The following is a 57671-nucleotide window of genomic DNA, read 5'->3' as shown; positions in this document are numbered from 1 at the left end:
ATTTGTATGTGTAAAAGCTACAATAGCCTGGCTTTCCTTTAACTTCACAAATACATTTGCAAAAGAAATTGGTTTTTCTTTTTTATCTATAACCATGCCTGATATTACGGATTGGGCCTGTAAAAAACCAGATAACATGAAAAACACAAAAAACAAAACCGGAGTGTACTTGATTTTCAAAAAAAGACTATTGTATTAATTATTGATAAATTCAATCATGTATAGTTAAAATAAAACTTGCAAAATTTAGTATTCAGAACATTCTATTTCTTTTTCTCCGTTTCCCAATCATATAGTAATTCTATACTTGTTCTTATATCATTGCCAGTATCCATAGTTGCTCCTCTGGGCATAACTTTCAGGATACGAGCGAACATTCGTTGTTTCTGTTTTTCAATTTCTTCTACAAAACCAATTAAACTGGTTTCTTTTAAGTTTTGTTTCTCAAAAACTTCCATATCAAATTCTTCTTTAGATGGATAAATTATTTTTGTTGCTGTCCAATGATAATTATTCTCTGTGTCATATAGTTCCAGAATTAAACCTGGTAAGCTATTAAACTTCCATGGCCCAAAAGATAAAGGTATATATGGGGTATACCATGCAATGTAATTACGTCCTCTAAAATTTAAAGTAGCTTTATTACAAATAAACATATCTATTTTTTTTGTATCAATATCTTTTGAAAGTTTCCAGTTCATTTGTGGCAGCACCTCACTAATTTTGTAATTGTTCCCCTTTATATTATCAATAGAGATAATTGTTTTTTTTGTCAAATCGATTAATTCATAAGTATCTAATTCTTTTTCATAAACAGTAATGGAATTTGTATTTTCATCCGTTTTAATCCCCGAAAGAGAATTATTAGCCAGTGTTTTTGAAAATGACCTGTTTTTAGAACATTTCGTTGTAACACTCTTTGGGAGATAACCATTATATGAAACTTGAAAATTATACTCAATTAAAGCAGTCTTATCCTGATTCATTTGTGCATTTAAACAAGAATTAACAATGAAAAATATAATTAGAAACAATGGCTTCATTTTAAACTACATTTAAACACACAATTATCGTTATTTCTTTTTTTCAATTTCCCATTCATATTTTAGTTCAGGTGTCTTTCTCTTTTCAAAATCACCAAAATCTACGGTAGTATGTCTTCCCGCAGCATACCTAATATTGGCCATAAATTGTTTTTCCTTTTCTTCTGTCTTTTCAACAAATTGCCTAAGTGTTATCGTTTCTTTTACTTTCTGGTTTTCCAATTCACTCAAATCAAATTCTTCATTCGACGGATAAATTATTTTTGTTGCTGTCCAATGATAATTATTATCTGTATCATACATTTCTAATATTAAACCTGGTAAACCATAAAACTTCCATGGGCCAAAAGGCAAGGCTATATATGGCGTATACCAAGCAGTATAGTTACGGCCTCTAAAATTTAAAGTTGCTTTATTGCAAACAAACTTATTAATTATTTTAGTCTCCTTTTCTTTTGAAAGTTTCCACTTTATCTCAGACAAATCTTCTGTAACCTTATATTTTGTATTAAATATCCGGTCAATCATTATTAACTTTTTCTTGTTTAAGTCAATTGCCTGGTACAAATCTATAGGCTTTTCATATACAGTAGGTTTTTGTGGATCCATATCTTTTTCGTCAGGAATAATTTCTGCCAATGTTTTGGAGATTGATTTATCATTTAAACATTTCAAAATGACTTTACCATAATAGGTATCATCAAATGTAACATTATAGCTGTACTCAATTACAGCCACAGAATTTTTTTTGTATTGCGCAAGTCCTAGAAACGAGAATAAAGAGAAATAAATTACAGTTAATTTTTTCATTTTAATTTAATTTTAAAATACACAGGTATAAAATAAACCTGTGTATTTATATGGAAAACTGATCTTTTTTTAAGGTTGCTCGCCTGGCTCAACAACTATAATAAGTCCTTCATTATCATCTCCTTCTAAAACTGGCAAGGAAATTATCTCTTGACCTTGATTTGTATCTTCCATCGCATAGTGGAGTTTTAATATATCAATATCACGTCTAAGATAATCATTGCAACATGCCTGACCACTGCAATCATCATGATAAAAAGACACGACCGAATGTGTACCATTGTGTGTATACCAAATAGTTGTTGTACATCCATATGCCAATTCACATTCTTTTTTTATTGTTTCTTTTTCATCTACATTGTTTGCAAAAATTCCCGAAGAAAACAACATAAAACACAATCCTAATACAATCTTTTTCATAGTTTATTTTTTAATTAATAAATCATTTAAATTGTAACTTCTTATCTTCAACAGCGCTTTTGAACTTAAAAAAGAATTACAATTATTTCGAGCCAAAGAAAAAGAATTGATTTATCTTACAAAATGAGCTAAGAACATTTCGAATGTGAATTCAGCATATTATTCCTACATATATTCTTTAGACAAAACTGTTAAAAAATAAGTTTGGTGAGTATATTTTCAAAAAGATGTCCTCTATAACAATATCAGTTCTTAATTTTTCTAAATCAATTAACCGCCAAAAAAATTTAAAATCATGAAACTATATCAAAAAGTAAAAACCATTAGAGAAAATAAAAAACTTTCACAAAACTATATCGCTAATGAACTAGGATTAGATCAGTCACAATATAGCAGGAGAGAAAAAGGAGAAGTACAATTTATACCTGAAGAGATTGTTAAGCTAGCACAATTATTAGATACCAGTGTTTCGACTCTTTTTTGCGAGCAAGAAAAATTTCAACCAACAGAAGTAAATACTACAAAAAATATCGGTTTAATCTCAGATAAATTAATTGAGCAATATGAATTTCGCTTAAGGGAAAAGGATGAGATTATCCATAATCTTCGTGAAAAATTAAAATCAAAAAAATAATTAAACCTATTCAGACATTTGCTACTTTAATTCTTTTAGCAGATTTCATACAACCCCAAGATAATACCTTAATAAGTTCATTAAAACAATAACGATTAAAAACCTTTGTCCCTTTGAACCTCTGCAACTTTGCACCTTAACCTAAAAAAGTTATCTTTACAAAATGGTATTAGTAACTGGAGGAACAGGTTTAGTTGGTGCGCATTTATTACTTCATTTAATTGAAAATGGAGAAAACGTTCGGGCTATTTACCGAAGCCAAAGCAAGATTCAAAAAACAAAATCGGTTTTTGAATTGTATAAAAAAGGTGATTTATTCGAAAAAATTAATTGGCTTGAAGCCGATATTTTAGATATTCCTTCGTTAGAAATTGCTTTTACTGATATCGAATATGTTTATCATTGTGCCGCATTGATTTCATTTGATCCAAAAGATGAAGATGCGCTCCGAAAAACCAATATTGAAGGAACAGCCAATATGGTTAACTTTTCTATTGCAAAGGGAATTAAAAAATTCTGTTTTGTGAGTTCTATAGCAGCTTTAGGCGATCTGGCTCCTCATGAAACTTATATCACTGAAGAAACAGACTGGAATCCTGAAAAACCGCATAGTGATTATGCTATTTCTAAATATGGTGCCGAAATGGAAGTCTGGCGCGGACTTCAGGAAGGCCTGGATGTTATCATTATAAATCCGGGTGTTATTTTAGGCCCAATTCCTAAAACAAAAAACGGAGAACAAGGAAGCGGAGAAATCTATCAGAAAGTAGCAAACGGACTTTCGTTCTATACGCTAGGAAGTACAGGATTTATTGCTGTAAATGATGTGGTAAAAACTGCATATGAATTGATGAAAAGCAATATCAAAAACGAACGCTTTACTTTGATTGCGGACAATATTGTTTTTAGGGATTTACTAAACACTGTCGCTGATACTTTACAGGTAAAAAGACCTCACATTCATGCCAAACCTTTATTTATGAATTTGCTTTGGATGACCGATGGAATTTTCTCGACTTTATTTTTCCAAAAAAGACATCTTACAAAAGCCACTGCAAAGGCTTCATATTCTAAAAACCTGTATGCTAATGAAAAAATAAAAACCGCTCTGGGAACGGTTTTTCTGAATGTTCATCAATATATAAGAGACGTTTCGAAGTTATAAAACTATTGGTCTAATGGCTTCTCTTTTTGAACCGGCTCAACACTTAGAGGTTTCAATGTTTTTTTAGCCCCGTCTTTAAGTGTATCTTTTGCTTTCTTTTTAGCTTCTTTTGCAGCTTTTTTCTCTTCAATCTTTACTATAGAATCTGTTGCTCTCTGGGTTACAGCCAATCTTTTCCCAATTTCATCAAACATATCTTTGTAGTTTTCATAATCCGTTGCATAATACTTATTGCTTTCTGCAAACTGTAAGCTGTCTACTTTATATTTTTTCAGAATAAACTTGGTTGGATCTGTATTGATCGAATCTATAGTCGCCGGACTTTGATATTTCATAGCATCTAAAAGCGATAAATCATACATAATATCAATCATCTTTCCTCTCTCAATAAGTCTTGCAGGCTGTTTAACCAAATCCTTTTTACAACTTACAGAAAGTAATAAAATCAATAATATGAGTATACAATTTTTCATTTTAGCTTTTTATCTATCAAACAATAATCGTTTTCCTGCGCGGATATCTTTTACTTTAAAGTTGTTGTAAACCATTTCGCCATTTACAAAAGTATGCGTAATTCTCGATTTAAAAGTATAATTTTCAAAAGGAGACCATCCGCATTTGGCTAAAATATTCTCTGGTTTAACACTCCATGGCAAACTTGGGTTTACAATAACCAAATCAGCAAAGTAACCTTCTTTTACAAACCCTCTTTTTTCGATTTTGAAAATTTTTGCCGGATTATGACACATTTTCTCTACAATTTTCTCTACAGAAATTTTCCCCTGATGATGCGCTTCAAACATTGCTACAACAGCATGTTGCACAAGCGGACCTCCGGAAGGAGCATTTAAGTAGGATTGCATTTTTTCTTCTTTAGTATGTGGTGCATGGTCTGTAGCAATTACATCGATACGTCCGTCATTCAAAGCTTTCCAAAGTTCTGCTCTGTCTTCGGCAGTTTTAACAGCAGGATTCCATTTGATGAAATTCCCTTTTGTTTTGTAATCTTCATCGGTAAACCAAAGATGATGTACACAAACTTCGGCTGTGATTTTTTTATCTTCTAATGGAATTTTATTGGTAAACAATTCCATTTCTTTTGCAGTCGAAAGATGAAAAATATGCAACCGTGCTCCTGTTTTTTTCGCCAAAGCAACTGCTTTTGAAGATGAGATATAACAAGCCTCAGCACTACGAATCAGATTATGTGCTGTTACCGGAACATCTTCGCCATATTTTTCTTTAAACTCTGCCAGGTTATTTTTTATTGTAGTCTCATCTTCACAATGTACTGCAATTAACATAGGCGTGCTTGAAAAGATTCTTTCTAAAGTCGCTTCGTTGTCTACCAGCATATTTCCTGTTGATGAACCTAAGAAAATCTTAATTCCCGCAACATTTTTTGGATTAGTTTTTAAAACTTCTTCCAGGTTATCATTGGTTGCCCCCATCATAAACGAATAATTCGCAAATGATTTTACTGCCGCAATCTGATATTTATCTTCAAGGATTTCCTGCGTTACCGCATTTGGAACCGTATTAGGCTGTTCGATAAAAGATGTGATTCCGCCTGCAACTGCAGCTCTTGATTCTGATTCTATATCACCTTTGTGAGTTAATCCCGGTTCTCTAAAATGAACCTGATCGTCAATCGCGCCCGGCATTAAGTAACTTCCTTCGGCATCTATCACTTTACAATCGGATGATTTCAGACTGATGCTATCAGAAACTTCAACAATTAAGTCGTTTTCAATCAAAACATCACCTTCAAAAATAGATCCTTCGTTTACAATCTTAGCATTTTTTATTAAAATCCTGTTCATCGCCATTTATTTATAATGTATTGACTAATTTTTTTAATCGAAGTGAAATTACACCCAGTATTGCTTCTTTGATAATAGCATTACTCATTTTAGAAACGCCTTTAGTTCTGTCTGTAAAAATAATAGGAACCTCAGTAATTTCAAATTTAGCGCAATATGTTCTGTATTTCATCTCGATTTGAAAAGCATAACCCACAAATTTAATTTTGTTCAGGTTAATTTTTTCAAGAACTTCTCTTTTATAACACACAAAACCTGCTGTGGCATCATGAATTTTCATTCCGGTAATAAACTTTACATAAACCGAGGCGAAATAAGACATCAAAACTCTGCTTAAAGGCCAGTTTACCACATTTACACCTGTTACATAACGAGATCCTACAGCGAGATCAGCTCCGCCAAAATGACAAGCATCAAACAATTTTTCAAGATCGTTGGGGTTATGTGAAAAGTCGGCATCCATTTCAAAAATGTAATTGTATTTGCGCTCTAAAGCCCATTTAAAACCGTGAACATAGGCTGTTCCCAATCCGGCTTTTTTGGCTCTTTTTTCTAAAAACAGCCTGTCCGGAAATTCTTCCTGCAAAGCAATTACCTTATTGGCAGTATGATCAGGAGAATTATCATCAATAATTAAAAGATGAAAAGGTTTGTGTTGAGAAAGTACGGCTCTAACTATACTTTCAATGTTCTCTATTTCGTTATAAGTGGGGATTATGACTATACAATCATTCATTTTTCTGAGTAATTTCACCGCAAAAGTAAACTTTTTATAGCATTTGATTCATAATAAATTTATAATAAAAGTATTGAAACAAAAAATTACTAATTTTGTATCGTTATGATTGAACACCTTCAACCCCGAATTCTGGAAAACAAAGACTGGGCAACGCTTTTATTTGTGTTGACCTTTGCTGTTGTCGCTATGACAAAATCAGCTTACGAAACCAGATTTAGCGAATTTAGCAAGCTTATTTTTTCAGATAAATACGCGAAAATTTACCGCGACAACAACCATTTAAAAAGTAGTTTTACGGTTGGTTTGTTTTTTGTACAAATCGTTTCGTATGCTTTTTTCATACAGCTTGCCATGAATATTTTTGATAACTCCTATTCTAAAACAGACTGGGTTTTATTTATTCAGATTGCTACGTTTTTACTGTATTTTATTCTGGGGAAATTTTTAATCGAAAAAATTGTAGCAACCTCATTTAATATTGATGAATTTGCAGACCTTTTTAACCTACAAAAAGTTACCTACAGAACATATATTGGCGTTTTAATCCTTCCTATCAATGCTGTTTTGTTTTATTATGACAATATTCCGAAAATTATACCGTTGGCAATCATAGCTATTTCCCTGTGTATTAGCCTCTACTCGTATTTTATTTCAATAAAAACGTATCAAAATGCAATAATCAGTAAGTTATTTTATTTTATTTTATATCTTTGCGCTCTTGAAATAGCCCCTTATTATTTCATGTATTATTGGATTACAAAAGAGGTGGCTTAGTAAATGTTTATAATATGAAAGTGAAAACAATTTTGGTGTCACAGCCTGAACCTAAAGTGGAAAATTCTCCTTACTTTGAGCTCCAACAAAAACACAAAATAAAAATTGATTTCAGACCATTTATTCATGTGGAAGGGGTTAATGCAAAAGAGATCCGATTACAAAAAATCGATCTTAATCATTATACTGCAATAATTTTGACAAGCCGTAATGCGGTAGATCATTTTTTTAGAGTAGCTGATGAAATGCGTTATAAAGTTCCTGAAGGATTGAAATATTTTTGTCAATCTGAAGCAGTTGCTTTTTACCTGCAAAAATATGTAGTGTACAGAAAGCGTAAAATTTATGTGGGAGCAAAAGATTTTGCAGACTTATCTCCACTGATCAAAAAATACAAAGACGAAAAATTCCTGTTACCTGCATCTGATCAGTTAAATGCTGATGCTCCTGTAACATTAAACAGCCTGAAAGTAGATTGGGCACAAGCTATTTTTTACAGAACTGTAATGAGTGACTTATCTGATCTTGCTGACGTTTATTATGATGTTTTGGCATTTTTTAGTCCAACCGGAATTAAATCATTGTTTAAAAACTTCCCTGACTTTCAGCAAAACAATACCAGAATTGCTGTTTTTGGAAGTACAACTCAAAAGGAAGCTCTTGATCACGGATTGAGAATTGATATTCTTGCTCCAACTCCTGAGACACCTTCGATGACAATGGCTTTAGAGAAATATATTGCAGAAGCAAACAAAGGAAAATAATTTCCTGAAATAGAAATATTAAAAATTCCAAACTCCAATTTTACATTGGAATTTGGAATTTTTCTTTTTAAATCATTTTGAGTACATTTGATTTCTAACTAAAACCCAAACAACCAGAATTAGTTTCAAATTACAACTCAAATGAAAATCAACTCCCTACTAATTGAAATTGACGGTATCGACAAAGAAATCCTTCGGTATCTTATGGATGATGCCCGAAAACCTATTTTACAAATTGCAAACAAAATAGGCATTTCTGGAGCTGCCATTCATCAACGCTTAAAAAAACTGGAACAATCCGGTGTGATTTCAGGTTCTAAATTCACCGTAAACCCTAAAGTTTTAGGCTACAACACCATGGCATTTATTGGCGTTTATCTCGATAAAGCATCCAGAAACTCTGAAGCGGTAAAAGAATTAAGAAAAATCCCCGAAGTTTTAGAATGTCATTATACTACCGGAAACTGGTCGGTTTTGATTAAAATCATCTGTCGTGACAACGAACATCTGATGCAACTTTTAAATACCAAAATCCAGGCGATTGAAGGTGTTTCAAGAACAGAAACATTTATCTCACTGGATCAGCAAATAGACAGACAAATTCAGCTTTAGATAATAAGATAATGCGGCAATTTGACAATTAGATAATTTCAAAAACTTATTATTCTAAACTGGACTGAAGCCCAGATATACAAAAAAACAAAACCCTTCAGGTTTTAAAAAAACCTGAAGGGTTTGCTATAAATTATCTAATTGACTAATTATCTCAATTATCAAATTAAAAAATTAGTTCCTCCTGTTTCCGGAATAAATCGAGATATAGTACAGCAACGTTGCAATCGATCCTATTGCTGCTACAACATAGGTTCTCGCAGCCCATTTAAGTGCATCTTTTGCTCCTGCCTGTTCTTGCTGAGTTAGCATATGTTTATTTTCCAGCCATGCTAATGCTCTGTTGCTCGCATCATATTCTACTGGTAAGGTTATGATCGAAAATAAAGTTGTTGCCGCAAAAATGACTATCCCCACTAATAGCAATTGTGGAAACGTACGAATCATTAAGATTCCTGCAATCAAAATCCATTGTACATAATTTGAAGCTACGCTTACAATAGGCACTAATGCAGAACGCATTGTAAGCCATTCATAACCTATAGCGTGCTGTACAGCATGACCACATTCGTGAGCCGCCACTGCAGCCGCAGCCGCATTACGATGGTTGTAAACTGCTTCACTTAAATTAACGGTTTTATCAGACGGATTGTAATGATCTGTTAACTGACCAGGAGTCGAAATAACACGAACATCCCTGATACCGTTATCGGCCAGCATTTTTTCGGCGATTTCTCTACCGCTCATTCCGTTTTGTAATTGCAGTTTAGAATATAATTCGAATTTACTTTTTAGTTTTGAACTTACCAGCCAGCTAAATAGCATTATAGCTCCGGCAATGATTAAATATCCACTTCCCATGATTTTACTTTTTTTGATTGATTTTTAAACTTACAAAACAAACAACAATTTCTGAACCAAAGTAAAAAAATGCCATTTTGACACTTTTACAGTCATTTTTTCTTAATCTAATAAGTTGTTTTTCAGCAAAAGCGTGATTAATTCAGCCACATTTTTAGTTTTATATTTCTGTAGAATATTGCGGTGATGGGTCTGAACAGTTAAAAAACTCAGAAAAAGTTCATCGGCTATTTCCTGTGTCTGTTTTCCTTTGGAGAGCAAAAGTGCAATATCTTTTTCTCTGCGGCTCAAACTCGGAATAGTATCCAAATCTTCAGACACTGGCTGGCTTACTATTGTTTTTACTTCATCACTAAATACAATTTCACCTTCTATAGCTTTATTGATACAGTTTTTAAACTCTTCAAAAGAGGCACTTTTCAGGATATAACCATTTCCTCCATTTTGAATAAACTGCATCACCAGACTTCTTTCAGACTGACTGCTCATGCCAATAATTATAACTTGTGGATATTTTTGCTTAATAGCTTTACACAAATCTATTCCGGTTATGACGGGCAAAAAAATATCCATCAGAATCAAATCTACCTGATTGTTTTTGATATAATCAAGAAGTGTAACTCCGGATTGCATTTTCTCTACAATCTCTACATTTTCTAAATCCGAAAGCAATCCTGAAATTCCCGAAATTACAATAGGATGATCATCGACCACGACCATTTTATATTTTTTACTCATTATCCTGATTTTCGTTGATTACATTTAATTCGATATATACAGATGTTCCCTGATTTATTTTGCTGTCGATTTCTATTTTTCCGTTCAGAAATTCTACACGGTTTTTAATGTTTTTCAATCCCATGCTTTTTTTATTTTTTGAATCCGAAACATCAAACCCTACTCCATCATCTTCGACTGTAATAAAAAACACATCTTTATTTTGAGAACATGATACTAAAACCTGTTTTGCTTTGGCATATTTTAAAGCATTATTCAATAACTCCTGAATAATTCTATAAATCATGATTTCGTAATTCTTCGGCAGTTTTGATTTTTTTATTAAGTACTGAAATTCAACTTCGGTGACAGCATTTGAATTTGCCGCGCATAAATCCCTTAAAGCATGTTCTAAGCTTAATTCCAGCAAACTTTCGGGCATTAGGTTTTGGGATATATTTCTAAGTTCTTTGATCGAATTATCCAACAAAGTATCCACACTGCTTACCACATCTGCATTTTCTTTTTTGGCAAGGTTCAAATGAATTTTCACTCCGGAAAGCATACTTCCTAAACCATCATGCAGATCTCTTGCAATTCGTTTTCGTTCCATTTCTTCACCCTGAATTAAGGCTTTGGAAACGGAAAGTTTATGACGATCTTCAAAAGCCGACAGTTCCTGCTTTAAGTTGATTTCTTTCTGAATACTTAGCTTTTTCTGATTTTTACTAAAAATCCACAGAAACAAAACAATCAGAAACAAAATAAAAGACAGACCTGCAAAAAGCAGAGAATTCAACCGATTGTCATACACCATTAAAGCTGCTTTATCATTTTGTGATTGCAGTAAAGTGATTTTCTTCTCGCTTTCGGCCTTTTTATATTTCGCTTCAAGCTCTACTATTTCGGTTTGAAATTTTGTGTGGTTCAAACTATCATTTATGACATTGTATTTGTTGGAATAGAAATAGGCTTTATCATAATCTTTAGTTGCATTATATACTTTGGCCATTTCATTGTAGTAATTCTTTTTATCTACAATAAATGGTGTATTAGCTAAAAGATAATCTAAATTGCTTTTGGCTTTTTGATAGTTTTTCAATTTAAAAAGCACTTCATATTCTGCAAACTTTAATCGGTTTAAGGCTATAAAGTTTTGATGCTTTTGGGCAGACTTAATTCCTTTTTCATAACTCACCAGGGCTTCTGAATTTTTATTTTGCTTGGCATAATATATTCCTTCTGAATAAAAATAGGAATCGTTCAAATTCGAATCCGGAAAATCTTTTAAAGTAGAAAATGCTTTATCCAACACCTTTTTAGCATCATAAAAATGTTTTAACTCCACCAGGTTTTCAGCATTAATGATGTAGGTTTCCATTTTTGACTCGGCAAGTGTGGGCGATTTTTTAATGGCTCTTTCGACATATTTTTGTGCTTCACTCAGGTATTCGCTGGCTTTTTCACGTTCGCTGGTGTTCATGAAAATAATCGCTACTGCTTTATAGAGCGCGCTTATAAGTTCGTAATCGCGACTTCGTTTTGCAATAGGAATCGCTTCGTTAACCAGCAGCTTCATATAGCTTTTTTCATTGTTCTTTCGCTGCTGCATGATACCATAGTTCTGCAAGATTATGGCGCGGAGCCGATAAGCTTCGGTATTGGGATATTTTTTTAGCTTTTCATTAGCTTCAAGCAATGTTTTTTCGAAACCAGCAACATCACCTTTTTCTAAAAAGCTATAGGAGTTATAAAAAATTGAAGCATCGTTTAAAAAAGGAAACTTGTTTTTGAGCTTGTTTGCCTCTGCCAGATATTCTTTTGATTTTTGAACATCCTGCACCATCAAATATAATTTTGACAATCTAAAGCTATACAAACATTTTAAACTATCTGATTTTGTATTTCTTGTTACTGTTGCAATGCTGTCAATATAAACTGAATCATCGTCTAACGAGAGAATTACCTGGGAATGTGTAACGGCAGATAAAAACAGAAATAGGATATAAAAGTAGTTTTTCTTCATAAATGGGTATTTCTTCAAATTTAGAAAATTTAAAAATGTTTAAAAAAAATCTTCCTGCTTTTACCTGAAATCAGGTAATCTAAAATGCCTTTTATCAGGTATTGACCTCTCTTAAATAAGCCCTTAATTTTGTTATACAACGAATATTAATTATTAAAGAACCTTATTATGAAATCAATTTTTAAAACTCTGGCAATTGTACTGACTCTTGCTTTTACAGCAGTATCCTGCAGCAGCGACAGTGAAGATAAAGTCTCAGGAAACGGATCACGAGAAGTAAAATACGAAGTAACCGGAAACTACACAGGAACAATGTCTGTTGTTTATTTTGAAAAAGGCGGAAATGCATTAAACGAAGATATCACCAAACTTCCATGGACCAAAGAATTTACTGCTGAGGCAAAATCTCCGGGAGCCTCATTAAGCGTAAGTGGTCATGGCGGGGTTGCAGGACAAAAATTAACCGGAAAAATTTATGTTGGAGGAAAATTAGAAAACGAGCTAACAGCAACAGCAACCAGCGACGGAATAATTGTATTACCTCTTACACCTTATGTTTTTCCACTATAAACTTTAGAGAATTTATATTTTGGATTTTTGGAAAAGAAAAAGCTTCGTAATCTTACGAAGCTTTTCTTTATACATCAAACTGATTATTGATTTCTTCAAATTTTTCAATCAGGCTATTAATTTTTGTTTGTTGTTTTTTGATTTGTTTTGGGCGAATATAAAACCAGTTAAAAGCCATCCAAAGCAACGTTATTCCATAGGTTACAGTTGCCCATAAAGCAGTCATTCTAATCGCATATTCATACATATACAAACAAATACCAACTCCAAGTAAAGTAAAGTACAAACTCAAAACAACTGACTGCATAAATTGTTGTTTTTTTCGAATCAGGATCAGCTTTTGTAAATACTCCTGATTGGTTTGTGTCGAATCGATGTTTTTATAGGTTTGCAGCAATCTGTTATAAACTCCAACATACATTACCATGGCTAAAATCGCTAAAACAATTCCAACTTTTGTCGAAATAAATTCCGGCTGATAATATATCCACACAAAAATGATAAAAGCAGTTGTCGCAAAAAGCATGATATTCGTACTCCACAAACTTCGTAAACTTGCTTTTTTAAATTGTTTTAACCTGTTGAGTAAATCCTCTATATTAGGTTGATTTATGGTTTGCTTTTTCCACAAATCTTTAAAATCTATATTGTTATCGTTGTCCATTTTCTTTAAATTTTTGTGTCAGTTTCTCTTTAATTCTGTGAATTTTCACTCTAACATTGGCTTCAGAAAGTCCGACAATTTTAGCAATTTCTGCCTGCTTTACATCTTCGAGTTCTAACGAAATAATAATACGTTCTGTTTCCGGCAACTCTGCAATACATTTGTATAAAAATTGAATTTGCGGTTCTAGTGATGTTTGTTTTTCTTCGGTAAGATGAACCGGCAAATCTGATTTCTGGAAACGCTTTTCTTTTTCTATCTGCCTTAAGCAATTATTAGAAGCAATTCTAAAAATCCAGGTTCCAATTCCTGATTCGTTTCTAAAAGTGTCTAATTTTTGCCAAACAATAATAAACGTTTCCTGGGCAAGGTCCTGTGCAACATCATAATCGTTTACAAAACCCATGCAAAGCCTGAAAATTCTGTCCCAATACGTTTTATAGATATTTTCAAATTCCATTAATATTATTTTATAAAATTGTTCAACTGAGTTAAATACCAAGCTGCATCATCATACATAATAAAGTGTAAACCTTTGTTGGCATATTGAAAATTGGCTGTTTTCAGATTTTTATACTGACTTTCAATAGCAGGTTTTAAATTTACAAAATATGACTCCAGTAATATTAATGAAGGACATTTTATAGTCGAAATTTTATCTCTCAAATCTGTATTTGAAAAATCACAATACATTTCGGCAAAAGTTTTTCGGTCTGATTTTACACTCCAACCCACTACCATGTCCAGTTTTGAAGCATCGTCAAGAAGTCTTGGCATTGTTTTTTTCTGCATATCGTAAAACTGAGTATCAGACATGGTTGTCATTTGATTCACCATTGAAGTGCAATCGTTATTTTCTTTTGATTTAAAAGAAGGATCCATCAAAGCATTTAAACATGGCAATGCGTCTACTACTACTATTTTACTAATTAGTTCCGGATAATCTGCCGCAATGGCAAGAGCCAGTCCGCCTCCCATACTATGACCAATTACAATTGGCTTTTCTATTTTATTTGCTTTGATATAATTGGCAATTTCGTTTTCCCAATTTTTAAATGTAGCATTTGGTTGTGGTTTTGCTCCTGCAAATCCTGCCATGGTAAGTGTATAACAGGTAAAATCTTTTTCGAAATTAACTTTGGTTTCATTCCATACATCACCTGAAGAAGCAAATCCGGGAATAAAAATAATAGATTGTTTTCCTTTTCCTGTTTTAAGAACTTCAAAAGGATATGATTTTGTTTGTGCAAAAACATTTAAACATAATGCTGAGAATAAGAATGCGATAATTAAGATGATATACTTTTTCATTTTTACTATTTTTTAAGTTGTTAAAATTTTATTAGTTATAAGTTGTTAAATAATCGGATCCGTCCTTTGGATACGTGAACTTTTAAAATGTTACAACAAAAAATAAAAATTGGATAAAAAAATTTAAAAACCCAATGTTGGCAAGGGATTACAAAATGAAAAAAAATTAAGCTTAAAAAATTACGGTTAGATTTTCCGCCACGAATTCACGAATTTTTATTCTCATAGATTGTCAAAAATAATTCGTGAATTCGTGACGAAAAAAACCAAAACAAAAAAAAATCCCAAACCCGAATGTTGGCAAGGGATTACAAAATGAAAAAAAATTAAGCTTAAAAAATTACGGTTAGATTTTCTGCCACGAATTCACGAATTTTTATTCTCATAGATTGTCAAAAATAATTCGTGAATTCGTGGCGGAAAAAACCAAAACAAAAAAAAATCCAAACCCCAATGTTGGCAAGGGATTACAAAATGAAAAAAATTAAGCTTAAAAGATTACGGTTAGATTTTCTTCCACGAATTCACGAATTTTTATTCTCATAGATTGTCAAAAATAATTCGTGAATTCGTGGCAGAAAAAACCAGAACAAAAAAAATCCCAAACCCCAATCGTAAAATTGGAATTTGGAATTTGGAATTTAAAATATTGAAATTTAAAAATTACCTAACCTACAAGGTTGATAATTTTACCCGGAACGATAATTACTTTATTTGGAGTTCTTCCGTCCAATTGTTTCTGGGTTCTTTCGTCTTTCATTACGATTTCTTCGATTTGTGCCGCGGTTAAATCCAAAGGCAATTCAATAGTAAAACGCATTTTTCCGTTAAAAGAAACCGGATATTCTTTATTAGTTTCAACTAAATGTTTTGCATCAAAAGCCGGAAAAGCCACTTCAGAAATTGAAGTTGTATGCCCTAACTGTGACCATAATTCTTCTGCAATATGCGGTGCATAAGGCGAAACCAAAATCGCTAACGGTTCTAAGATCGCTCTTGAATGACAGTTTTGAGAAGACAATTCATTTACGCAAATCATAAACTGAGAAACCGAAGTATTGAAAGAGAAATTCTCGATATCTTCTGCTACTTTTTTGATGGTTTTGTGTAATGATTTTAAGTTGTCTTTTGTTGGTTCGTCGTTGTTTACGATTAAACCATTATCATCAAAATACAATCTCCATAATTTTTTCAAGAAACCAAATACACCAGAAATTCCGGCTGTATTCCAGGGTTTTGCCTGCTCTAACGGCCCTAAAAACATTTCGTACAAACGTAATGTATCTGCTCCATATTCATTACAAATATCATCCGGAGTTACTACATTATAATATGATTTCGACATTTTTTCGACTTCACGACCTACAATGTATTTTCCGTTTTCATCAAAAATAAATTCTGCAGTTTTAAAATCCTCTCTCCAGTTTTTAAATCTTTCGATATCTAATTCATCCGAAGAGTTTACAAAATGAACATCAACACGAATTGGCTGTACATTTTGGCCTTCAATTTTATTTTTAGATACAAACGTATTGGTTCCGTCTAATCTATAAACATAAGCCGTTGTTCCTAAAATCATTCCCTGATTGATCAGTTTTTTGAATGGCTCTTCGGTTGGCGCTAGACCTTTATCTTTTAAGAATTTATTCCAGAAACGAGAATACAATAAGTGTCCGGTTGCATGTTCGCTTCCTCCAATATATAAATCTACATTTTCCCAGTAAGCCAATGCCTCTTTACTTGCAAATTCATTTTCATTGTGTGCATCCATATAACGCATCCAGTACCATGAACTTCCAGCCCAACCTGGCATTGTATTCAATTCTAATGGAAAAATCGTTACATGATCTACTAAATCTGTATTAACAACTGTATTATTTTTTGTATCCCAAGCCCAAACAGCTGCATTTCCTAACGGAGGCAAACCATCTTCGGTTGGTAAGTATTTCTCTACTTCCGGCAAAATGATTGGCAAATGCTGTGCATCGATCATTTTAGGCAATCCGTTTACATAATAAACCGGGAATGGTTCTCCCCAATAACGCTGACGGGAGAAAACAGCATCACGCAAACGGTAATTTGTTTTTCCGGTTCCCTGTCCAATAACTTCTAATTCTGCAATTGCTTTTTGAGTTGCCTCTTTATAGTTTAATCCGTTTAAGAAATCAGAATTAGCGATTTCTACATTGTCTTTTGATCCGTATGCTGCTTCAGAAATATCAACATTAGCGAAGATATTTTTGATTTCCGGCATTCCGTTCTGACCTTTAAAGAAATTAGCAAAAGCATAATCTCTTTCGTCTCCGCAAGGAACCGCCATTACAGCACCCGTTCCGTAACCAGCCAAAACATAATCCCCAATCCAAACCGGGATTGGTTCTTTTGTAAAAGGATGTTCTGCATAAGCTCCTGTAAACACTCCCGAAATGGTTTTTACATCGGCCATACGCTCACGCTCAGAACGTTTTGCTGTTTTTTCTATATACGCTTCAACTGCGGCTTTTTGCTCCGGAGTTGTAATTTTAGCGACCAAATCATGTTCTGGTGCCAAAGTCATAAAAGTAACTCCGAAAATTGTATCAGGTCTTGTTGTAAATACTTCGATAAAATTTGTTTCAGGTTTCACGTTTAAAGTTTCATCACTTTGCGCATCAACTTGAGACGTGGAACCTGAAACCTGAAACTTAACTAAAGCCCCAACTGATTTCCCGATCCAGTTTCTTTGAGATTCTTTAATAGACTCACTCCAATCAATATTATTTAGCCCCTGAAGCAAGCGTTCGGCATAAGCAGAAATTCGCATACTCCATTGTGTCATTTTTTTTCTTATAACAGGAAAGCCTCCACGTTCTGAAACTCCGTTTACAATCTCGTCATTTGCCAAGACAGTTCCTAAACCAGGACACCAATTTACCTCGGTTTCAGCCAAATATGTCATTCTGTATTGCAACAAGATTTTTTCTTTTTGCTCATCAGAATAAGAATTCCATTCATCAGCAGTAAAAATCGCAACATTATCATCACAAACTGCTTCGACCAATTTATTCCCTTCTTCTTCAAATACTTTTACAAGATCTGTAATTTCAAAAGCTTTTCCTTGTTTTTTGCAATACCACGAGTTGAACAACTGAATAAAAATCCATTGTGTGTGTTTGTAGTAATCAGGATTTGAAGTTCGCACTTCGCGGCTCCAGTCAAATGAAAAACCAATTTTATCTAATTGTTTTCTGTAACCTGCAATTTGTTTTCCCTCTTTATCAACTCCACCATCAATGTTTACGCGTGTTGTATCTTCCGGACGTTGTCCAGTCTGAATCGCATATTGTTCTGCCGGCAATCCGAAACTGTCGTAACCCATTGGGTGCAAAACATTAAAACCCTGATGTCTTTTAAAACGGGAATAAACATCTGAAGCAATGTAACCCAGCGGATGTCCTACGTGTAATCCTGCTCCAGATGGATAAGGAAACATATCTAAAACATAATGTTTAGGTTTTTCAGAATTGTTACTTGCTGCAAAAGTTTGGTTTTCTGCCCAATATTTTTGCCATTTAGCGTCTATTTCAATCGGATTGTATTTCATTCCCTGTTTTATTTATTTTTTTAAAGAGTCATGCTTTCGCTTACTCAGTTCGTTTTTTAAGATTCAAAGTGGTAAAGTGACAAAGGTTCTAAGATTTATCACTTAACAAATTAAGGCGCAAATTTACATTTATTGTACGAAAGTTAAAAGTTTGGTCGTTATTAACTTCAAATAAAGAAATTCTTTATTATTTTTACCACATAATTTAAGCAAACTATGAGTTCTAACTTTGATAAATTTCAAAAGCGCAGGTTAATTTCCTCTTATTTTTCGGTTGTATTAAGTGTTTTTCTGGTATTATTCCTTTTAGGAGTGCTGGGATTATTCATTATCAATTCTAAAAAACTGGCTAATGATTTTAAAGAAAAAATTGCCATGACGGTTTTCTTTAAAAATGAAGCTAATGATAGTGTGATAAAAGCATTTAACACTGAATTGAAAAGAGCTCCTTTCGCAAGATCTTATGCTTATGTTTCTAAAGAAAAAGCAGCAAAAGAACATACTGATATTATTGGTGAAGATTTCCTGACCTTTTTGGGAGAAAATCCATTATTGAACTCTTACGATATTCACTTAAAAGCAGATTATGTGGAAAGAGACAGCATCACCAAAATCGAAAGCCGTTTACGTCAAAACACCATGATCGAAGATATTGTTTACGACAAACAATTGGTTAATCTGGTAAACGACAATATCAAAAAAGTTAGTATGTGGATTTTGATTATTAGCGGTTTCCTTGCTATAATTGCGGTTTTACTAATCAACAGTTCATTACGTTTATCTATACACTCTAATCGTTTTATCATTAAAACCATGCAAATGGTGGGTGCAACAAAATCGTTTATCCGTAAACCTTTTGTTATGCGAAGCGTAAAACTGGGAATGTTAGGTGCAGGATTGGCAATTGTTGCCCTGATTGGTCTTTTATTTTATGTAGAAACCAATTTCCCAACATTAGGAATCTTAGAAGACAAAGCCTTAATTGGTTTGGTTTTATTAGCTGTTTTCGGGTTAGGTGTTTTAATTACCTGGGTAAGTACACACTTTGCTACACAACGTTTCCTTAATTTAAGAACTGACGATCTTTATTAATTTTAGATTCAAATTATACCTTCGACTTTACTCAGGTAACAAAAAAAACAAAGATGAAAAACAACAATATTAAAGAACAGCAAATACAACCACAAAAACAGGAATTTCTTTTTGATGGTATTAATTACAAAATTCTATTGATTGGAATTGGTGTTATCGCACTGGGATTTATTTTAATGTCTGGCGGTGGAAGCGATAATCCGAATGTTTTTAATGAAGATGTTTTTAGCTTTAGACGTATTCGTTTAGCTCCAACAACTGTTTTAATTGGTTTTGGAATTACAATTTATTCTATTTTCAAAAAATCTAAATAGACTTTCTTTAGACTGCTTAGACAACTTAGATCTTTAGATTATTAGATTAATCGCTTTAAAAAATCTGACATCTGAGAAGTCTAATAATCTAACAATCTAAATTAAATGAATACATTACAAGCTATCGTTCTTGCCATTATTGAAGGAATTACTGAATTTCTGCCTATTTCTTCAACTGGTCACATGATTATTGCCTCTTCTTTTTTTGGAATTGCTCACGAAGATTTTACTAAACTTTTTACCATCGTAATTCAGCTTGGTGCTATACTTTCTGTAGTAGTTTTATATTTTAAACGTTTCTTTCAGACCTTCGATTTTTACTTTAAACTTTTAGTTGCGTTTATTCCGGCTGTAGTTTTAGGATTATTATTAAGTGATTTTATTGATGGTTTATTAGAAAATCCGGTTACGGTTGCGGTTTCTCTTTTAATTGGCGGATTGATTTTACTAAAGGTTGACGACTGGTTCAACAAACCAAATTCTGCCGAAACCTCTCAGGAAATCTCTTATCTGCAAGCGTTTAAAATTGGATTATTTCAATGTCTTGCCATGATTCCGGGAGTTTCACGAAGTGGCGCAAGTATTGTGGGCGGAATGTCTCAAAAATTAAGCAGAACTACTGCTGCAGAATTCTCATTCTTTTTAGCCGTTCCAACCATGTTGGGCGCAACAGCAAAAAAATGTTACGATTATTATAAAGCCGGATTCGAATTATCTCACGATCAGATTAATTTATTAGTTATTGGGAACGTAGTTGCGTTTATCGTAGCGCTTTTGGCAATTAAAACCTTCATTGGATTTTTGACTAAAAATGGTTTTAAAGTTTTTGGTTATTACCGAATTATTGCCGGAATCATTTTATTAGTGATTCACTTTTTCATTCACCCGCTTACCATTATATAATGACACCTGAAGAATATTTAGACGGACAGGTTTTACTGATTGACAAACCTTTAAAATGGAGTTCGTTTCAAGCTGTCAATAAATTAAAATACCTTTTAATCAATAAAGTTGGACTTCCTAAAAAGTTCAAGATTGGTCATGCCGGAACTTTAGATCCTTTGGCTACAGGATTATTATTGATTTGCACAGGAAAATTCACCAAAAAAATCTCTGAACTTCAGGGACAGGCAAAAGAATATACGGGAACTTTTTATATTGGAGCCACTACTCCATCTTATGATTTAGAAACAGAAATTGACGAGACTTTTCCAACCTCCCATATTGATGAAGCTTTAATTCACGAAACGGTAAAACAATTTCTGGGCGAAATCGATCAAAAACCGCCTATTTTTTCGGCTATTAAAAAAGATGGTGTTCGTTTATATGAACATGCACGTGCCGGAGAAACGGTAGAAATTGCCAGCCGAAAAACAACAATTCATGAATTTGAAATTACCCGCATTGCACTTCCTGAAATCGATTTTAGAGTCGTTTGCAGCAAAGGGACTTATATTAGGTCGTTAGCTTTTGATTTTGGGAAAGCCATGAATTCAGGTTCGCATTTAACGGTTTTACGCCGAACTAAAATTGGTGACTACGATGTAAAAAACGCCATCGACATTACTTTATTTGAAGAAAGCTTACCATTAAAATAAAATATCTTTTTCCGGATTATTTTAACAAATCTATGCTATTCATTTTTTTGTACTTTAGGCGCACGCTTTAAAACAGAAATATGAAAAACATCTTTTTGATATCATTTTTGATTTTTACGATATCATCTTATAGTCAAACCGATAATCAAAAAATTATTTCGACTGATATTGATCATTTTTGGAATGCCTACGACAAAATTATTACCGAAAAAGACTCTGCAAAACAATACGGCTTTTTAAAAGAGCTCTACATCGATAAAGCAACTCCAGGTTTAAAGAGTTTAATTGAGGTTCGAAATTATACCTCTAAAAATTTTATCGATGCTATAAATAAATGCCCTAAATTCTGGAATTCCATCCGCTCAAATACTTTAAACGCCAAAGAAGTTTATCCGGAAATTGAAGCTGATATTAATAAACTCAAAGAAGCTTATCCTGATTTAAAACCTTCGGTTATTTACTTTTCTGTTGGTGCTTTCAGAACCAACGGTACGATTCAAAATGACCGAATCCTGATTGGAAGCGAACTAAGTCTCGCAGACGAAACAACCATTATTGACGAACTGCCTGAATGGAGACAGCCTTTTTATAAAGAATATGAGCCGAAGAAAAACATCGCTTTGCTGTGCACTCACGAATATGTGCATACACAGCAGAAAGAGCTGGTAGAAAATTTATTGTCTATGTGTTTATACGAAGGTGTTGCCGAATTTATTTCGTGTAAAGTAACCGGTAAAAATTCAAGCAGTCCCGCAATACAATTCGGAAAAAACAACCAGCAAAAAATAATCAGCCAGTTCATCTCAGACTTATATAGTATCAGTAATAATTATAACTGGCTATGGGGAGAAAACAAAAACAGTTTAAAAATAAGGGATCTTGGTTATTATATTGGCTATGAAATCTGCGAACGGTATTACAATTCATCCAAAGACAAGGCAAAAGCCATAAAAAAACTTATCGAACTTGATTATCATAATGAAAAAGAAATCGGGCAAATTGTTGATGCTACAAAACTATTTCCCAAAAGCTTAAAAGAAATACATCAGGATTACGAAAAACAACAACCAACTGTCATAGCGATATCCGGTTTTAAAAACGGAAGTCAAAAAGTAAAACCAGGGCTAACAGAAATTACCATTACATTTTCAGAACCCTTAAATGGTCGTAGTACAGGCATTGATTTTGGTCCGCTTGGCGAAAAATTTTGCCCAAAGATAAGTCCGGAAAGAATCTGGTCTTCTGATTATAAATCCTGTACTTTTAAAGTTGATTTAAACCCTGATCAAAAATATCAGTTTCTGATCACTAACAGTTTCAGAAAACAAAACGGAACGAGATTAAAACCTTATCTGATCGAATTTAAAACCACAAAATAACATTTTACGCCTTAAAGTTTTGACAGATCAATATGAAAAGAAAACTAACTCTATTTACTTTAGCATTCCTTGTAAACTTGACTATTTCTGGTCAGGCAAAAAAAATCACTTATTTGCAATTTGATATTGCAGCGTCTATAACCGGTAATCCAGACAGAGATAATCCTCCAATTAATGGCGAATCATCATCGTCTAATGCTTTTTTTGTACCAAACGGACTGGGAACAAAAGTTGGATATGGCGTTCATTATAATAAATGGCTTACTCTGGGAATTCACAGTGGAATCGACTGGAAATGGGATGATAAACTTATTGCAGTACCTGTTTTTCTAAATCTTGGATTAAACCCTAAAGTAGGTCCTGAAACCAGAATTATGCTTCAGGCCGGTTACGGAAAAGGTTTTGCAATAGGCCGTGGTAACTTAAACGGAGAATACAAAAAAATAAAACTGGGAATTGGTTCTGATGATTTTACTCTTTTTGCAGAAATTAGCGAATATGATTTCCCGCTTCATCATAACAAAACTGTTGGAGCTATTTCTATTGGAATAACTTTAATGGATTTCTTTTATTACAAACAAAAAGACTAATCATTACCATTTAAAAGCAAAGAAGCACATTACATATATAAGTTGTAATGTGCCTACTTCTAAAAGTAATGTTACTCCATACTTGTTTGTTTTTTAATTAGTAATGAGGAACATTTTTCCCTCCAAACAAAAATGTTGAGAAAAAATCGTAAAACCTTTCGAATAACTTTTTCATAACTGTGTTTTTTAGTGTTAAACATTAAATAGACACCAGTAAAAAGAGTAAATCAAAAAGTATATAATAGAAGTGGGATAGCTATAGCAAGATACAAAAAAATCTTTATATAAAAATATTTTTGTGCGTTTTTTAAAACACTACACTATTTACTATCAACACCTTACAAACAAACAGCTTCAGACATTTACTACAAAAACAAAGCCTAATTACAATCGATTGTACTTAATGTTTTCCATGATTTCGACCAGTTCTTTCTGTACAGAAAGTCCTTTATCTGCCAAATACCATAATTGTAAATCGGTTTTTATTTTTTCATCAATTACACCAAACTCCCTTTTATGATTTGCCATTAATTCGGCCGCTCCTTTGGGTCTTGGCCCCCAGTCTGCACGAACAATTCCGGCTTCTTTACAAATTACAATAACTTTAGGGATTGCTCTTCCGCCATTGGTTAAGTATTGATTCATTAGTTCTTCATTTTCATCTCGAAGCACAATTCTCAAATCAATCTTTTTATCAGATGCAAGTGCCATTTTATTTAAAATTGGAAGAATTTGCGCAGCATCTCCGCACCAGCCTTCAGAAATTACTAACCAGATATAATGTTGCTCTAAACTTTGTAGTTTTGAAATAACATCTTCAGAAATCACAATTGTTTTTTCCAATCGGTTCATTCTGGCTTCATTTAATTTAGAGTAATTGGTAAGGCTTTCAGATTGCTCGTTCCCTGTTGACTTTCCTTCGTACAATAAATCCGTTACTAATTTTCGATATTCAGCATAAGAATGGCTATTGAATAATGCTTTGGCTACAGTGCTTTTCATAAGTATTTATTTTGCTTAGCATAAAATTACGGATTTTAAAAAGATCCCTGAATGACTTTTGTCACATTCGTTTGAAAAAATCATAAAATCCTTTATAAATTAAAATTCAACGCGCTATTAATTTTTTGCAAACATTATTTTTAAAAATCAGAATATGTCTATATTTGCACAAATTAACGCAACACACACATGAAATATAAAAGAATTCTTCTAAAACTTAGCGGCGAGGCATTAATGGGTGATTTACAATACGGAATCGACCCTAAAAGATTAGCCGAATATGCTGAAGAAATTAAGCAAATTCACAGTAAAGGAGTAGAAATTGCTATTGTTATTGGAGGAGGAAATATTTTTAGAGGCGTTGCAGGAGCAAGTGCCGGAATGGATAGAGTACAAGGCGATTATATGGGAATGCTTGCTACCGTAATTAATGGTATGGCTTTACAAGGCGCACTTGAAGACAAAGGAATGAAAACGCGTTTGCAGACGGCGTTAAAAATGGAATCTATTGCAGAACCTTATATTAAAAGAAGAGCAGACCGTCACCTTGAAAAAGGAAGAATTGTAATTTTTGGTGCCGGAACAGGTAATCCATATTTTACTACTGATACTGCAGCTGTTTTAAGAGGAATCGAAATCAATGCAGATGTGATCTTAAAAGGAACCCGCGTTGATGGTGTTTATGATTCTGATCCTGAAAAAAATGCATCAGCAATAAAATTCGATATGATCTCGTTTGATGATGTTCTTAAAAAAGGATTAAATGTAATGGATACAACAGCTTTTACATTAAGCCAGGAAAACAAATTACCAATTGTTGTTTTTGATATGAACAAAATTGGAAATTTATTAAAAATCTGTGAAGGCGAAAACATAGGAACTGTAGTTAATATTTAGACTACTTTAGATTGTTGGAATTTTAGATCGTTAGATTTTATTAAATTTTAGACAATCCTTTTAATGTGATAATAAAAAAACAAAAAACATATTAGTTAGTATAATTAGATGCTGCCATTTTTAGAAAAGCTAAAAATCAAATCATCTAAAAATCTAAAAAATCTAAAAAAATGACTGAAGAAATCGATTTTATATTAGAAAGTACTGAAGAATCTATGAATGGTTCGATTGCCCATTTAGAGAAAGAATTTCTTAACATTCGTGCAGGAAAAGCTTCTCCGGCAATGCTTGGAAGCGTTTTTGTAGATTACTACGGAGCCTCAACACCACTTTCGCAGGTGTCTAAAATTAGTGTTCCGGATGCAAGAACAATTACATTGCAGCCTTTCGAGAAAAACATGTTACAAACCATCGAAAAAGCAATTATGATTGCCAACATTGGTTTTAACCCAATGAACAATGGTGATGTTATCATTATTAGCGTTCCGCCTTTAACAGAAGAGCGCCGTAAAGATTTGGCTAAACAAGCTAAATCTGAGGCAGAAGATGCTAAAATTGGAGTACGTAACGTGCGTAAAGACGCAAATAGCGACATTAAAAAATTAGAAAAAGAAGGAACTTCTGAAGACATTTGTAAATCTGCTGAAGAAGAAGTTCAAAATCTGACAAATACCTATATCAAAAAAATTGATGAATTATTGGCTGCAAAAGAAGCCGAAATCATGAAGGTTTAATCGTATTTGAAACAAAATAAAGAATCCGTTTGGTTAAATTGTACCAGACGGATTTTTTTATTCTTATTTTTGCATACCAAAATTACATTCTTTTCGTTTTGAAACTATAATATTCTGTATGAAGCTATTTTGTTTATTGACTTTGTTTTTTACGCTTAGTATTCAGGCGCAATTTCAAATAAACGGAATCGTAACCGATTCCAACAATAAACCTCTACCATTTGCTACGATAACCACTTCAGACAACATCAATACCATTACAGATGTTGATGGAAAATTTATCTTTAAACCTTCGGCAAAAGCAAACAGTTTCTCCGTTTCCTATATTGGTTTTCAAACCAAAGTTGTTGCCATCTTAGAAAACAAAAAGTTCTATCCGGTTTCACTTGCCCAAAAAACGGATGACTTAAAAGAAGTTATTATTTCCAATGAAAATCCGGCTTTAACGATTATCCGAAAAGTAATTGCCAACAGGGACAAAAACGATCCGCAAAAAAAGCTAAGCAGCTTCGAATTCAAAAGTTACAATAAACTAATCGTAACCGCCAATCCGGATTCTATCGACGGCAGAATTGATTCTACGGCATCTTATAAAGATTTAAGTAAAAAACGAATCAACATTGACTCTTCTGATTATAAATTCAAAGAAATAATCAGCAAACAGCATTTGTTTCAAACCGAGAAAGTATCCCAATATCAATTTGGGAACCACAAGCTTAAAGAAACCATTCTGGGAACTAAGATCTCAGGCTTTAAGAACCCTATTTACGAAGTTATTGCATTCAACTTGCAGTCGATTTCGATTTACGATAATAAATATGAGCTGTTTGAGACTAAATATGAAAATCCAATTTCGAACAGCGCACCAGCCCATTACAATTATAAAATCCTCGATACGGTAAACATAAAAGGTCGCGATACTTATATGATTTACTTTAAAAACAAACAAAAAAGAAAATCATCAGGATTAGAAGGTGTTTTATATATTGATCAGGAAAACTTTGCCATAGCCAAAGCAGTCATGCGTATAAAAGGCGTTCTGGACATTAGCGGAATCCATGAGTTTGAATATGTACCCAGCGAAAAAGTCTGGTTTCAGAGCAATACCACTTTTAAAATCGTAAAAGGAAAAAACGACGATGATATCAAGATTTTAGGCGGGACAATTCAGTTTGACGGAGATGTCGAAGACAACTTTGAACCCAGAAAAAAATCAGCTTCAGACTTTACTTATTTACTTTCAGAAAGTAATAACTTCGATATTCATTACAACACAAATCCTGCTATAAAAAATCCGGCACTCTACATGGAGATTCAGGATGATGCCAGCAAAAAACCTGAAGAGTTCTGGAATAAATACCGTAAAGAAAGCTTAGACTTAAAAGGACAGAGAACATACCAGCTGATTGATAGTATTTCGATCAACAAAAAAATTGAAAACCGTCTGGGTTTCGGACGAAAAATCATCAATGGTTATATCCCAATCGGACCAATAGATCTTGACTTAAAAAAGATCATAAGTTATAATAATTACGAAGGTTTCCGTCTAGGCCTGGGTGGTATTACCAACGATCGTTTTTCTAAAAATTTCAGAATCGAAGGATATTCAGCTTACGGAACAAAAGATGGCGAGATTAAATACAGCATCGGAAGCGGCGTTTTACTGGATAAAAGCACAAATACCTGGATAAACGGATATTATACAGATGATGTTCGGGAGATTGCCAGTACTGTTTTTGCAGTAGACAAACGCGTTTTCAAAATTTACGATCCGCGTCCTATCAACATTAGCACTTTTTACCAGTATACCAGCTGGAAAGCCAATGTACAGACAAAAATTATCCCAAAAACAGAAGCTATTCTCGAACTGGCCCGAACTGCAGTTCAGCCCGAATTTGATTATCTTTTTAATTACAACGGAAAACTGTATTCGAGTTATATCATGACTACAGCAATGGTTTCGATTGTCTGGGCGCCGTTTAGCGATTTTATGCAAACTCCAACCGGAAGAAACGAATCTGATAAAAGGTTTCCCCGTTTTACTTTTCAATACACCCAATCACTGCCAAACGTTTTAGACAATGATTTTACTTTTGGCAAGATCGATTTTAAAACAGAGTACGAAAAGAAATACTTAAACGGTCAAAAAACAAGTGCATTATTGCAGGGAGGTTATGCCATTGGCGACGTTCCGCTTACACATTTGTACAACACCATGCCAAACAACTTAACCAAAGAAACAGTAGTACAACGTATTACTTTTGCGGGCCGAAACAGTTTTGAAACCATGTATTTTAATGAGTTTTTCTCCAGCCAGTACATATTTTTTCAGCTTAAACACGGTTTTGACCGAATCAGAATACTCAAAAAAGTACGTCCGTCGTTAGTATTAGTAACCAGAATGGCGTGGGGACATATGGAAAATCCCGAACAACATGTTGGACCGGAGTACAAAACATTAGACAAAGGTTTCTTTGAATCGGGAATTGAATTAAACAAAATTTACAAAGGTTTTGGTCTTGGAGGATTCTATCGCTACGGACCAAATCAGTTATTGAAATTCGAAGACAATATAGCAGTTAAGATTTCTTATGTGCTGGATTTGGGATTATAAATTAAATTCCAACAATTTTAAAATTCCAATTACATATATAGTTTGTCACTCTGAACGAAGTCGAAGGATTAGGAGCTGTTTCCTGCTATCCGCTTGTATCTTTTCCTTGCTAAAGAAGCAAGAAAAAAGATACCGCTTCTATCAGGGCTAGGATTTAGTTTTCATAAAAAAATACATCAATAATCGATAGGGCTTCGACTTTGCTCAGCCCGACAGATATAAAAGCAAAAAATCCCAAACCCAATCGTAAAATTGAAGTCTGGGATTTTTAATATTCTTTTTTACTTTCGAAAAACTTAAAACTATTGTTTTATATAGTTTCCAGACAAAGCACCTTTCAATTCTATCTCCCTGCCTGATTTCTTTTTAAAAGAATATCTTACTGGCAATATGCCTTTTTGATGATAGTATTCAACGACATAGGTACCAGAGGTCTTTTCAACGATTTGTATACTGGTAAAACCAAGTCTCATTGTCTGTTCGGTAAAAGAGTATGAATTATTATATATTATATCTCCTTTAGTAAAAGTTAGGATTTCTCCTGTGTCTTTTTTCTCCCAGGTACCTTGTATCCAGTCCGGATTTTCAAAAAAACCATCATTAGCACTATCAGTTGAACATGAAACAAAAAACAACGATAATACTAAAATAATTATTTGCACTTTTTTCATTTTAAACTAATTTATTATTTTTCTAAAATAAATATAACAAAAAACATTAAAAAAGTTATATGTAGATGTTTCGATTTAACAGTATTAACATTTTAAAATCCTCCTTTATATAACAAATTGTTAATCCATAATTATTCTTATAAGAAATATAAACAACTAAAAAGTGCTGTAATAACCTTGTATGAGCTATCCGGATTCTTGGATTTTAAGCAAAAAAAATCCCAAACCCAATTATAAAATTAGGTTCGGGATTTTTAATATTTAAAGTTTCAAAATTATGGTTTCAAAATCAATACCGAAGGTGTATTGTTCAGCCATGTACTTTGAGATTCTATTAATTTCTTCCAGCTGTCCAAACTAATCACCATTAGGTTTTGGTTTTCTAAAAACTCTTTTTTAATGGTTCTGTCGTGCATAATCATAATATGATTTGGTGCAATTTGCTCAATCGAACGAATTGTTTCCTGAATATCTCTTGTGTTTTTCACCTCTCCGCTGGCATCCAGAACAGTAATTTGCGAACCATTATTATTGATTAGCTTCTTAGCATATTCGATCAGAAAAGAATCTTCTTTACTAAAAATCGGCATAAAAACCTGATTCACTTCTTCCAAATCCTTATCGATAAAAATTCCAACCGGCATTTTACTTTTTGCGATAATATGACGTGTTCTTTCATCAAAAGGCGAATTCTCAAATAAACCTTCTTTTCCGGTAAACTTATCAATCAAACGATCCGGATTTACAATTCGGGTAGTAAATCCAAGGATTTTTCCAAGCAAAGTTCCTTCAAAAATAGATTGTCCTAATCCTACCAATAACAAATCATATTCTCCCTGATTCGCAGTATCTATAATATCTGTATCAATATCATTAGTTACTTTAAAAACACTTATCATATTTTGGTTCAGGCGCTCTGATTCCTGAATCACCGGAACCAGCATTTTGCGTTCGTGATCTTTTACATCAAACGAGTGAATCTCTGTACTCAATGACAAATGCATAGCGGTTACAATCGAATTATCGCCTTGTTTCTTCACCAGACTATTGGCAATTCTCAATAATTTTTTACCTCTTTCGGGAGTTGCAAATGAAAGCAGAATCTTGTATTTACTTTTATTTCCAATTTCCTGAGGGATTGCCGTGATTTTATCTTTAAATATAAAACCTATAAAGTCCAAAGCCGGTCCTGTCATAAATGTAGTTACCAAAGCCATAATAACCATCATGGTAAAGATTTCTGTAGACAAAACGCCTAAATCATATCCAATATTCAAAACCACCAATTCCATTAAACCACGAGTATTCATCAACGCTCCAATAGCTAAACTGTCTTTCCAGCTTTGTCCAACAAATTTTGCTGCCAGCGCACTTCCTAAAAATTTACCGGCAACAGCAACTGCGATAATCAAACCAGTTACTTTCCATAAAGCAGGATCGCTCAGCAAACCAATTTGTGTACGTAAACCTGTAAACACAAAGAACAACGGTAATAAAACGATGATCGCAACGTCTTCTACCTTTTCAATAAATATATTTCTGAATTTATTATTTTCAGGCATAATAGCTCCGGCTAAAAATGCTCCAAATAAAGCGTGAATCCCTATTAATTCAGCTGCATAAGCAGAGAATAAAAGTGTCAAAAAGAAAATAGCCACAACAGGTTTGTTCAGACTTTCACGGGTTGAGTTTAAATCTCCAACACGTTTCAGGAACGGACGTACTATTTTTAGCATGATAATTACATACAAAAGAGCCAGTCCAATTACATATAAAGCGCTGGTAAAAGAACCTGCTTTTACAATTGCAATTACAACAGCCAAAATGCACCATGCTGTAATATCATCGGCAGCAGCACAAGTTATAGCAATGGTTCCCAGTTTTGTTTTTTGCATGCCTCGCTCCTGCACGATTCTCGCCAATACCGGAAATGCAGTAATACTCATGGCAATTCCCATGAACAAACCAAAAGAAGCAAACTCAACCCCAACCGGAGCAAAAGTGTGGTAGATAAAATAAGCTAATGACAGACCCAGGGCAAAAGGGATTACAATACTTGCGTGACTTATAACTACAGCATCATGTGCTTTATTTTTTAAAACTTTTAAATCCAGCTCCATTCCAATAACGAACATAAAAAGAATCAAACCAATCTGGCTTAGGAATTGTAGGTTTCCTAAAGATTCTTTTGGAAATAAAGCGGCTGAGAATTCCGGAAAATACATTCCGACCAAAGAGGGTCCTAAGACAATACCGGCAATCATTTCTCCAATTACTGATGGCTGTCCGATTTTTCTAAAAACCCATCCAAACAAACGTGCAACTAAAATAATGGTAACAATTTGTGCTAATAAAATAGCCAAAGGATGTTGTAAGTTTTCGACCATTGAATGAAGAAAATCATTCCAATGATTGCTTTCGATTTGTTTATGTACAATTCCGCGCCCCACTTCGAGTGCAGCACCTTTTGAAATTACCCAATATATCAGAGCGGTAAAACCACCAATGACAGTAACGTAAAATAAGGAGTTTTTAATGTTATTCATAACTCGTTTTTTAATTTTATTGGTGCAAATATCAGAACTGAAAATCAAGTGAAAAAGCAATTTTAAACCTAATTTTCAATGTATGTAACAAGTGGGAAAAACTTTGTAATAAGTTATACTATTTAGCAATAAACCACTGCTGACCTGATTAAAATTAGAAGGATTAGTATGTAAAAAGGGCTTCGACTCCGCTCAGCCTGACATTTGTAGAATCATCAACAATGGTCATTTTAATCAAAGCCAAATTCTTATTCAGCTTCGTATTTGTAAAATTAAAAACAACTGTCACCCTGAGCGAAGTCGAAGGCTCGATGACACAAAAAAGGGTTCGACTTTGCTCAGCCTGACAATTGTAAAATCATCAACAATGGTCATTTTAATCAAAGCCAGATTCTTATTCAGCTTCGTATTTGTAAAATTAAAAACAACTGTCACCCTGAGCGAAGTCGAAGGCTCGATTACACAAAAAAGGGCTTCAACTCCGCTCAGCCTGACAATTGTAGAATCATCAACAATGGTCATTTTAATGAAAGCCAGATTCTTATTCAGCTTTGTATTTGTAAAATTAAAACAACTGTCATCCTGAGCGAAGTCGAAGGCTCGATGACACAAAAAGGGCTTCGACTCCGCTCAGCCTGACAATTGTAAAATCATCAACAATGCTCATTTTAATGAAAGCCAGATCTTATTCAGCTTCGTATTTGTAAAATTAAAAACAACTGTCATCCTGAGCGAAGTCGAAGGCTCGATTACACAAAAAGGGCTTCGACTCCGCTCAGCCTGACATTTGTGCGTCATGATTATTAACCTACAACTTTACCTTTTTCAAAAAGTCAGAACGATAGGTTTCGCTCAAAATCATAGTACTGTTTTTATCATTTTTTTCTAAATGATGCAGGACAATTTCGTTGTGGTTAAAGAACTTTATTGATTTTACCGCCACGATTTCTTTTTTGTTTACACGACAAAAATCAGCATCCGGCAATTCGTTTAAAAGCGTATCAAACTTTACATTTTTAAGATTCAGAAAAGAACCATCAGCCAAAAGAACTGTTTTATCCCGACTATCACTAACCGCAGTTTTGATATACTGAATCTGATTAAAATATAATAAGGTTTTTCCTTTATCCGTATTAAGCTGAATGAACTTTTTCGCCGTTTCTGGTTTCTGAAAACGTTCAAAAGCTTTTGAAATCGCTTTTTGTAAACGTTCCAGTTTTACCGGTTTGGTAATATAATCGACCGCATCAATATTAAAAGCATCGGCAGCATATTCTTTGTAAGCCGTACAAAAAATAACCAATTTATCTTCGAGCATTTCTGCCAGATGCAAGCCATCCATACCCGGCATTTCGATATCAGATATTAAGAGATCAAAATCAAGGTTTGGAATATCAGTAAGAAGTTTTTCAGGATTATTATACGTTTTTACAATTTCGACTTCGGGAATTTGTTCACAAAGCATTTTTAAGTATGTTAATCCCGGCAACTCATCGTCCAGAAGCAAGCATTTCAGTTTTGTATTCAAGGAGATCTATTTTTAGATGAGCAATATAAACATCATTTTCTATAAACTTATCCAGTTTGAAATTGTTTTTGTAAATGATGCGCAAACGATGTTCTAAAGTCGCATGACCAAAACCGCTTCGTTCTTTTTTGAGTACTTTTTTATCTGATATTTTATTCGAAACGGTCATAAAAAAAGCATTGTCCTTAAACTCAAAAACAACCGAAATAAAAGCATCGGCACTTTGCAGATCAGCGTGTTTAAAGGCATTTTCGATTAAATCAATCGAAATTAAAGGTGCCAATAGAGGCTGATCGTATAGTTTATCTTCTTTGTTGATGTTGGTTTTAATCTTTAATTCAAAAAGCGGACTAATTTTGATTTTATTGATTTCGATTAAATTCAGGGCAAAATCAATTTCTTCTTTTGCTGTGACAAATTTCTTTTTGCTTTCGTATAAAATATAATCCAGCACATTCGCCAGTTTATCTAAAGCAAAATAGGTTTGGTATGCGTGCGACTGAATCGAATTCAGGATATTTTTAAACAAATGCGGATTCAGTTTTGATTCGAGAGTTTCTAACTGCAAATCATTCACTTTCATTTCGAGTGCATAAAAACTCTTTTCGGCATCGTCTTTTGCTTTTTTGAATTGCATTAATTGGTACATCAAAAAGCAAATGATGAAAATTAGCAATAATAGGATTGCTAAAAAAATTAAAGTGATGGTATTGTTTTCCTGCATATGTTAAGATTCTAAAGTTTTTTTTGCCACAGATTCACACGGATTAAAATGAATTTTTGACAGGCTGTGCTGTAATTTATTTTTAAAAATCATCTGTGTAGATCCGTTTCATTGGTAAAACCTGCGGGTAATATTTCTAGTGACTGGAAACAAACTTTAACCCGATAATAGAAGCAATCAAAGTTGAAAGAAAAAATATTCTCCAGAATGTTGCCGGTTCTTTAAAAACTAAAATTCCGACTAAAACGGTTCCGACTGCTCCAATTCCTGTCCAGACTGCATAGGCGGTTCCAATAGGTAAAACCTGTGTTGCTTTATATAATAAAATCATACTGATTGAAAGACATACAAAAAAACCAACCATCCAGTATGTTGAAATAATTCCGGTTGTTTCTTTAGCTTTTCCAAGGCATGACGCGAATCCAACTTCAAAAAGTCCTGCAATAATTAAAAAAATCCAATTCATTTTCGTTTCGTTTTAAATTAATTGCAAATATGAGAAAAGCTACCGACTAAACAACGAAAAGAAAGAAATATATCACAAATTAGATCTTAACGTTTTGTGTTAACATTAAGTAAATTACAACTCATTGTTTACATTTTAGAGCACTTTTCACTACATTTGCAACCATTTTTAAAGATTTTATGAAAAACGCTGTACAAGTTGGATTCTGGGAAAAACTAGCCCGAATCATACTTAAGAACCGAGTTATAATACTAGTAATCCTATCTGCTTTAACAATTTTCCTTGGCTATCAATGGAAAAACCTTGCCATGACTTATACTGAAGCAAATTTGCTTCCTAAAGATCATATCGTAAATAAACAATACAGAGCGTTTTTAGATAAATTTGGTGAAGAAGGAAACCTTGTTGTTATTGGATTTCAGGATCCTAAATTTTTCACGCCAAAAAATTATGCTGCCTGGAATGAATTGATGACGGGTTTAAAAAACTCTAAAGAGGTTGATTTGGTGGTTTCGCTTAACGATTTAAAGAAACTGGAAAAAGATACGGTTAACGAAAAATTTGTACTGACTCCGTTTATTGATCAGCAAAAAGCACTTGATCCGGAATATTTAAAAAAGATTCAATACGATTTGTTTCACAATTTGCCTTTTTACGAAGGATTATTGTTTAACAAACAAAGCGGAAGTATCCGTTCTGCAGTTTACATTAACAAAGCTCTTGTTAATACAGCCGAAAGAAAGACTTTTATTCTTGAAAACCTGGTTCCGAAAATAGACAAATTCGAAAAAACAACCGGAATTGATTTGAAAGTTTCAGGAATGCCGTATATCAGGACGATTAATGCCGATAACATGAAAGGCGAAATTGGTCTTTTTATTGGCGCGGCATTGTTTACTGTTTCCCTGATTTTCTTTTTCTTTTTCCGTTCGTTCAGAGCTACTTTTATTTCGATTTGTATTTTAATCATTGGTGTAATCTGGTCTTTTGGTACACTTGGATTGTTTCATTATAAAATCACGATCTTAACGGCTATTATTCCACCATTAATTATCGTAATCGGAATCACGAATTGCATTTTCCTGATTAATAAATACCAACAGGAAATCAAATTACACAACAATCAGGCAAAAGCTTTACAACGTATTATTTCGAAAATTGGAGTTTCGACTTTAATGACGAATTTAACCACTGCAATAGGTTTTGCTACCTTTATGATTACGGGTAATGATTTGCTTTTTGAATTTGGTTTAGTGACTTCGATCAATGTGATTTCGGTTTATTTACTAACGCTTTTAATTGTACCAATTGTGTACAGTTTTATGGATGTTCCGGGCGAAAAACACTTGTACCATTTAAATAAAACCTACATCTCTACTTTATTGGATTTTGTTGAAAATGTGGTAAAAAACAAACGAAAAGTAATCTATACTATTTATGGTTTGCTTTTGGTTTTTAGTGTAATTGGAGTTGCTCAAATGAAAGTTTCCGGAAGTTTGATTGGCGAAATGCCAAAAAGTGCTTCATTCTATAAAGACATTTTGTTTTACGAAAAAGAGTTCAACGGTGTTATGCCGCTCGAAATCATGATTGACACCAAACACAAAAAAGGTGTTATGAAATTATCGACAATGCGTAAAATGGATGAACTGCAAAACACTATTGCCGAAATTCCTGAATTATCAAAACCGGTTTCGGTAGTGAATCTGGTTAAATATTCGAAACAGGCTTTCTATAACGGGAAACCGGAATATTACCAATTGCCAACTTCGCAGGAACAGACTTTTATTTTATCGTATGCTAAAAATGCGACAAAAAACAGCAAAGACAATTTAATGAAGGCTTATGTAGATTCGACTGGACAATATGCCCGAATTACAACTTTCATGAAAGATATTGGAACTCAGGAAATGGCAAGAGTAGAGAAAAAATTACGCTCAAAAATTGCCGAAATTTTTCCGGAAGACCGTTACGAAGTCACTTTAACCGGAAAAGCACTGGTTTTCCAGAAAGGAACTTCTTATCTGGTTGACAACTTAATCGAATCGTTGATTTTTGCAATTCTGGTAATTGCTGCTTTGATGCTGTATTTATTCAGATCGTTCAAAATGGTAATGGCATCGGTTATTACGAATATTTTACCGCTTTGTATTACATCCGGATTAATGGGTTATTTTGGAATCCCGTTAAAACCTTCAACGATTTTAGTATTCAGTATTGCGTTTGGAATCTCGGTGGATAATGCGATTCAGTTTATGGCAAAATACAAACATGATTTAACGCAAAACAACGGAAAAGTAAAAAGATCGGTTTTCAGTGCTTTGCGAGAAACCGGAATCAGTACTTTCTATACTTCGGTCGTTTTGATTTTAGGTTTTGCCACTTTTACGCTTTCCAGCTTTAGCGGAACAATCGCGCTTGGTGGATTAATTTCCTGTACTCTGGCATTTGCGATGTTTGCGAATCTATTGGTTTTACCGGCTTTGGTTTTGACTTTTGAGAAGAAGAAAGCGAAGAAAGAGGATTTGGAGGATTAAGTTTTTTTGCCACGAATTCACGAATTTTCATGAATTAATTTTATACGGAACGTTAAGTCTTTGCGAGGAACGAAGCAATCTCATTTGCCGGATCAAACTTTTTCTCTTGTTGCTAGTGCGATTGCTTCGTTTCTCGCAATAAGAAATAAAAAATAATTGCATCTTTTGAAAACGAGAAGCCTAGCCCCGATAGCAGCGGCATCCTTTTGTTGCTTTCTTTAAGCAACAAAAGATATAGCGGATAGCGGGAAACAGCTTCAAAAATTAATTATTATCGTTTATATTTGCACTTATTACACAACAAATAATTTAATTTCAATATTATATATAAAATGAAACACACAAAAGTTAAAGACTTATTAAACAGTACGACGACGCTTCAGGAGGTTAATGCAAAAGGATGGGTGAGAACTTTTAGAAATAATCAGTTCATCGCGCTTAATGACGGTTCTACCATTAATAATATACAATGTGTTGTTGATTTTGAAAATACACCGGAAGAAACTTTAAAAAGAATTACTACCGGAGCTGCAGTTTCTGTTTTTGGAACTTTGGTTGAAAGTAAAGGTGCGGGTCAGAAATATGAAATTCAGGTTTCTAAACTGGAAATTCTTGGAGATTCTGATGCGGAGAAATTTCCAATGCAGCCTAAAAAACACTCTTTAGAATTTTTACGTGAGAATGCACATTTACGTGTTCGTACAAATGCTTTTGGAGCCATTATGCGTGTACGTTCGGTATTGTCTTATGCAGTTCATAAATATTTTCAGGATAAAGGTTTTGTGTATGTAAATACGCCAATCATTACCGGTTCTGACGCCGAAGGTGCAGGAGAAATGTTTAAAGTTACGGCTTTACCATTTGACAATACACCAAGAACAGAAGATGGAAAAGTAAATTATAAAGAAGACTTCTTTGGAAAAGAAACCAACTTAACGGTTTCAGGACAATTAGAAGGTGAAACTTTTGCAATGGCTTTGGGTCAGATTTATACTTTTGGACCAACTTTTAGAGCAGAAAACTCAAATACTTCCCGTCACCTGGCTGAATTCTGGATGATTGAGCCGGAAGTTGCTTTCAATGATCTTGATGACAATATGGACTTGGCTGAAGATTTTATTCAGTATGTTATTAAGTATGCTTTAGACAACTGTAAAGATGATTTGAAATTTTTAGAAGGAAGACTTCTTGAAGAAGAAAAATCTAAACCTCAGGCGGAAAGAAGCGAAATGAGCTTGTTAGAGAAATTAAACTTTGTATTAGAAAACAACTTTAAACGTGTTTCTTATACAGAGGCTATTGATATTTTGAGAGATTCAACTCCAAATAAAAAGAAAAAATTCAGTTACCTTATTAACGAATGGGGAGCTGATTTACAATCAGAACACGAGCGTTACCTTGTTGAGAAACACTTTAAATGTCCGGTAATTTTATACGATTACCCGGCAAACATTAAAGCGTTTTACATGCGTTTGAACGACAACACTGAACCTGGAAGAGAAACAGTTCGTGCCATGGATATCCTTTTCCCTGGAATTGGAGAAATCGTTGGTGGTTCTGAAAGAGAAGAGCGTTATGATGTTTTGGTTGAAAAAATGAAAGCCTTAAACATTGATGAAGAAGAACTATACTGGTATTTAGACACCAGAAGATTTGGATCAGCAACACATGCAGGTTTTGGTTTAGGATTTGAGCGTTTGGTATTGTTTGTTACAGGAATGACAAATATTAGAGACGTAATTCCTTTTCCAAGAACTCCTGGAAGCGCTGAGTTCTAAGAAATAAAGTTTTTGCCACAAAGGCACAAAGACGCTAAGTTTATTTTTAAAACTGAATTAAAGATTCTAAAAAAATTAAAATAATACCACGAAGACACAAATTCACAAGTATTATTTTAATTTTTTAGTGAAGATTTAAAAACTTAAAAAACTTTGTGCCTTCGTGTCTTCGTGGCAAAACCATAAAAAAATATGCTCTCTGAAAGAACGGAAGAAATTGGAAAAATAATTGTAAACTCGGCTTTTAAAGTTCACAAACAACTTGGCCCCGGATTATTAGAAAAAGTTTATGAAGTTTGTCTGGCTCATGAAATCTCAAAAGCTGGTCTTGATGTAAAACGTCAAGTTGATATTCCAATAGTTTATGACGGAATTGAATTTAGCGAAGGATTAAGATTAGATTTGCTGGTTGAAAATTCTATAATTATAGAAATAAAAGCAGTTGAGCAAATGAATCCAGTTTGGGAAGCACAAATTATTAGTCAGTTAAAATTACTGGATAAAGATTTAGGCTTTTTAATTAATTTCAATGTTCCGTTAATAAAGAGTGGTATCAGAAGATTTATAAATACAAAAAGAATATTTTAAAATTCTTAATAAGAAAGAAAACATCGTGTCTTAGCGCCTTAGTGGCAAAAAAACACAAGAAAATAAAAAAACTTTGTGCCTTCGCGCCTTAGTGGCAAAAAAATAGCGTCTTAACTATGCTCAAGCAATTTTTAAATTTAAAATTATCTCAAAAATTATCTCCACAGCAAATACAGCTGATGAAGTTAATTCAATTGCCTACGCAAGCTTTTGAACAACGTTTATTAGAAGAAATGAACGAAAATCCGGCTTTGGAAGCCGGGAAAGAAGATGAATACGAAGCGGATGAATTCGCGAATGAAGATTATGACGATTATGATGATGCGGAATCTGACAGAATCGAAGCAGACGATATTAACATTGACGAATATCTAAGCGACGACGATACTCCTGATTATAAAACTCAGGTGAACAATTACAGTGATGACGAAGAACGCGAAACGCCTTTTGCTTCGCCAATTAGTTTTCATCAGGATTTAATCAATCAGCTGAATACTTTTATTCTGAACGATGAAGAACGCGAAATTGCAGAATTTCTTGTTGGAAGTATTGATGATATGGGGTATATCCGCAGAAGTGTTCCGGATATTGTAGACGATATGGCTTTTACTCAGGGTATTTATACGGATGAGAAAATGGTCGAAAAAATGCTTCAGGTAATACACGAGCTTGAACCTTCAGGAGTTGGAGCACGTGATTTGCAGGAATGTTTATTGTTGCAATTAAAACACAAAACACCAACTGAATATGTTGATTTAGCCATTGACATTATCGAGAATCAGTTTGATGCTTTTACTAAAAAACATTACGACAAATTGCTTCAGAAATACGGTGTTTCGAATGAACAGCTTAAAAAAGCAATTCACGAAATCGAAAGGCTAAACCCAAAACCGGGCGGATCTTTTACCGGAAACAATAAAGTAACTGAAAATGTGGTTCCCGATTTTGCAATCAGAATTGTGGATGGCGAACTGGAACTGACCTTAAACGGACGAAATGCTCCTTCTCTGCATGTTTCTAAAGATTATCAGGAAATGATGCAGACGTATAAAGATTCCCGTGATAAATCGTCGGCTCAAAAAGATGCCGTTCAGTTTATCAAACAAAAACTGGATTCGGCTAAATGGTTTATTGATGCCATCAGACAACGTCAGGAAACTCTTTTTGTAACCATGAATGCGATTATGCATTATCAGGAAGAATTTTTCCTGGATGGCGATGAAACGAAGCTAAAACCAATGATCTTAAAAGACATTGCAGATATGGTTGGTTTAGATATTTCGACAATTTCACGTGTGGCCAACAGTAAATATGTTGAAACTCCATACGGAACCAAACTAATCAAAGAATTTTTCTCTGAAGCGATGAAAAACGATCAGGGCGAAGATGTTTCGACTTTAGAAATCAAGAAGATTCTTAAAAATACGATTGAAGAAGAAGATAAAAAGAAACCTTTACCAGACGATCAACTGGCTGAAATTTTAAAAGAAAAAGGATATCCAATTGCAAGAAGAACAATTGCAAAATACCGTGAACAACTTGATATTCCGGTGGCGAGAATGAGAAAGAAGATTTAGTTTTTCTTTTTATAAACCATATAAGGAACATAAGTTCATTTAAAAAAACAGACCCGACAAGTTTTTGATTTGTCGGGTCTGTTTTTTTTTGTCATTAAACTGAACCGAAGTCCAGTTCCAGAAAAAATGAACAAGAGTCGTAAAATCTATCCGTTTTGTGATTTTTTATAAGTACCCGGCATAACGTCAAAGTGTTTTTTAAACGTTTGGGCAAAATGACTTATATTACTATAGCCTAACAATGAAGCAGCATCAGTAACATTACAGCCTTCATCTAAAAGTTCTTTTGCTCTGTCCATTTTTTTACGCATAAAATATTCTCCATAATTTTCCCTGAACAAAGTCTGAAACATGGTTGCAAACTTGGATGTGCTCATGAAACATGCAGCTGCAGCTTTAGAAATCGTCAATACATAGGTAAGGTTTTGTTCCTGCGTTTCTTTGAACTCTATAATACGCATGGCATCAGGCGAAACAGAGTTTTCCTTATCGGCATATTCCTCTCTGAGGTTGTTAAAAAATAAAGCGATCAACTGACAGGCATATCCTTCAAGAAGCTGTTTCAGATTAACTCTGCTGGTATCTAACTCCAATATTTCGTTTACCAGCTCATCACTTTTGCTATCGAAATTAGCAACAGCATGCATGGGTAAAGCATTGGCAAACTCTTTAAATCTGGTAAGCTCCAACGGTATGGGTTCTGTAATGTTTTTTATACCCCAGCTTCTATGCGCAAAAAGCTGTACATACCGTATAGCTGCATTTTTAGGCAACAAAACAGAAGAATTGAAAGCATGAGAACTAAGTACTACCGACTTTACAAGATTATCAAGAACATTAATCGCCTTACCATCACTCTGTGTTACTTTATTAGCATGTTCACTAATATCAAAAATAAGTCCGTAGTAGTCGTTTCCCTGCAATTGCTTTTTTTGCAACAGCACATCATCCATAAGCATTACATCCACACATAACATCCCTAAGTTCTCGCTCAATTCGTAATATTCATACCTTCCCTTCGCCACGGATGGCGGAAATGTGAGCTTATTGTCCTTAACTGATACTTTCATCCCGATACTTTTACTGAAAGCATTGGCAAAATCGATCAGCCACTGGCTTGAAGTATTAAAATAATATTCGACTTCTATCATAATATTCGACTTAGTATACCTATTATTTATATTATGATAAAGAATATTTCAATGCCTTTTTACAACATTGCGATAGGTCTTTGGAGACACTCTGAAATATTCTTTAAACACCCGTGTAAAATGGCTTTGGTTTATAAAACCTACAGATCTTGCAGCATCAACAATCTCCCAGTTTTTCTTTAGCAATTGGGCTGCCTTATCCATTCTTAAGTCCTGAAAAAACTGCAAATAACTTTTAGCATACATCGCCTTAAACAAAGCTGCAAATTTTGAAAGGCTCATGTTACAGCTTTTAGCCAGCTCCTCTAATTTAGGAAGCGGCAGCTCCAGATGTTCTTCTATCTTTTTTCTGGCTTCGATAATACGTACCACATTCTGGTATTTTAATACTGTTCCGGGTTGCGAATGCCCCGCCTGTTTTTCTAATGCGAGGGCAATTAAACGTTTGGCATATCCTTTATAAAAAAGTTTTACCAGAAAAGCAGGCGGTTCACTTGTTATAATTTCCTGTGCCAACAATACAATCTCCAGATCTAAATCAAGGGTAAATTGTAAAGGAGCATCTTCTAATAACTCTTTTTGATACGGTATCTGATTTTGTTCTCCTTTAAGCTGATATTTATTAATGACCCATTCCCGCGTTAACAATAACACGACCATTTTGATGGGAGTATTTGCCGGAGCGACCCACGTCAATCCTGTTTCACTGGTACTATATAATATTTTTTTTTGCCAGCTTTCTCCTTTAACCAGTTTTTCTTCTCCATCTTTATTGACCATAAAAGAAAAAGCAGAAAGATTAAAACTCATGGCATGAAAGTAATTGATTTCGGCAGGAAGGCGAATAAAATTTACATCTTCAGAAAAAACACAATCCAAAATCACTACTCCAAGTCCGGTATCTACATCATAACAGGCTAAAGTTCCTTTTCCTATAGATTCAGGAAAAACAAGCCTATTGTTTTTTACGGTTACTTTTTGAGAAGACACTGCATTAAAACCCGCTGCCATATCATTGAGATAGCTGCTGCATGTGGTTAAATTATACTTTACGTTTAACATAAATAAAAGTTATATTCGCTCATGACCTTGCATGAACTCTTTTGTTTGAGTAACAAGAAACTGCATAAAGGCAGTAAGAATAAGGACCCCTGAAAAAATTTGATTACCATCTTTCCTTAAGGAATGAGACAGACACAAACAAACGTAAACAACAGACAACTAAGTATTTGAATATAAAATTACAAAAAAAATATTTGAACTTGCTACACAGTTTTATTCTAATACATATACAAGATATTTTCTATAACATAAATCATGAACAGCTAAATTGGTATATTAAAACCATTTATTTTTATGCGTTGCCAATGTTTATTTTTTGCATCAAATAATAAAAATATGTACTTAGAACAATTTAAAATATCTTTAATTTTAATCATTCAGATAAATTATTTCCGAACCATCTACATGAAAAACTCCTGAAAGAGAGGGATAAGCCCTGCCATCCGAACCTGCCGGTGGGCTGAGTGTTGAAGCCGATCCAAATGTCGCCTGGTAAGCAGCAGGATCAGCCGGGTATCCTGCATCATTTTTTCCGGTTATCTGAAATGTATAAGTTGCTCCTTTAATAACCCTGAACCTTGTACCCAGCCAAAGACACTCCCTCATACCCACAACAGTACCGCTTCCGGATACCCCAATAGCAGCTGGGCTTGCTGCCGTTGTTACGGCACTACCTGCAATAGGAGCTCCATTCTCCAGAGGCTGAAGTGTAATAGAAATATTGCCATATTGATAATTATTCACAGGATTAGCCATAAAATAACCGCCAAAAATAATCATGCTTACATCGAGTGTACCATTTGCAGGGGCAGTGTACGACATACCATCGAAATATGAATAAGGAGCAGAAGTACCAAGATTAACCGAAAGAGTACCCTTTGCCGCTTTCCAAAAAAAAGTGCGTTGAAAAGCCGGCATCACCCAGTTGGCATTGCCCGAAGTATCGCCTGCAGTTAACAGGCTTCCTGCCTGAGCAGCATTTCCATCTATGCCTTTTGCTATTGAGCTTGTGGTCGTTGCTAATTTATTGGCATTGTTGATATTATTGTTTGCCATATTTAGTGTTTGTATAGCCGTGTGATTGCCCAGGTTGTCAGCTTTAGTGCCAGTTGTCCCTGCAACAAGTCGTTGCCACTTGGCACCATCCCAATAATAATAACCTGTACCGCTCCCTCCTGTAACACTTGCATTGGTATTGTAAACCAATAAACTTGTAGCGGGTGAACCGGTAACTATAGGGCTACCAGTGGTTATATCGCTTAAACTAACCTGCGGAATTAATAATCCTTTTTGTGTAGCACCTTCTCTCAAATCTAATACTGCTGAAGGAGACGGATTATTACCCGTCATTCCTATCTGAGCAAAAATACTGTTGTTCCAAAATACCAACAGCAACAAAAAAGCGGTTATAATAGGTAATTTTTTCATTTTTTATTTTTTTGATGTTGTTTTCCACAGGTCAAAACTTGCAAAACCAGTGTTTATTTTCTATCAATATATCTTATTAATTTGCCATAAAGGTGCCCATCATATAAGAAACAAGAGGGGTACCTCCATAGTCTGTAAAACTTCCGGCTATACTAGTACCTCCAACATTATTGTACTTATACAAATTAGCAGTTTCTATAGTAAAGGTGTAAGAAGTTCCTGCAGTAACAGGAAATTGTGTAAAAATAACCAGACCAACAGGATTTTTACCCGAATTGGAGGTGGCACTTTGTGAACTCCCGTGTATTTCACCATAAGTTACTACTGAACCTCTTGGGTCAGCAATGGGTATGCCGCCAGTGCTTGCCGTAAAGCGCACCCCTGATTGAAACATTGCCGTAGCTATCCCTGGACTAGTTATATCACTCATAGCAATAAAAACGGTTGCTTTTATGATGACATAACCATTTTTAGATGGTATATACGCTAAACCGGATAACCCCGGTACAGTTATCCAGCTATTCAAGGTGCTAGTGGAGATAGAACTCCCGGTACTCTTTAGTACAAATAAACCGCTTGCATTTGCTTCTATCTCGGGTAATGGTTTCCATACTATATTCCCCTGTGTATCGGCTGCAGTGGCCACATTACCGGGCTGAGGCGCTGCACTATCAGTTCCCAAAGCAATGGCTTCCGTTTGTGTAGAAGTTTTGTTAGCCGCATTAATGTCAAAACCAGACATGTTCAAATTCATGGTGGCAGTATGATTTCCTAAATTATCACCTGTCAAATCCTCCATATTAGTCAGTTTCTTCCATGTGTTACTTTCCCAGTAATAATATCCTTTTCCTCCTGTTATGGCAGCATTGGTGTTATATACCAGTAAACTTGTAGCCGGCGTAGTTGCAATAGGTAATGTGCTTGTTAAACTCACCAGACTCACTTGTGGTATTAGCAGTCCTTTATTGGCAATAGCCCCGCCAGATGTAGATTTTCGCAAATCCAGAATTGCCGTTTTGTCCGGCGAATTATTTGTTGCACCTACCTGTGCCAAAGCTTTGTTCCCTAACAACCATACAGGAAAGAGAACATATATCATAATTTTTTTCATTTTTACTGTTTTGTCTTGTTAACTCAAATTAATTAAACTGACCTGGCAAGGGTGCGAGTCCTAACAGCGTTCCCATAATATAAGAATTCACTACTCCTCCGCCTGCTGTAGTAATACTGCCTATTGAAACCGGCGAAACAAATCCCCCTGCTTCATTTTTATTACCAAGCTGACTACTTGTTCTAATGGTGTAAGTTGTTCCTTTAATTACAGGAATCAATAATTGCAGTACCATTTTTGCCGGAAACTTATTTGTTGCAAAAGAAGCGAGTTTACCATTGGTATACATCTCATCTACCAGTGTAGCGTTATTATAAACAGCCAACCTGCCAAAACAATCAGCCGCAGCATTTGTCTGAGCAGGAAGACCTTCTATCTGACCATAAAATATAGCCTCCAACATTAATGTTCCGGATCCCGTAGCGGTATAGGTAAAATTGTCAAGATTAGGAATTGGAGCGAATGCAGGAAACGTGGTTGTAAAAGTCGCCGCACCAGTACTCTCCTTGTAAAAAGCAATCGTGTCTTTTGCCACCGAATAAGGTGCAGGTCTCCAGACAACATTGCCTTGTGTATCTATAGAAGTAGCCACATAACCCGCTTTCGGTAATAATCCGTCAGTGCCTTGTGCTATAGATTCTGTTTGGGTCGATGTTTTATTAATGTTCTGGATATCGTTATTGGTCATATGTAAGATGTCGGTTGCTTTATGGTTTCCCAAATTATCCAAAGCACTAATGTTGTTTGGTATCAACAGACGACACCATTTGGCTCCGTCCCAGTAATAAAATCCCTCTCCGCCTGGCTGACCATTTAGGGCTGGCAAAGCGGTATTACTATTATATACCATCAGTCCGGTTTCAGGTGCGTTATTTACTATCGGAGCAGGATTATCAAGTGCGACCAGATTTACGTTAGAAAGCAGAAAGCCTTTATTATTCATTCCCGTCATATCTAATGCTGCAGATTTATGCGGATTATTGATGACCAGTCCAACTTGTGCATAGATTACTTTACAACTTAACAACAAACAAACCAATATGGTTTTAATCTTATTATTCATATAAATATTGTTTAATGCTTTGTGCTGTGAAGATGAATTTTCTAAAAAGCACATGGGCAGTATTTTACTATTGCTTTTTCGGGGACAAAATTACTTTGGTAACCCAAAAAAGCAGCAGCAGTATTTATTTAAAAAATGTTCTGTTTTTGTAATTTTTACAGATTTACACAATAGCAGTAATATCAAACTTTTAACCTGCTCAAACACAGAAAACAGCCATTAGTTAGCAAACAGACCATGAAAAAAAGTACAAATACAATAATTAATTGTTCTAAAAACGTAAAACTAAACTGCTGTCAAAATAAAAACAAGTACTCCAAACCAGGTTTCAAAAATCAGGTTCAACCTTGATAAACTTGTTTTGGTAAATCGTAAAAACAAAAAACCCGACAGAATTTTACAATCTGTCGGGTTTCTTGTTATGGGATATTTTCTAATTATTTATACTGATCCGGTAATATTTTTATTGGAAACAAAAATGCTTTCTTTTTGTCGCTATAACTATAAATCAATGTATAATCATTGTCTCTAAAAACTTTAAGTCCGGGATTTGCCTTAGCGGTACTTATCAGGCTTTTTTCGATTTCTTCCTGTATTACACTTACCTCTGCCTTTTCTTTTGCTACATTTAGTAATGTCAGGTTGTACTGAACAACTCTTTCTTTGGGTAAACTTACACTGTCTAAACGAATTCCTTCCTGAATAATCAGCGGGCAGTTTTTATTATATTTTGCTACTAATTCTGTTGCCTCAGTATTAACTTCATCAACATTTTCAGAAAGATAAAACTGAAAAAAAACGGCTAATGCCAACGCAACTCCAATTACAATGAACAGTAAGAGATTCTGTTTTCTTTTATTTTCTTTATCCTGCATCCTTTATAAAAAATTGAATTTAAAATCTATTTTTCCTGATTTTTCTTCATTGCCTTAAAATACGCTGCACGGCTAAGTGGCTCATATTCTTCGGTTTCACCAAGCATTACTAATTTGTCATTATCTGTTTTACGGAAACTGTAGTTTGCCAGATTTCCTGTTCTGGTGCAAACCGCATGTACCTTGGTAACATATTCTGCTGTTGCCATAAGTGCCGGCATTGGTCCAAACGGATTTCCTTTAAAATCCATATCAAGTCCCGCTACTATCACACGAATTCCCTGATTGGCAAGATCATTACAAACGGTAACAATTTCATCATCAAAAAACTGTGCCTCATCAATCCCGATCACATCGCAACCTTGTGCTAATATCAAAATATTAGCGGCAGCAGGAACCGGAGTTGAACGAATTTCGTTGGCATCATGAGACACCACCATTTCGTCATGATAACGGGTATCAATAGCGGGTTTAAAAATTTCGACTCTTTGTTTGGCAAATTGGGCGCGTTTTAATCTGCGGATTAACTCCTCGGTTTTACCCGAAAACATTGATCCACAAATAACTTCAATCCAACCAAATTGTTCTTTGTGATTTACTGTATTTTCGAGAAACATTTTGTATTTTTCTACCTTTAAAAATGAATAGTTTTTATTACTTTGTACTGGTAATAAATCAACGTAAAAAACTGCTGTTTTTACGGTTTTTCAAAAGTAGAAAATTTTTATCAAATCGGAGATTCGCAAATGCTTATTAACAGAAATAAAAAAATATCTTTTAGATTTCTACCGGGAATAAAGACATTCAAATACAAAATATACTAAAATACCCTATTCACTATAATTTCAAAAGTTATGAAAAAAAAATTGGAAGCCGATTTAATCAGCATTGCACATCGAATTTTAAAGCTTAAAAACAAATCCGATATCAATCAATTGTATCTTGAAACTCAGAAATTATATGAGAAACTGGCGATTTTAAAATTTGTAGAGGAAAACTTCGACACCTTAAAACCTACAATTGGTCAAAACGAAATTAACGCTGAAATTGAATCTATTTTTGATAAAGAAGAGATCATTCCTGCAGAAGTTAAGACCGATGCCCCAATTGTGATTGAAGAAACTCCGGCTGAAATAACCGCTACACCGGAAATTATGGAAGAAGTAAAAGCAGAAGAAGTTATCGAAGAAATCGTTGCTGAAGTTCCCGAAGAAGTAATTCCGGAACCGGTTATCGAAACGATTCCGGAACCAGTAGCTGAAATTGCTGTGGAACCAGTTATCGAAAAATTCGAAGAACCTGTTTTTGAACCTAAAACAGAAACTACTGAGGAACTTTCTTTTACAACCGTAAATGATTTAAAACCAATTCCGGATTTCAAACCCGCTTTTGAATTGGAGCCACTGGAAGAAAATGAACCGGAAAAAGAAGAACCAAAAGCAGAAACTTCATCAAAACCAGGTCCTGTTACAATTTCATTTGAAGATTTTGGAATCAATTATGCAGATGCTCAGTTTGTAAAAGTAGACAGTTTCGAAAATGTGACTCCTACTCCGTCGATTCCTGAATTTAAAGAGAAAAAAGCAATTGTTGAAACGGCTATTTTAGAAACTCCGGCAGAAACAAAGCCAATTACACTAAACGAAAAACTGGCAAAAGGTTTTCATATTGATCTTAATGACCGAATTGCTTTTACCAAAAATCTTTTCGGCAACAGTTCTGAAGATTATAGTCGTGTTTTAAATCAGCTTTTGACTTTTGACACCTATGGCGAAGCTCAGGAATTTATCGAAAATATGGTAAAACCAGATTACAATAACTGGGAAGGAAAAGACGATTATGCAGAGCGTTTCTTAGGAATTATAGAAAAGAAATTTTCATAAAAAGTAAAACACGAATTTCACAGATTTACACTAATTCGTTTTTGTGAAATTATAAGCACTTTAATCATTCGTGTTAATTTGTGCAATCTCTGTTTAAATATTTAAAATTAATTATGTCTAAATTATATATCGTTCCAACGCCAATTGGCAATCTCGAAGACATGACTTTTCGGGCCATTCGGGTTCTTAAAGAAGTTGACCTGATCCTGGCCGAAGACACCAGAACGAGTGGAAAATTGTTGAAGCATTTTGAAATTGGCACACACATGCACAGCCATCACATGCACAACGAACACAAAACAACCGAGAATTTAATTGCACGTTTGAAAGCCGGCGAAACCATTGCCTTAATTTCTGACGCAGGAACTCCGGCAATCTCAGATCCCGGTTTTTTATTGACGCGCGCTTGTGTCGAAAATAAAATCGAAGTGGAATGTTTGCCCGGCGCAACTGCCTTCGTTCCCGCTTTAGTCAACAGCGGACTACCAAATGACAAGTTTGTTTTTGAAGGTTTCCTGCCTGATAAAAAAGGACGTCAGACTCGTTTTTTGGTTTTAGCCGAAGAAACAAGAACCATGATTTTATACGTTTCTCCGCATAAACTCGTTAAGACTTTAGCTGAATTTGTACAATATTTTGGAGAAGACCGACAAGTTTGTGTTTCAAGAGAATTATCAAAATTACACGAAGAAAATGTTCGTGGAACCGCAAAAGAAGTTTTAGCCCATTTTGAAAAAACAGCTCCACGCGGCGAAATTGTCGTAGTCGTTGCGGGAAAAACAATAGAAAAAGAAGCCAAGAAAAGTAAGTATTCTAAGGACGAAGAAGAATAACAGCCTGTTAGTTCAAAATACCATTTTGTCACATCGAGCGGAGTCGAGATGCAGCAATTGGTTCTCGACTCCGCTCGAACTGACAGTAAGATAATTTTAAAGACATTAATAAAAGCATATCATGAGCATTCAAACCTTTTTAGAAAAAGTAAAACAAACTCCAACACAAATCACATTTCCTGAAACAATTGCCGTAATCGAAGAAAATTACAACTTTACACCAACCACTTTTCAAAACGGAACACAACATAATGCAGCCGGAGAAAACTCTGGTTCCTGCAAATTATTTTCTTTCGCAAAATTGCAAAACTTAAGCAAAGAAGAAACTTTAGCTTGTTTTGGCGCTTTTTATTTTGAAGAAGTTTTAGGAGATCCAAACGGAACAAACCACCAAAACATTAGAAATTTCATCAACTTAGGCTGGGACGGAATTCAGTTTGAAGGGAATGCTTTAGAACAAAAATAATTTTATTTAAAATTTCGATTAACAATTTTTGACTTCAGATCTGAAAATCGAATGATTTAAGATCCTCTATAGCAAATCAAAAATCGTTAATCAACAATCAAAAATCTAAAATCAACTCATGCGTTGGACTATAAAAACAAAACCTTCTGAAGATAAAATCAAACATCTGGCACAAGCCTTAAATGTAGAAGATTTTGTAGCAACGCTCTTGATTCAGCGTGGTATTGAAACTTTTGATGAGGCAAAAAACTTCTTTCGCCCGTCATTAGAACATCTTCATGATCCTTATCTTATGAAAGATATGGACAAAGCGGTTGCCCGAATTGAACTGGCGATTGAAAATCAGGAAAACATTCTGGTTTTTGGCGATTATGATGTTGACGGAACAACGGCTGTTTCTTTGGTTTCGGCATATTTAAAATCACATTATCCTAATATTGCCACTTACATTCCGGATCGTTATCTCGAAGGTTACGGCATTTCGTTTAAAGGAATTGACTTTGCCGATGACAACGGTTTTTCTTTAATTATCGCTTTAGACTGCGGAATTAAATCGATCGACCATATTGCTTACGCGAAAGAAAAAAACATTGATTTTATTATTTGCGACCACCACAGACCGGGAGAATTTCTACCGGAAGCGGTTGCGATTTTAGATCCAAAAAGAGAAGATTGCTTATATCCTTATGATGAATTGTGCGGTTGCGGTGTTGGTTTTAAATTAATTCAGGCTCTGGGAAAAAACTGGGGCGAAACGATTCAGGACCTGATTCCGTATCTGGATTTGGTTGCTACGGCCATTGCGGCTGATATTGTACCCATAACCGGCGAGAACAGAGTCTTGGCTTATTTTGGATTACAGGTCATAAACAGTAATCCAAGACCGGGAATCAAAGCGCTGGTACATCAGGTAAAAAAGAAAACACTGGATATTACAGATGTTGTTTTTATCGTTTCTCCAAGAATCAATGCTGCGGGACGAATTAAACATGGCAATCATGCTGTTGAATTGCTGACGGAATTTAATTTTGAACAAGCACAACAGTTTGCATCTGAAATCGAACAATACAATTCTGACCGAAAAGATCTCGACAAACAAATTACCAAAGAAGCTTTTCAGCAAATTATATCCAATAACGAACAAGATCGCTTTTCGACAGTTGTTTTTCAGGAAGACTGGCACAAAGGCGTTATCGGGATTGTGGCTTCAAGACTTATCGAAACCTATTACCGCCCAACTTTGGTTTTTACTAAAAGCGGTGATAAATATGCAGCTTCAGCAAGATCTGTAAAAGGATTCGATGTTTATAATGCACTTGATGCCTGCTCGGAACATCTCGAACAATTTGGAGGACATATGTATGCAGCCGGAATGACGCTAAAAGCCGAAAATTACAACGCTTTTAAGGAAGCGTTTGAAAAACAGGTTGAAACAACCATTTTACCCGAAATGCGTACACCGGAAATTGAGGTTGATGCCGAAATTTGCTTCTCTGATATCACGCCAAAACTCATTCGGATTTTAAAACAATTTGAGCCTTTCGGACCTTTAAATATGACACCTGTTTTTATGACCAAAGATGCCAGGGACACAGGTTATGCTAAAACTTTAGGCGGAGAAGATGAGCATTTGAGGCTTTTTGTAAAACAAAATAACTCAGACGGAATTGCTGCAATAGGTTTTGGTCTTGGAAAAAAAATAAATATTGTAAAAAATCAAAATCCTTTTCAGCTGGCATATTCCCTGGCTGAAAACGAGTGGAACGGAAATATTTCAACGCAGCTTATGCTGAAAGACATCAGAACAAATGACAGATAAATCAACCAAGCCAGATCCGTATCAGGCACTTCGTTATAGAGAATTCAATGTATATTTATTACTGCGTTTTTGCATGGTTTTTGCCTGGGCAATGCAGTTTATCGTGATCGAATGGGAAGTTTATAGTTTAACTAAAAACCCCCTTTCGTTAGGAATTATTGGTTTGATGGAAGTTATTCCGGCAGTAGGAATGGCATTATTTGCAGGACATATTGTTGACAAAAGTGAAAAGAAAGGATTATTGGTAAAATGTATTCTGGGATTTTCTGTAATTAGTTTTGGATTGTTTTTATTGACTTGGCCAAAAGTTGTTGGTGATTTATCTCAAACTGTTGTTTTATATTCCATTTACGCTTTAGTCTTTTTGGGTGGATTAGTCAGAGCTTTTCTTGGACCAACTACTTTCTCTCTTCAATCGCTTATTATTCCTAAAAAAGTATACCCAAATGCTTCTACCTGGAGCAGTTCAGTTTGGCAGATCGGAGCGGTAATGGGACCGGCACTAGCTGGATTTTCCATTAACTGGATTGGCGTTCACTGGTCAATGTGCATGGTTTTCGGATTCTCCATTCTTGCGCTAATTGCCTTATCACAAATCAGCAAAAAACCAATCGTAAATCCAAAAATTGGAGAATCGTTAAAAGATAGTTTGACTGAAGGTTTAACTTTTGTATTTAAAAACCAAGTTGTTTTAGGCGCATTATCGCTTGACATGATTGCAGTACTTTTTGGAGGCGCCGTTGCCTTATTGCCTGTTTTTGCTCAGGACATCTTAAAAGTTGGTTCAGAAGGATTTGGAATATTAAGAGCCGCTCCTGCCGTTGGATCTTTTATTACCATGCTCGTTTCAGCTTACGTGCCTTTATATAAAAATGCTGGGAAGAAACTTTTGGTTGCCATATTTGTTTTCGGATTATCGATCATTTTATTTGGTCTTTCAACTTATTTCTGGCTTTCTGTTTTCGCTTTATTTTTAAGCGGATTGGCTGACGGAATTTCTGTAGTTATCCGTCAAACGATTTTACAACTTAAAACTCCAGACCATATGCGCGGACGCGTTGGAGCTGTAAATTCAATTTTCGTTGGATCTTCTAATGAATTAGGTGCTTTTGAAAGCGGTGCGACTGCAAAATTGATGGGAGCTGTAACGTCTGTTGTTTTTGGAGGAAGTGTGACGCTTTTGACCGTTGTAGTAACAGCATTAAAATCGCCTACTTTTAGGAATTTAGACCTTCACAGAGATATGGAAGATCATCAAAAATTAGAATAAATGAAATCAGCTTTTCTTGCTTTATTTTTGATAATATCCCTTTTCGTAAATGGGCAAAATCTCTATATCAAAACGTATGGAAACGAGAAGAACAAACCAATTATCTTTATTCACGGAGGTCCAAGCGGAAACTCAACTTTGTTTGAAGGTACCACAGCTCAAAAATTAGCTGATTCAGGTTTTTATGTCATTACTTATGACCGAAGAGGCGAAGGAAGATCTGCAGATCCTGACGCAAAATTTACTTATGCAGAAGCTTTTCAGGATTTAAATACTATTTACAAAAAATACAATTTAAAGAAAGCCGTACTTCTTGCTCATAGTTTTGGTGGTTTGGTTGCAACACTTTATACAGAGAAATACCCTCAGAATGTTAGTGCACTGGTATTAGCAGGTGCTTTGTTTTCTCAGCAGGAAACATACAATCACATTCTCGATTCGGTCAGGAAAATATACACTAAAAAGAATGATTTAGTCATGCTCGACAAAGTTACTCTTATAGAAAATCTTAATAAAAACTCTGCAGCATATCGAAAAGAATGTTTTGAACTTGCCGGAGAAAATAATTTCTTTAAAATACCAAACCCAACAGAAGAATCAAAAAAGCTATACGCAGATTATGATTCAGGTATTTTTTACAAAACCAATATCCGAAACAAAAATGCCCCGTTGCTTTTTTATCAAAACGAAACGCAAAATAACATAGATACCCGATCAGCTTTAAAAAAGATAAAATCTAAAGGTGTTTCTATTTATGCCATTTACGGAAAGGAAGATGGTATTTTTTCAAACGACCAGATCAACTCGATTAAGATTTTAGCAGGTCAAACTCACTTTGCGCTTTTAGATAATTGTTCGCATTACCTTTTTGCAGACCAGCAAAAACAGTTTCTGGCTTATATGAAAAAATGGCTTCATTGAAATTCTAAATCCTATAAGTGATATAAGTAAATTTAAATCACTGCATATCTCATGACTAAATGAACTTATATCATTGACCTGATATTCTATCTTTTTCAAAATTTTTAAGACTTTTTTATTTAGAATTAATATAAATAATATTTATATTTGTGAAATAAAAGGATCTGTAATGAGAGAAATAGAACAGTTATATCACAACAACTTCGGAATTGCTTTTTACTGGAAAAAGGAAAATGAAACTATAACAGATAAGGTACAATTGGTTTTTAAGGAAACCGGTTTCTATTTTACGATTCAGGAGCTTAATCATTTTTGTGATTTAATAGAAGACAGCATGATCGAAAATGCGTGTTGTGAAGCTTGCGAATTACAAAATTCATGTCATAAATTTTTACTGAAAACACCTTGCGCCGCTATTGATTTAGCAGTTTCTATAAAAGAACTAAAATCGATTAAAGACTTAGTTGAAGGTTCATTATTCAGAATTGAACTTGATGAATATGTTTACGGAGTTGGCTTAAACTAAGAAACATTCTAAATATTTTAACAACATATTTTCATTATTGAAATATATTTTGGTTTTACACAAAAAAAAGTATATTTACAGCAATGAAAAAAACACGCATTCTTTTTGCTGTTGTTGTTTTGATCGCTTTTCTCAGCAGTTGTAAAAACGAATCTGACAATTACATTGATCCACGCGGAACTGATTATGCAGGTTCTCAAAGCTGTATTCAATGTCATCAGGCACAATCTGAATCGGCTTTTCACAGTTCTCATTTCAAAGCCACTTCTCCCGCCACCAAAGAAAATATTTTAGGTCATTTTACAAATGGTCAGAATACTTTTGTTTATGATAAAGCCACCAAACTCGTTATGGAAGAACGTAACGACAGTTTATATCAGGTGCTTTACAAAAACGGAAAAGAAGTTGAAAGACATCCGTTTGAAGTACTTTTTGGGACTAAACATGCCCAAACAAGCGCTTTTTGGAGGAATCATTATACTTACGAATTACCTGTTTCGTATTATAAATCATTAAATAGCTGGGCAACCAGTCCGGGCTATTCGGCATCAAAAGTAAATTTTGAAAGAAAAATTGAAAAAGAATGTTATGGCTGTCATAGTTCTAATATTGCCAGCAGATATATTACAACCAGTTCAGACAGTATTAATTTTCTAAATCAGGAAGTAGAGGATTTTATGAATCCGAAAACGTTGGTTTACGGAATCGACTGCGAACGTTGTCATGGTCCTGCCAAACAACACGTTCAGAAGCATTTGAAATTTCCTGATTTAAAAATAGCACAAAATATTACTTCCTTTAAAAACCTCAACAGACAGCAAAAACTGGATGCCTGTGCAATTTGCCATTCCGGAAATGATAAATTAAAAATAAAATCACGTTTTCAATTTAAACCGGGAGATAATTTACTTGATTATTTTAGAGGAGTTCCGGGATCAAATGACAGCATTCATTATGATGTTCACGGAAATCAGTTAGGATTATTATCTCAAAGTAAATGTTTCAAAAAAAGCACCACAATGGATTGCATGACTTGTCATAATCCGCATGCCAATGCTTCTCAAAATCTTGCTGGCTATTCTAAAATATGCATGAGTTGTCATCAGGGCATTCAGCATAATGCTACAACCTTAAAAACAATGTCCGGAAGTCTATTGGCCAATAATTGTGTAGCATGCCATATGCCAAAACAAATGTCAAATGCCATCACTTTTCAGCTTTCAGGCAGTAAACAAAAATCAAATTACATTTTGAGAACGCATAAAATTGGAATTTACGCTAACAATAAAAAGTAATTATTGTTCGAATTTTTGAAGTTCAAAAGTTTCTCCGTCAAAAACACCGTAAGTAAAATAGCCAATCCAGTCACCCAGATTTACATAATTAGCATCTTCTCCAACAGGAATAATCATCGGTAAATGACGATGCCCAAAAATAAAGTAATTGTAATGTTTGGTTTCTAGTTTACGTTTGGCATACAAAACCAGCCATTCGTTTTCTTCACCTAAAAACTTCACATCTTCATCGCCTGAAATCAATTTGTTTTTAACCGATAAATATTGCGCCAGACTTACGCCGACATCAGGGTGCAGCCAACGGAAAAGCCATTTTGAAAACGGATTTGTAAATACCTTTTTCATTCGTTTATAACCTTTATCTCCGGGGCCTTTTCCGTCACCGTGTCCAATTAAAAACGTTTTTCCGTTAAAAGTAAATTCCTTATTATCATGATATACCGGAATATTCAGTTCGGTTTCAAAATAATCGTTCATCCACAAATCATGGTTCCCTACAAAAAAATAAATCGGGATTCCGCTATCTCTGATTTCTGCCAGTTTTCCTAATACACGTACAAAACCCTTTGGTACTACTGTTTTGTATTCAAACCAAAAATCGAACAAATCTCCCAATAGAAAAATAGCTTCGGCATCTTGTTTTACAACATCTAACCAGGCCACAAATTTCTGTTCGCGAGGCAAACTCAATTCAGGAGTTGGTGCACCAAAATGCTGATCAGAAGCAAAATATACTTTTTTCATTTAGATTATTAGATTGTTGGACTTCTTAGATTACTAGATTTCTTAGATTTTTAGATATTAAGATAAAAACTTT

Annotated in this window: 55 protein-coding genes (1 of these 55 running past the window's edge); 27 read left to right on the top strand and 28 right to left on the bottom strand. The window is 34.4% G+C overall.

What is annotated here, in order from left to right:
• The 4 genes from A4F88_RS08950 to A4F88_RS08935 all read right to left on the bottom strand — a co-directional run.
• On the bottom strand, nt 1-180 hold the 5' portion of the coding sequence (locus tag A4F88_RS08950; RefSeq protein ID WP_245179063.1) for a carboxypeptidase-like regulatory domain-containing protein. 2496 nt of this gene lie to the left of the window's left edge; only the first 180 of its 2676 coding nucleotides appear in the window; it begins with the start codon at nt 178-180; its stop codon lies off the left edge, out of view.
• An 83-nt stretch (nt 181-263) separates the two neighbouring features.
• Nucleotides 264-986 carry a GLPGLI family protein gene (locus A4F88_RS08945; protein ID WP_068842221.1) on the bottom strand — a complete coding sequence of 241 codons (723 nt, stop codon included), beginning with the start codon at nt 984-986 and terminating at the stop codon, nt 264-266.
• 87 nt (nt 987-1073) lie between these two features.
• A complete protein-coding gene (locus A4F88_RS08940; RefSeq protein WP_068842220.1) occupies nt 1074-1853 on the bottom strand; it encodes a GLPGLI family protein in 780 nt (259 codons plus the stop codon).
• 69 nt (nt 1854-1922) lie between these two features.
• Nucleotides 1923-2273 carry a hypothetical protein gene (locus A4F88_RS08935; RefSeq protein ID WP_068842219.1) on the bottom strand — a complete coding sequence of 117 codons (351 nt, stop codon included), beginning with the start codon at nt 2271-2273 and terminating at the stop codon, nt 1923-1925.
• Nucleotides 2274-2568: 295 nt separating this feature from the next.
• Between A4F88_RS08935 and A4F88_RS08930 the strand changes: the two genes are divergently transcribed.
• Nucleotides 2569-2907 carry a helix-turn-helix domain-containing protein gene (locus A4F88_RS08930; protein WP_068842218.1) on the top strand — a complete coding sequence of 113 codons (339 nt, stop codon included), beginning with the start codon at nt 2569-2571 and terminating at the stop codon, nt 2905-2907.
• 163 nt (nt 2908-3070) lie between these two features.
• Nucleotides 3071-4072 (top strand): NAD-dependent epimerase/dehydratase family protein, encoded by a 1002-nt coding sequence (locus A4F88_RS08925; RefSeq protein WP_068842217.1) that lies wholly within the window; start codon nt 3071-3073, stop codon nt 4070-4072.
• 2 nt (nt 4073-4074) lie between these two features.
• Here the strand turns inward: A4F88_RS08925 and A4F88_RS08920 are convergent, their stop codons facing one another.
• Genes A4F88_RS08920 through A4F88_RS08910 form a run of 3 tightly spaced genes read right to left on the bottom strand, consistent with a single transcriptional unit; the run spans nt 4075 to nt 6631 of the window.
• Nucleotides 4075-4545 (bottom strand): DUF4296 domain-containing protein, encoded by a 471-nt coding sequence (locus tag A4F88_RS08920; protein WP_068842216.1) that lies wholly within the window; start codon nt 4543-4545, stop codon nt 4075-4077.
• 9 nt (nt 4546-4554) lie between these two features.
• Nucleotides 4555-5895, bottom strand: coding sequence for a dihydroorotase (locus tag A4F88_RS08915; RefSeq protein ID WP_068842347.1), 1341 nt, complete (start codon nt 5893-5895; stop codon nt 4555-4557).
• A 10-nt stretch (nt 5896-5905) separates the two neighbouring features.
• Complete coding sequence (locus A4F88_RS08910; protein WP_068842215.1) at nt 5906-6631, bottom strand: polyprenol monophosphomannose synthase; 726 nt, start codon at nt 6629-6631, stop codon at nt 5906-5908.
• 105 nt (nt 6632-6736) lie between these two features.
• Here A4F88_RS08910 and A4F88_RS08905 point away from each other — a divergent pair, with 105 nt between their 5' ends.
• From A4F88_RS08905 to A4F88_RS08895, 3 genes are all read left to right on the top strand, one after another.
• Nucleotides 6737-7408, top strand: coding sequence for a DUF4271 domain-containing protein (locus tag A4F88_RS08905; protein WP_068842214.1), 672 nt, complete (start codon nt 6737-6739; stop codon nt 7406-7408).
• Nucleotides 7409-7422: 14 nt separating this feature from the next.
• The gene (locus tag A4F88_RS08900) at nt 7423-8172 is read left to right on the top strand and encodes a uroporphyrinogen-III synthase (protein WP_068842346.1); all 750 of its coding nucleotides are present in this window, start codon (nt 7423-7425) and stop codon (nt 8170-8172) included.
• A 141-nt stretch (nt 8173-8313) separates the two neighbouring features.
• Entirely contained in the window at nt 8314-8784 is a 471-nt protein-coding gene (locus A4F88_RS08895) for an Lrp/AsnC family transcriptional regulator (RefSeq protein WP_012022648.1), read from the top strand.
• A 174-nt stretch (nt 8785-8958) separates the two neighbouring features.
• Here the strand turns inward: A4F88_RS08895 and A4F88_RS08890 are convergent, their stop codons facing one another.
• From A4F88_RS08890 to A4F88_RS08880, 3 genes are all read right to left on the bottom strand, one after another.
• A complete protein-coding gene (locus A4F88_RS08890; protein ID WP_068842213.1) occupies nt 8959-9645 on the bottom strand; it encodes a zinc metallopeptidase in 687 nt (228 codons plus the stop codon).
• A 102-nt stretch (nt 9646-9747) separates the two neighbouring features.
• The gene (locus A4F88_RS08885) at nt 9748-10383 is read right to left on the bottom strand and encodes a response regulator transcription factor (protein WP_068842212.1); all 636 of its coding nucleotides are present in this window, start codon (nt 10381-10383) and stop codon (nt 9748-9750) included.
• Nucleotides 10376-12388 (bottom strand): ATP-binding protein, encoded by a 2013-nt coding sequence (locus A4F88_RS08880; RefSeq protein ID WP_068842211.1) that lies wholly within the window; start codon nt 12386-12388, stop codon nt 10376-10378. Before A4F88_RS08880 ends, A4F88_RS08885 begins: the two co-directional genes overlap by 8 nt.
• A gap of 168 nt (nt 12389-12556) precedes the next feature.
• Between A4F88_RS08880 and A4F88_RS08875 the strand changes: the two genes are divergently transcribed.
• Complete coding sequence (locus A4F88_RS08875) at nt 12557-12958, top strand: MmpS family transport accessory protein (protein ID WP_068842210.1); 402 nt, start codon at nt 12557-12559, stop codon at nt 12956-12958.
• Between the two features lie 67 nt (nt 12959-13025).
• Here the strand turns inward: A4F88_RS08875 and A4F88_RS08870 are convergent, their stop codons facing one another.
• From A4F88_RS08870 to leuS, 4 genes are all read right to left on the bottom strand, one after another.
• The gene (locus tag A4F88_RS08870) at nt 13026-13622 is read right to left on the bottom strand and encodes a hypothetical protein (RefSeq protein ID WP_068842209.1); all 597 of its coding nucleotides are present in this window, start codon (nt 13620-13622) and stop codon (nt 13026-13028) included.
• Nucleotides 13609-14082: an RNA polymerase sigma factor gene (locus tag A4F88_RS08865; protein WP_068842345.1), complete on the bottom strand. Its 474-nt coding sequence runs from the start codon at nt 14080-14082 to the stop codon at nt 13609-13611. The genes A4F88_RS08870 and A4F88_RS08865 overlap by 14 nt, the downstream gene beginning before the upstream one ends.
• 5 nt (nt 14083-14087) lie before the next feature.
• Entirely contained in the window at nt 14088-14933 is an 846-nt protein-coding gene (locus tag A4F88_RS08860; protein ID WP_068842208.1) for an alpha/beta fold hydrolase, read from the bottom strand.
• 667 nt (nt 14934-15600) lie between these two features.
• Nucleotides 15601-18516, bottom strand: a complete 2916-nt coding sequence (gene leuS, locus A4F88_RS08855) for a leucine--tRNA ligase (protein WP_068842207.1) — start codon at nt 18514-18516, stop codon at nt 15601-15603.
• A 216-nt stretch (nt 18517-18732) separates the two neighbouring features.
• Between leuS and A4F88_RS08850 the strand changes: the two genes are divergently transcribed.
• From A4F88_RS08850 to A4F88_RS08825, 6 genes are all read left to right on the top strand, one after another.
• Nucleotides 18733-19608, top strand: a complete 876-nt coding sequence (locus tag A4F88_RS08850; protein ID WP_068842206.1) for a cell division protein FtsX — start codon at nt 18733-18735, stop codon at nt 19606-19608.
• Between the two features lie 53 nt (nt 19609-19661).
• Nucleotides 19662-19922, top strand: a complete 261-nt coding sequence (locus tag A4F88_RS08845) for a DUF3098 domain-containing protein (protein ID WP_068842205.1) — start codon at nt 19662-19664, stop codon at nt 19920-19922.
• A 105-nt stretch (nt 19923-20027) separates the two neighbouring features.
• Entirely contained in the window at nt 20028-20825 is a 798-nt protein-coding gene (locus tag A4F88_RS08840) for an undecaprenyl-diphosphate phosphatase (RefSeq protein WP_068842204.1), read from the top strand.
• Nucleotides 20825-21520, top strand: a complete 696-nt coding sequence (gene truB / locus A4F88_RS08835) for a tRNA pseudouridine(55) synthase TruB (protein WP_068842203.1) — start codon at nt 20825-20827, stop codon at nt 21518-21520. Before A4F88_RS08840 ends, truB begins: the two co-directional genes overlap by 1 nt.
• Before the next feature lie 80 nt (nt 21521-21600).
• Nucleotides 21601-22899: a DUF2268 domain-containing putative Zn-dependent protease gene (locus A4F88_RS08830; protein WP_082815727.1), complete on the top strand. Its 1299-nt coding sequence runs from the start codon at nt 21601-21603 to the stop codon at nt 22897-22899.
• A gap of 32 nt (nt 22900-22931) precedes the next feature.
• Complete coding sequence (locus A4F88_RS08825) at nt 22932-23489, top strand: hypothetical protein (protein WP_245179062.1); 558 nt, start codon at nt 22932-22934, stop codon at nt 23487-23489.
• 384 nt (nt 23490-23873) lie between these two features.
• Here the strand turns inward: A4F88_RS08825 and A4F88_RS08820 are convergent, their stop codons facing one another.
• Complete coding sequence (locus A4F88_RS08820) at nt 23874-24491, bottom strand: thioredoxin family protein (RefSeq protein WP_068842202.1); 618 nt, start codon at nt 24489-24491, stop codon at nt 23874-23876.
• 189 nt (nt 24492-24680) lie between these two features.
• On the opposite strand from A4F88_RS08820, the gene pyrH reads away from it, so the two are divergent.
• The 3 genes from pyrH to A4F88_RS08805 all read left to right on the top strand — a co-directional run bounded on the left by pyrH (nt 24681) and on the right by A4F88_RS08805 (nt 28736).
• The gene (gene pyrH / locus A4F88_RS08815) at nt 24681-25388 is read left to right on the top strand and encodes a UMP kinase (RefSeq protein ID WP_068842201.1); all 708 of its coding nucleotides are present in this window, start codon (nt 24681-24683) and stop codon (nt 25386-25388) included.
• A gap of 170 nt (nt 25389-25558) precedes the next feature.
• Entirely contained in the window at nt 25559-26122 is a 564-nt protein-coding gene (frr, locus tag A4F88_RS08810; RefSeq protein ID WP_068842200.1) for a ribosome recycling factor, read from the top strand.
• Between the two features lie 118 nt (nt 26123-26240).
• Nucleotides 26241-28736: a DUF5686 family protein gene (locus A4F88_RS08805; RefSeq protein ID WP_068842199.1), complete on the top strand. Its 2496-nt coding sequence runs from the start codon at nt 26241-26243 to the stop codon at nt 28734-28736.
• A 302-nt stretch (nt 28737-29038) separates the two neighbouring features.
• On the opposite strand, the gene A4F88_RS08800 is transcribed toward A4F88_RS08805, so the two are convergent.
• The 5 genes from A4F88_RS08800 to A4F88_RS08775 form a co-directional block, all read right to left on the bottom strand.
• Entirely contained in the window at nt 29039-29407 is a 369-nt protein-coding gene (locus A4F88_RS08800; protein WP_068842197.1) for a hypothetical protein, read from the bottom strand.
• 275 nt (nt 29408-29682) lie between these two features.
• Nucleotides 29683-31953, bottom strand: a complete 2271-nt coding sequence (locus tag A4F88_RS08795) for a cation:proton antiporter (RefSeq protein WP_068842195.1) — start codon at nt 31951-31953, stop codon at nt 29683-29685.
• A gap of 808 nt (nt 31954-32761) precedes the next feature.
• Nucleotides 32762-33481: a LytR/AlgR family response regulator transcription factor gene (locus A4F88_RS08785; RefSeq protein WP_068842193.1), complete on the bottom strand. Its 720-nt coding sequence runs from the start codon at nt 33479-33481 to the stop codon at nt 32762-32764.
• Nucleotides 33444-34205, bottom strand: a complete 762-nt coding sequence (locus tag A4F88_RS08780) for a sensor histidine kinase (protein ID WP_068842192.1) — start codon at nt 34203-34205, stop codon at nt 33444-33446. Before A4F88_RS08780 ends, A4F88_RS08785 begins: the two co-directional genes overlap by 38 nt.
• Nucleotides 34206-34341: 136 nt before the next feature.
• The gene (locus A4F88_RS08775; RefSeq protein ID WP_068842191.1) at nt 34342-34671 is read right to left on the bottom strand and encodes a DMT family transporter; all 330 of its coding nucleotides are present in this window, start codon (nt 34669-34671) and stop codon (nt 34342-34344) included.
• 179 nt (nt 34672-34850) lie between these two features.
• On the opposite strand from A4F88_RS08775, the gene A4F88_RS08770 reads away from it, so the two are divergent.
• The 4 genes from A4F88_RS08770 to rpoN all read left to right on the top strand — a co-directional run bounded on the left by A4F88_RS08770 (nt 34851) and on the right by rpoN (nt 41151).
• The gene (locus A4F88_RS08770) at nt 34851-37208 is read left to right on the top strand and encodes an efflux RND transporter permease subunit (RefSeq protein ID WP_068842190.1); all 2358 of its coding nucleotides are present in this window, start codon (nt 34851-34853) and stop codon (nt 37206-37208) included.
• A 332-nt stretch (nt 37209-37540) separates the two neighbouring features.
• Nucleotides 37541-38986 (top strand): asparagine--tRNA ligase, encoded by a 1446-nt coding sequence (asnS, locus tag A4F88_RS08765; RefSeq protein WP_068842189.1) that lies wholly within the window; start codon nt 37541-37543, stop codon nt 38984-38986.
• Nucleotides 38987-39178: 192 nt separating this feature from the next.
• The gene (locus A4F88_RS08760) at nt 39179-39574 is read left to right on the top strand and encodes a GxxExxY protein (protein ID WP_068842188.1); all 396 of its coding nucleotides are present in this window, start codon (nt 39179-39181) and stop codon (nt 39572-39574) included.
• Nucleotides 39575-39690: 116 nt separating this feature from the next.
• Complete coding sequence (gene rpoN, locus A4F88_RS08755; protein WP_068842187.1) at nt 39691-41151, top strand: RNA polymerase factor sigma-54; 1461 nt, start codon at nt 39691-39693, stop codon at nt 41149-41151.
• A 146-nt stretch (nt 41152-41297) separates the two neighbouring features.
• On the opposite strand, the gene A4F88_RS08750 is transcribed toward rpoN, so the two are convergent.
• The 7 genes from A4F88_RS08750 to A4F88_RS08720 all read right to left on the bottom strand — a co-directional run bounded on the left by A4F88_RS08750 (nt 41298) and on the right by A4F88_RS08720 (nt 48458).
• Nucleotides 41298-42302: a helix-turn-helix domain-containing protein gene (locus A4F88_RS08750; protein ID WP_068842185.1), complete on the bottom strand. Its 1005-nt coding sequence runs from the start codon at nt 42300-42302 to the stop codon at nt 41298-41300.
• Nucleotides 42303-42350: 48 nt separating this feature from the next.
• Entirely contained in the window at nt 42351-43364 is a 1014-nt protein-coding gene (locus A4F88_RS08745; protein WP_082815726.1) for a helix-turn-helix transcriptional regulator, read from the bottom strand.
• Between the two features lie 369 nt (nt 43365-43733).
• Nucleotides 43734-44792, bottom strand: a complete 1059-nt coding sequence (locus A4F88_RS08740; RefSeq protein ID WP_068842181.1) for a hypothetical protein — start codon at nt 44790-44792, stop codon at nt 43734-43736.
• 76 nt (nt 44793-44868) lie between these two features.
• Complete coding sequence (locus A4F88_RS08735) at nt 44869-45903, bottom strand: hypothetical protein (RefSeq protein WP_068842179.1); 1035 nt, start codon at nt 45901-45903, stop codon at nt 44869-44871.
• A gap of 28 nt (nt 45904-45931) precedes the next feature.
• Nucleotides 45932-46966 (bottom strand): hypothetical protein, encoded by a 1035-nt coding sequence (locus tag A4F88_RS08730; RefSeq protein ID WP_143155017.1) that lies wholly within the window; start codon nt 46964-46966, stop codon nt 45932-45934.
• A 437-nt stretch (nt 46967-47403) separates the two neighbouring features.
• Nucleotides 47404-47841: a hypothetical protein gene (locus tag A4F88_RS08725; RefSeq protein ID WP_068842175.1), complete on the bottom strand. Its 438-nt coding sequence runs from the start codon at nt 47839-47841 to the stop codon at nt 47404-47406.
• Nucleotides 47842-47867: 26 nt separating this feature from the next.
• The gene (locus tag A4F88_RS08720; RefSeq protein WP_068842174.1) at nt 47868-48458 is read right to left on the bottom strand and encodes a thymidine kinase; all 591 of its coding nucleotides are present in this window, start codon (nt 48456-48458) and stop codon (nt 47868-47870) included.
• A gap of 237 nt (nt 48459-48695) precedes the next feature.
• On the opposite strand from A4F88_RS08720, the gene A4F88_RS08715 reads away from it, so the two are divergent.
• From A4F88_RS08715 to A4F88_RS08680, 8 genes are all read left to right on the top strand, one after another.
• Nucleotides 48696-49724, top strand: coding sequence for a hypothetical protein (locus A4F88_RS08715; protein WP_068842173.1), 1029 nt, complete (start codon nt 48696-48698; stop codon nt 49722-49724).
• Between the two features lie 113 nt (nt 49725-49837).
• A complete protein-coding gene (gene rsmI, locus A4F88_RS08710; protein ID WP_068842172.1) occupies nt 49838-50557 on the top strand; it encodes a 16S rRNA (cytidine(1402)-2'-O)-methyltransferase in 720 nt (239 codons plus the stop codon).
• Nucleotides 50558-50678: 121 nt separating this feature from the next.
• The gene (locus A4F88_RS08705; RefSeq protein ID WP_068842171.1) at nt 50679-51023 is read left to right on the top strand and encodes a HopJ type III effector protein; all 345 of its coding nucleotides are present in this window, start codon (nt 50679-50681) and stop codon (nt 51021-51023) included.
• Between the two features lie 118 nt (nt 51024-51141).
• A complete protein-coding gene (gene recJ / locus A4F88_RS08700; RefSeq protein ID WP_068842170.1) occupies nt 51142-52842 on the top strand; it encodes a single-stranded-DNA-specific exonuclease RecJ in 1701 nt (566 codons plus the stop codon).
• The gene (locus A4F88_RS08695) at nt 52832-54112 is read left to right on the top strand and encodes an MFS transporter (RefSeq protein WP_068842169.1); all 1281 of its coding nucleotides are present in this window, start codon (nt 52832-52834) and stop codon (nt 54110-54112) included. The genes recJ and A4F88_RS08695 overlap by 11 nt, the downstream gene beginning before the upstream one ends.
• Complete coding sequence (locus tag A4F88_RS08690) at nt 54113-55033, top strand: alpha/beta hydrolase (protein ID WP_068842168.1); 921 nt, start codon at nt 54113-54115, stop codon at nt 55031-55033.
• Nucleotides 55034-55202: 169 nt separating this feature from the next.
• Nucleotides 55203-55559 (top strand): hypothetical protein, encoded by a 357-nt coding sequence (locus tag A4F88_RS08685; protein WP_068842167.1) that lies wholly within the window; start codon nt 55203-55205, stop codon nt 55557-55559.
• A gap of 83 nt (nt 55560-55642) precedes the next feature.
• Nucleotides 55643-56854, top strand: coding sequence for a cytochrome c3 family protein (locus tag A4F88_RS08680; protein ID WP_068842166.1), 1212 nt, complete (start codon nt 55643-55645; stop codon nt 56852-56854).
• Here A4F88_RS08680 and A4F88_RS08675 read toward each other — a convergent pair whose 3' ends face one another.
• Nucleotides 56855-57598 carry a UDP-2,3-diacylglucosamine diphosphatase gene (locus tag A4F88_RS08675; protein WP_068842165.1) on the bottom strand — a complete coding sequence of 248 codons (744 nt, stop codon included), beginning with the start codon at nt 57596-57598 and terminating at the stop codon, nt 56855-56857.
• Nucleotides 57599-57671 lie beyond the last annotated feature (73 nt).

Origin of the sequence: Flavobacterium chilense (assembly GCF_001602525.1) — a bacterium.
In the GTDB taxonomy this organism is placed as follows: Bacteria; Bacteroidota; Bacteroidia; order Flavobacteriales; family Flavobacteriaceae; genus Flavobacterium; species Flavobacterium chilense.
This window is presented reverse-complemented; position numbering and strand designations above follow the sequence as displayed.

Excerpts from the sequence above, each read along its gene's own strand:
- A4F88_RS08685 (WP_068842167.1), top strand. The coding sequence starts at position 55,203 with ATGAGAGAAATAGAACAGTTATATCACAACAACTTCGGAATTGCTTTT.
- A4F88_RS08740 (WP_068842181.1), bottom strand. The coding sequence starts at position 44,792 with ATGAAAAAATTACCTATTATAACCGCTTTTTTGTTGCTGTTGGTATTT.
- A4F88_RS08920 (WP_068842216.1), bottom strand. The coding sequence starts at position 4,545 with ATGAAAAATTGTATACTCATATTATTGATTTTATTACTTTCTGTAAGT.
- A4F88_RS08750 (WP_068842185.1), bottom strand. The coding sequence starts at position 42,302 with ATGATAGAAGTCGAATATTATTTTAATACTTCAAGCCAGTGGCTGATC.
- recJ (WP_068842170.1), top strand. The coding sequence starts at position 51,142 with ATGCGTTGGACTATAAAAACAAAACCTTCTGAAGATAAAATCAAACAT.
- rpoN (WP_068842187.1), top strand. The coding sequence starts at position 39,691 with ATGCTCAAGCAATTTTTAAATTTAAAATTATCTCAAAAATTATCTCCA.
- A4F88_RS08865 (WP_068842345.1), bottom strand. The coding sequence starts at position 14,082 with ATGGAATTTGAAAATATCTATAAAACGTATTGGGACAGAATTTTCAGG.
- frr (WP_068842200.1), top strand. The coding sequence starts at position 25,559 with ATGACTGAAGAAATCGATTTTATATTAGAAAGTACTGAAGAATCTATG.
- A4F88_RS08690 (WP_068842168.1), top strand. The coding sequence starts at position 54,113 with ATGAAATCAGCTTTTCTTGCTTTATTTTTGATAATATCCCTTTTCGTA.
- A4F88_RS08830 (WP_082815727.1), top strand. The coding sequence starts at position 21,601 with ATGAAAAACATCTTTTTGATATCATTTTTGATTTTTACGATATCATCT.
- A4F88_RS08730 (WP_143155017.1), bottom strand. The coding sequence starts at position 46,966 with ATGAATAATAAGATTAAAACCATATTGGTTTGTTTGTTGTTAAGTTGT.
- A4F88_RS08915 (WP_068842347.1), bottom strand. The coding sequence starts at position 5,895 with ATGAACAGGATTTTAATAAAAAATGCTAAGATTGTAAACGAAGGATCT.
- A4F88_RS08720 (WP_068842174.1), bottom strand. The coding sequence starts at position 48,458 with ATGTTTCTCGAAAATACAGTAAATCACAAAGAACAATTTGGTTGGATT.
- A4F88_RS08845 (WP_068842205.1), top strand. The coding sequence starts at position 19,662 with ATGAAAAACAACAATATTAAAGAACAGCAAATACAACCACAAAAACAG.
- A4F88_RS08860 (WP_068842208.1), bottom strand. The coding sequence starts at position 14,933 with ATGAAAAAGTATATCATCTTAATTATCGCATTCTTATTCTCAGCATTA.
- A4F88_RS08900 (WP_068842346.1), top strand. The coding sequence starts at position 7,423 with ATGAAAGTGAAAACAATTTTGGTGTCACAGCCTGAACCTAAAGTGGAA.
- pyrH (WP_068842201.1), top strand. The coding sequence starts at position 24,681 with ATGAAATATAAAAGAATTCTTCTAAAACTTAGCGGCGAGGCATTAATG.
- truB (WP_068842203.1), top strand. The coding sequence starts at position 20,825 with ATGACACCTGAAGAATATTTAGACGGACAGGTTTTACTGATTGACAAA.
- A4F88_RS08840 (WP_068842204.1), top strand. The coding sequence starts at position 20,028 with ATGAATACATTACAAGCTATCGTTCTTGCCATTATTGAAGGAATTACT.
- A4F88_RS08940 (WP_068842220.1), bottom strand. The coding sequence starts at position 1,853 with ATGAAAAAATTAACTGTAATTTATTTCTCTTTATTCTCGTTTCTAGGA.
- A4F88_RS08890 (WP_068842213.1), bottom strand. The coding sequence starts at position 9,645 with ATGGGAAGTGGATATTTAATCATTGCCGGAGCTATAATGCTATTTAGC.
- A4F88_RS08805 (WP_068842199.1), top strand. The coding sequence starts at position 26,241 with ATGAAGCTATTTTGTTTATTGACTTTGTTTTTTACGCTTAGTATTCAG.
- A4F88_RS08905 (WP_068842214.1), top strand. The coding sequence starts at position 6,737 with ATGATTGAACACCTTCAACCCCGAATTCTGGAAAACAAAGACTGGGCA.
- A4F88_RS08880 (WP_068842211.1), bottom strand. The coding sequence starts at position 12,388 with ATGAAGAAAAACTACTTTTATATCCTATTTCTGTTTTTATCTGCCGTT.
- A4F88_RS08715 (WP_068842173.1), top strand. The coding sequence starts at position 48,696 with ATGAAAAAAAAATTGGAAGCCGATTTAATCAGCATTGCACATCGAATT.
- A4F88_RS08735 (WP_068842179.1), bottom strand. The coding sequence starts at position 45,903 with ATGAAAAAAATTATGATATATGTTCTCTTTCCTGTATGGTTGTTAGGG.
- A4F88_RS08870 (WP_068842209.1), bottom strand. The coding sequence starts at position 13,622 with ATGGACAACGATAACAATATAGATTTTAAAGATTTGTGGAAAAAGCAA.
- A4F88_RS08800 (WP_068842197.1), bottom strand. The coding sequence starts at position 29,407 with ATGAAAAAAGTGCAAATAATTATTTTAGTATTATCGTTGTTTTTTGTT.
- A4F88_RS08945 (WP_068842221.1), bottom strand. The coding sequence starts at position 986 with ATGAATCAGGATAAGACTGCTTTAATTGAGTATAATTTTCAAGTTTCA.
- A4F88_RS08680 (WP_068842166.1), top strand. The coding sequence starts at position 55,643 with ATGAAAAAAACACGCATTCTTTTTGCTGTTGTTGTTTTGATCGCTTTT.
- A4F88_RS08770 (WP_068842190.1), top strand. The coding sequence starts at position 34,851 with ATGAAAAACGCTGTACAAGTTGGATTCTGGGAAAAACTAGCCCGAATC.
- A4F88_RS08885 (WP_068842212.1), bottom strand. The coding sequence starts at position 10,383 with ATGAGTAAAAAATATAAAATGGTCGTGGTCGATGATCATCCTATTGTA.
- A4F88_RS08850 (WP_068842206.1), top strand. The coding sequence starts at position 18,733 with ATGAGTTCTAACTTTGATAAATTTCAAAAGCGCAGGTTAATTTCCTCT.
- A4F88_RS08925 (WP_068842217.1), top strand. The coding sequence starts at position 3,071 with ATGGTATTAGTAACTGGAGGAACAGGTTTAGTTGGTGCGCATTTATTA.
- A4F88_RS08760 (WP_068842188.1), top strand. The coding sequence starts at position 39,179 with ATGCTCTCTGAAAGAACGGAAGAAATTGGAAAAATAATTGTAAACTCG.
- A4F88_RS08780 (WP_068842192.1), bottom strand. The coding sequence starts at position 34,205 with ATGCAGGAAAACAATACCATCACTTTAATTTTTTTAGCAATCCTATTA.
- A4F88_RS08705 (WP_068842171.1), top strand. The coding sequence starts at position 50,679 with ATGAGCATTCAAACCTTTTTAGAAAAAGTAAAACAAACTCCAACACAA.
- leuS (WP_068842207.1), bottom strand. The coding sequence starts at position 18,516 with ATGAAATACAATCCGATTGAAATAGACGCTAAATGGCAAAAATATTGG.
- rsmI (WP_068842172.1), top strand. The coding sequence starts at position 49,838 with ATGTCTAAATTATATATCGTTCCAACGCCAATTGGCAATCTCGAAGAC.
- A4F88_RS08930 (WP_068842218.1), top strand. The coding sequence starts at position 2,569 with ATGAAACTATATCAAAAAGTAAAAACCATTAGAGAAAATAAAAAACTT.
- asnS (WP_068842189.1), top strand. The coding sequence starts at position 37,541 with ATGAAACACACAAAAGTTAAAGACTTATTAAACAGTACGACGACGCTT.
- A4F88_RS08725 (WP_068842175.1), bottom strand. The coding sequence starts at position 47,841 with ATGCAGGATAAAGAAAATAAAAGAAAACAGAATCTCTTACTGTTCATT.
- A4F88_RS08775 (WP_068842191.1), bottom strand. The coding sequence starts at position 34,671 with ATGAATTGGATTTTTTTAATTATTGCAGGACTTTTTGAAGTTGGATTC.
- A4F88_RS08935 (WP_068842219.1), bottom strand. The coding sequence starts at position 2,273 with ATGAAAAAGATTGTATTAGGATTGTGTTTTATGTTGTTTTCTTCGGGA.
- A4F88_RS08745 (WP_082815726.1), bottom strand. The coding sequence starts at position 43,364 with ATGTTAAACGTAAAGTATAATTTAACCACATGCAGCAGCTATCTCAAT.
- A4F88_RS08825 (WP_245179062.1), top strand. The coding sequence starts at position 22,932 with ATGAAAAGAAAACTAACTCTATTTACTTTAGCATTCCTTGTAAACTTG.
- A4F88_RS08695 (WP_068842169.1), top strand. The coding sequence starts at position 52,832 with ATGACAGATAAATCAACCAAGCCAGATCCGTATCAGGCACTTCGTTAT.
- A4F88_RS08795 (WP_068842195.1), bottom strand. The coding sequence starts at position 31,953 with ATGAATAACATTAAAAACTCCTTATTTTACGTTACTGTCATTGGTGGT.
- A4F88_RS08895 (WP_012022648.1), top strand. The coding sequence starts at position 8,314 with ATGAAAATCAACTCCCTACTAATTGAAATTGACGGTATCGACAAAGAA.
- A4F88_RS08910 (WP_068842215.1), bottom strand. The coding sequence starts at position 6,631 with ATGAATGATTGTATAGTCATAATCCCCACTTATAACGAAATAGAGAAC.
- A4F88_RS08820 (WP_068842202.1), bottom strand. The coding sequence starts at position 24,491 with ATGAAAAGCACTGTAGCCAAAGCATTATTCAATAGCCATTCTTATGCT.
- A4F88_RS08675 (WP_068842165.1), bottom strand. The coding sequence starts at position 57,598 with ATGAAAAAAGTATATTTTGCTTCTGATCAGCATTTTGGTGCACCAACT.
- A4F88_RS08875 (WP_068842210.1), top strand. The coding sequence starts at position 12,557 with ATGAAATCAATTTTTAAAACTCTGGCAATTGTACTGACTCTTGCTTTT.